32 protein-coding genes, 1 tRNA gene and 2 rRNA genes (1 of these 35 running past the window's edge) are annotated in these 51,765 nt (G+C 34.4%); 19 read left to right on the forward strand and 16 right to left on the reverse strand.

Annotated elements, in window-relative coordinates; translation table 11 throughout:
• The 4 genes from LXH21_RS16240 to LXH21_RS16255 form a co-directional block, all read right to left on the reverse strand.
• A protein-coding gene (locus LXH21_RS16240; protein ID WP_239868346.1) for a SprT-like domain-containing protein crosses the window boundary here: on the reverse strand, window positions 1-52 show its 5' portion. It extends 551 nt beyond the left edge of the window; 52 of the gene's 603 nt are visible here — the first part of the coding sequence; it begins with the start codon at window positions 50-52; the stop codon falls past the left edge of the window.
• Window positions 53-75: 23 nt separating this feature from the next.
• Complete coding sequence (locus LXH21_RS16245; RefSeq protein ID WP_239868349.1) at window positions 76-753, reverse strand: SDR family NAD(P)-dependent oxidoreductase; 678 nt, start codon at window positions 751-753, stop codon at window positions 76-78.
• A gap of 61 nt (window positions 754-814) precedes the next feature.
• Window positions 815-1,471: a hypothetical protein gene (locus LXH21_RS16250; RefSeq protein WP_239868352.1), complete on the reverse strand. Its 657-nt coding sequence runs from the start codon at window positions 1,469-1,471 to the stop codon at window positions 815-817.
• 306 nt (window positions 1,472-1,777) lie between these two features.
• The gene (locus LXH21_RS16255) at window positions 1,778-2,917 is read right to left on the reverse strand and encodes an acyl-CoA dehydrogenase family protein (protein ID WP_239868355.1); all 1,140 of its coding nucleotides are present in this window, start codon (window positions 2,915-2,917) and stop codon (window positions 1,778-1,780) included.
• Between the two features lie 150 nt (window positions 2,918-3,067).
• Between LXH21_RS16255 and LXH21_RS16260 the strand changes: the two genes are divergently transcribed.
• Entirely contained in the window at window positions 3,068-4,138 is a 1,071-nt protein-coding gene (locus LXH21_RS16260; RefSeq protein ID WP_239868358.1) for an anhydro-N-acetylmuramic acid kinase, read from the forward strand.
• A 41-nt stretch (window positions 4,139-4,179) separates the two neighbouring features.
• Here LXH21_RS16260 and LXH21_RS16265 read toward each other — a convergent pair whose 3' ends face one another.
• From LXH21_RS16265 to LXH21_RS16280, 4 genes are all read right to left on the reverse strand, one after another.
• The gene (locus tag LXH21_RS16265; protein WP_239868361.1) at window positions 4,180-6,369 is read right to left on the reverse strand and encodes a TonB-dependent receptor plug domain-containing protein; all 2,190 of its coding nucleotides are present in this window, start codon (window positions 6,367-6,369) and stop codon (window positions 4,180-4,182) included.
• A gap of 35 nt (window positions 6,370-6,404) precedes the next feature.
• Window positions 6,405-6,929 (reverse strand): hypothetical protein, encoded by a 525-nt coding sequence (locus tag LXH21_RS16270; protein ID WP_239868364.1) that lies wholly within the window; start codon window positions 6,927-6,929, stop codon window positions 6,405-6,407.
• A 107-nt stretch (window positions 6,930-7,036) separates the two neighbouring features.
• Window positions 7,037-9,730, reverse strand: a complete 2,694-nt coding sequence (locus LXH21_RS16275) for a T9SS type A sorting domain-containing protein (protein ID WP_239868367.1) — start codon at window positions 9,728-9,730, stop codon at window positions 7,037-7,039.
• 385 nt (window positions 9,731-10,115) lie between these two features.
• Window positions 10,116-11,669, reverse strand: a complete 1,554-nt coding sequence (locus tag LXH21_RS16280) for a helix-turn-helix transcriptional regulator (protein WP_239868372.1) — start codon at window positions 11,667-11,669, stop codon at window positions 10,116-10,118.
• A 377-nt stretch (window positions 11,670-12,046) separates the two neighbouring features.
• On the opposite strand from LXH21_RS16280, the gene LXH21_RS16285 reads away from it, so the two are divergent.
• The 12 genes from LXH21_RS16285 (at window position 12,047) to bglX (ending at window position 30,236) form a co-directional block, all read left to right on the forward strand.
• Entirely contained in the window at window positions 12,047-12,751 is a 705-nt protein-coding gene (locus LXH21_RS16285; RefSeq protein WP_239868375.1) for a MotA/TolQ/ExbB proton channel family protein, read from the forward strand.
• Between the two features lie 2 nt (window positions 12,752-12,753).
• Window positions 12,754-13,146 carry an ExbD/TolR family protein gene (locus tag LXH21_RS16290; protein ID WP_239868378.1) on the forward strand — a complete coding sequence of 131 codons (393 nt, stop codon included), beginning with the start codon at window positions 12,754-12,756 and terminating at the stop codon, window positions 13,144-13,146.
• Between the two features lie 37 nt (window positions 13,147-13,183).
• On the forward strand, window positions 13,184-13,981 hold the full coding sequence (locus tag LXH21_RS16295) for a TonB family protein (protein ID WP_239868381.1): 798 nt from the start codon (window positions 13,184-13,186) through the stop codon (window positions 13,979-13,981).
• Between the two features lie 439 nt (window positions 13,982-14,420).
• Window positions 14,421-15,641, forward strand: coding sequence for a bifunctional folylpolyglutamate synthase/dihydrofolate synthase (locus LXH21_RS16300; RefSeq protein ID WP_239868384.1), 1,221 nt, complete (start codon window positions 14,421-14,423; stop codon window positions 15,639-15,641).
• Window positions 15,642-15,728: 87 nt separating this feature from the next.
• Window positions 15,729-15,803 (forward strand) — tRNA-Val (locus tag LXH21_RS16305).
• Between the two features lie 265 nt (window positions 15,804-16,068).
• Window positions 16,069-18,783 (forward strand): triple tyrosine motif-containing protein, encoded by a 2,715-nt coding sequence (locus tag LXH21_RS16310; RefSeq protein WP_239868387.1) that lies wholly within the window; start codon window positions 16,069-16,071, stop codon window positions 18,781-18,783.
• A gap of 294 nt (window positions 18,784-19,077) precedes the next feature.
• Window positions 19,078-22,125, forward strand: coding sequence for a SusC/RagA family TonB-linked outer membrane protein (locus LXH21_RS16315; protein ID WP_239868390.1), 3,048 nt, complete (start codon window positions 19,078-19,080; stop codon window positions 22,123-22,125).
• 19 nt (window positions 22,126-22,144) lie between these two features.
• Entirely contained in the window at window positions 22,145-23,758 is a 1,614-nt protein-coding gene (locus tag LXH21_RS16320) for a RagB/SusD family nutrient uptake outer membrane protein (RefSeq protein WP_239868394.1), read from the forward strand.
• A 100-nt stretch (window positions 23,759-23,858) separates the two neighbouring features.
• Window positions 23,859-25,457: a family 16 glycosylhydrolase gene (locus tag LXH21_RS16325; RefSeq protein ID WP_239868397.1), complete on the forward strand. Its 1,599-nt coding sequence runs from the start codon at window positions 23,859-23,861 to the stop codon at window positions 25,455-25,457.
• 16 nt (window positions 25,458-25,473) lie between these two features.
• Window positions 25,474-26,310, forward strand: coding sequence for an endonuclease/exonuclease/phosphatase family protein (locus LXH21_RS16330; RefSeq protein WP_239868400.1), 837 nt, complete (start codon window positions 25,474-25,476; stop codon window positions 26,308-26,310).
• A 109-nt stretch (window positions 26,311-26,419) separates the two neighbouring features.
• Window positions 26,420-27,901: a sulfatase family protein gene (locus LXH21_RS16335; RefSeq protein ID WP_239868403.1), complete on the forward strand. Its 1,482-nt coding sequence runs from the start codon at window positions 26,420-26,422 to the stop codon at window positions 27,899-27,901.
• 10 nt (window positions 27,902-27,911) lie between these two features.
• Window positions 27,912-30,236: a beta-glucosidase BglX gene (gene bglX / locus LXH21_RS16340; protein ID WP_239868406.1), complete on the forward strand. Its 2,325-nt coding sequence runs from the start codon at window positions 27,912-27,914 to the stop codon at window positions 30,234-30,236.
• A gap of 133 nt (window positions 30,237-30,369) precedes the next feature.
• On the opposite strand, the gene LXH21_RS16345 is transcribed toward bglX, so the two are convergent.
• Window positions 30,370-31,653, reverse strand: a complete 1,284-nt coding sequence (locus LXH21_RS16345) for a UDP-N-acetylmuramoyl-tripeptide--D-alanyl-D-alanine ligase (protein WP_239868409.1) — start codon at window positions 31,651-31,653, stop codon at window positions 30,370-30,372.
• Window positions 31,654-31,717: 64 nt separating this feature from the next.
• The gene (gldJ, locus tag LXH21_RS16350) at window positions 31,718-33,394 is read right to left on the reverse strand and encodes a gliding motility lipoprotein GldJ (protein ID WP_239868412.1); all 1,677 of its coding nucleotides are present in this window, start codon (window positions 33,392-33,394) and stop codon (window positions 31,718-31,720) included.
• Window positions 33,395-33,602: 208 nt separating this feature from the next.
• On the opposite strand from gldJ, the gene porU reads away from it, so the two are divergent.
• From porU to LXH21_RS16375, 5 genes are all read left to right on the forward strand, one after another.
• On the forward strand, window positions 33,603-37,445 hold the full coding sequence (gene porU / locus LXH21_RS16355) for a type IX secretion system sortase PorU (protein WP_239868415.1): 3,843 nt from the start codon (window positions 33,603-33,605) through the stop codon (window positions 37,443-37,445).
• A 39-nt stretch (window positions 37,446-37,484) separates the two neighbouring features.
• Complete coding sequence (gene porV / locus LXH21_RS16360) at window positions 37,485-38,642, forward strand: type IX secretion system outer membrane channel protein PorV (protein ID WP_239868417.1); 1,158 nt, start codon at window positions 37,485-37,487, stop codon at window positions 38,640-38,642.
• A 70-nt stretch (window positions 38,643-38,712) separates the two neighbouring features.
• Complete coding sequence (cdd, locus tag LXH21_RS16365) at window positions 38,713-39,195, forward strand: cytidine deaminase (protein ID WP_239868420.1); 483 nt, start codon at window positions 38,713-38,715, stop codon at window positions 39,193-39,195.
• 143 nt (window positions 39,196-39,338) lie between these two features.
• The gene (pdhA, locus tag LXH21_RS16370) at window positions 39,339-40,337 is read left to right on the forward strand and encodes a pyruvate dehydrogenase (acetyl-transferring) E1 component subunit alpha (protein WP_239868423.1); all 999 of its coding nucleotides are present in this window, start codon (window positions 39,339-39,341) and stop codon (window positions 40,335-40,337) included.
• A gap of 8 nt (window positions 40,338-40,345) precedes the next feature.
• Complete coding sequence (locus LXH21_RS16375) at window positions 40,346-41,986, forward strand: pyruvate dehydrogenase complex dihydrolipoamide acetyltransferase (RefSeq protein WP_239868426.1); 1,641 nt, start codon at window positions 40,346-40,348, stop codon at window positions 41,984-41,986.
• 848 nt (window positions 41,987-42,834) lie between these two features.
• On the opposite strand, the gene LXH21_RS16380 is transcribed toward LXH21_RS16375, so the two are convergent.
• On the reverse strand, window positions 42,835-44,073 hold the full coding sequence (locus LXH21_RS16380; protein ID WP_239868429.1) for a glycosyltransferase: 1,239 nt from the start codon (window positions 44,071-44,073) through the stop codon (window positions 42,835-42,837).
• A 297-nt stretch (window positions 44,074-44,370) separates the two neighbouring features.
• On the opposite strand from LXH21_RS16380, the gene miaE reads away from it, so the two are divergent.
• Window positions 44,371-44,952 (forward strand): tRNA-(ms[2]io[6]A)-hydroxylase, encoded by a 582-nt coding sequence (gene miaE / locus LXH21_RS16385; RefSeq protein WP_239868431.1) that lies wholly within the window; start codon window positions 44,371-44,373, stop codon window positions 44,950-44,952.
• Between the two features lie 53 nt (window positions 44,953-45,005).
• On the opposite strand, the gene LXH21_RS16390 is transcribed toward miaE, so the two are convergent.
• From LXH21_RS16390 to LXH21_RS16410, 5 genes are all read right to left on the reverse strand, one after another.
• A complete protein-coding gene (locus LXH21_RS16390) occupies window positions 45,006-47,135 on the reverse strand; it encodes an OmpA family protein (RefSeq protein ID WP_239868434.1) in 2,130 nt (709 codons plus the stop codon).
• 10 nt (window positions 47,136-47,145) lie between these two features.
• Window positions 47,146-48,081 carry a PorP/SprF family type IX secretion system membrane protein gene (locus LXH21_RS16395; RefSeq protein ID WP_239868437.1) on the reverse strand — a complete coding sequence of 312 codons (936 nt, stop codon included), beginning with the start codon at window positions 48,079-48,081 and terminating at the stop codon, window positions 47,146-47,148.
• 6 nt (window positions 48,082-48,087) lie between these two features.
• Complete coding sequence (locus tag LXH21_RS16400; protein WP_239868440.1) at window positions 48,088-50,688, reverse strand: gliding motility-associated C-terminal domain-containing protein; 2,601 nt, start codon at window positions 50,686-50,688, stop codon at window positions 48,088-48,090.
• Between the two features lie 709 nt (window positions 50,689-51,397).
• Window positions 51,398-51,507: ribosomal RNA gene (gene rrf, locus LXH21_RS16405) — 5S ribosomal RNA — on the reverse strand.
• Between the two features lie 130 nt (window positions 51,508-51,637).
• A 23S ribosomal RNA gene (locus LXH21_RS16410) occupies window positions 51,638-51,765 on the reverse strand; the annotation flags it as partial.

Here is a 51,765-nt window from a genome sequence, read left to right on the forward strand (position 1 = left end):
AAACTGGCTTGACTGCAAAATCAGGAATGTATTTGGATAACGTTTCTTCCAAAATTTATAATATTAAAAAAAGTGTTAGGGGTTTGACGAAGTAACTTGGATCACTCTTCCGTTAAAGAATTTGTTTCCTGTAAGTGTGAAATCATAAATATAATTAGCAATCTCTTCTGCCGAAACTGGTGCTTGGTAACCTGGAAAGGCTTCTTCTAACATCTCAGTTTGTACTGCTCCTAAAGCCAATACATTAAATGCTATACCGCGATCTTTATACTCTTCTGCTAATAATTCTGAGAGTGTAATTACAGCTCCTTTACTAGAGCTATAAGCTGCTAGTCCTGGGAATTTCAAACTTCCTTGAATTCCACCCATAGAACTTATAGTTACTACATGACTCCCTTTTTGAAGAAAAGGCAACGCTATTCTCGTTAAATTGGCTACAGCAAAAACATTTACTTTATAAACGCTCTCAAAATCATTTTGCGATAATTCAAGAAATGGTTTGTTGATCAAACTACCTGCATTATGAATAATAGCATCAATTTTGTCCCAGCTATTATTAATAAAATTTGTGACTTTACCCAAATCATCCTCCGTCGATAAATCGACAGACAAACAACTTATATTTTTGTGTTCTAATAATATATGCGGCGTTTTTCTAGAAAGGGCTAAAACTTGGTGTCCTGCATTAGCAAATTGCAAGGCCAATTCGTAACCAATCCCCCTACTAGTTCCTGTGATAATTATATTCTTCATCTAACAAAAATACACAAAATGATTTAATCTAAAGTGAATTTATTACCGAGTATCTAAGTCCTTATGACACTTTAGCTTTCTTAAAATAATATTTTGTATATACTTTATAAATTTGAAAAATGGCCATTATTACAAATAGAGCAGGCAAAATTATTGGGATAATATAATCAGTCAAAAAACTAACTTCTTTTGCTATTTTACCCAAAAAGTAAATAACTAGCAACATTCCGCAAAAAACGCCAACCATTGTACCGCCTACATAGTAAAACTTAAGACCATTGTTAACTTCAATATATTTTTTATTGATAAAATAAAGATGAAATACCAGCCAAAACGGAATCTGCAAGAAGTTTAGACTGTTTAAAAAAGCGCCTACCCAAAAAATGGGCCAGCCATGATAGCTTTCTAAATAGCCACCACCGTGAGCAGGATCACCAGTATGATTGTAAAAAATATAAGCAATGATCAAGAAAAAGAAAATTCCAAAAATTTCGATCCATTTCATTAGATTTTTATTCTGCAGCAATTCATTTACAAAAATTAATGTGTAATAACATACTATAGCCTGGACTAGTATTATACCCAGAATAAATAAGCAGGCACCCTTAAGCCCTAGTGCACCGTAAACTTCTATACCAACAACATTAAGAAAACCAAGAGGAAGGGAACCAAGGAAGCTTATTGCGAAGCCTACCATTATATTTTTTAAAATTTGCATAAATTATTTGTTGACTATAGTGGTGCGTGATATAATGCAAAGATATCTCATGCATTGCGACTTTGTTAGTAAGAATTAAAATATATCACAAATCATTATCGTCCTTCTAATTTTCTACAAATGCACTATTTTCTTTACTTGAGTCATATACGCAAAGAAACAACAATTAGATCTCGCTGATTTAAATAGAATTTTCACTCCTATTAATTATATTCGAATTAGAATTTGCATTTACAGCATCTTTTATACCAAAAATCCATCTCTACCGATGTAAAGATGGATTTCTATTAAACCGACTAGTTTGTATTATGAAATAAGTGTTCTTGAAATCACTATTTTTTGAATCTCAGATGTTCCTTCATATATCTGCGTGATTTTTGCATCGCGCATCATGCGTTCTACGTGATATTCTGAGACGTAACCATTACCGCCATGTACTTGAACTGCCTCAATCGTAACATCCATAGCCGTTTGCGAAGCAAATAATTTTGCCATAGCACCTGATTGAGTAATATCTTGACCTGCATCTTTTTCTACCGCTGCTTTGTAACACAACATTTTGGCAGCCATAATTTGAGTCGCCATATCTGTTAATTTGAAAGCAATAGCTTGGTGTTTAAAAATTTCTTTACCAAATGCTTTTCGCTCCTGCGAATATTTTAATGCTAGTTCATAAGCACCAGTCGCAATACCTAACGCTTGAGCAGCAATTCCGATTCTACCACCATTAAGAACTTCCATGGCAAATTGAAATCCAAAACCATCTACTCCTATTCTATTTTCTTTTGGAACTTTTACATCATTAAACATCAATGAATGTGTATCTGAACCTCGAATTCCCATTTTCTTTTCTTTCGGACCAATATCAAAACCAGCCCAACCTTTTTCTACAATAAAGGCATTGATTCCTTTGTGCCCCTTTTCGATATCTGTCTGCGCCATTACCAAGTAGGTCGATGCAGATGATCCGTTTGTAATCCAATTTTTTGTACCATTTAATAAATAATAATCTCCTTTATCTATTGCAGTCGTTTTTTGTGAAGTAGCATCTGAACCAGCTTCTGGCTCTGATAAGCAAAATGCACCTAAAACTTCCCCTTTGGCAAGAGGAACTAAATATTTTTGTTTTTGTTCTTCACTACAATATTTTTCCATCCCAGCACAAACTAGTGAATTGTTGACAGACATTATAACGGCTGCAGAGGCGTCTACCTTTGCCAATTCTACGAGAGCCAACACATATGAAAGATTATCTAAGCCCGCACCTCCATATTCTGGAGCCACAACCATTCCTAAGAATCCGAGTTCGGCTAACTTCTTGACCTGCTCAGTAGGAAATTTAGAAAACTCATCTCTTTCTATAACTCCTGGCAGTAATTCTGTTTGAGCAAAATCGCGAGCCGCTTGTTGAATCATTAACTGTTCTTCTGATAAATTAAAATCCATATATTGATATAATTATTGAATGGTACAATGCTTTATAAATAATTTTCAAAGTTTCTAAAATAGAATCCTTAAATTTACCCTATAGAAAATTACTCTATTTATATGACTTAAACAACTATGCATGCATATAATTTTTAAAACACATTTCATATGACCAAAAAAGATAACTATCATGTATTAGGCGTTATGTCTGGCACCTCGCTTGACGGTGTCGACTTGGCTCAAATACATTTTACGATAATAGATAATCAATGGAGTTTTGATATTATTCAAAGTGAAACCATTGCTTATAATGGCTCTTGGCTATCAATTTTAAAAAATGCAGTCACTTTCTCCCATGGGCAGATACAGGAACTGAATCGAGATTACACGCAGTTACTCTCTTCGATAATTCTCAACTTTGTAAGCAAGCATAAGATTGAGAACTTAGATGCGATATGCTCCCACGGACATACAATTTTACACCAACCTCAAGATGGTTTTACATTGCAGATAGGCAATTTGCCCGAAATCGCAAATCTACTGCAGCAAACTGTCGTATGTGACTTTAGAGTTCAAGATATAAAACTCGGTGGTCAGGGTGCTCCTCTAGTTCCTATTGGTGACCAAATCCTTTTTTCGAGTTATAATTACTGTATGAACTTAGGAGGTTTCTCTAATGTATCATTTGCAGAAAATGGAAAACGTATCGCTTTTGACATTTCTCCCGTAAACACGATTTTAAACTTTTATGCCAATAAATTGAATTTAGAATACGATGATAAAGGAGCCATTGCAAGAACAGGTGAAGTAGATCAATTATTATTAGAGCAGTTAAATGCTTTAGAATTTTATCAAAAAAAACATCCGAAGTCATTAGGATTTGAATTTGTGAAAGAAGTAGTGTTACCTATCATGGAATCATTTGACATTTCGATCAAAAATAAATTAGCGACCTTTATTGAGCATGTTGCTACTCAAACGGCTCATGCCCTACCAAAAAAATCAGGAACACTTTTGGCGACGGGCGGAGGTGCTTATAACGAATATTTAATAGAAAGAATTCAACATCATTTACCAAAATTGCAAATTATCATACCCGAAAATAAAATTTTAGAATACAAGGAGGCAGTGATATTTGCTTTATTAGGAGTATTAAAACTCAGAGATGAAGTAAATGTCTTAAGCAGTGTAACAGGGGCTTCAAGAGATCATAGTTCAGGAATCATTTACCCTATATAATAAAACAGGCTGTCTACAAAGACAGCCTGTTTTTATTTTTATTAAAATTTATAATTCATTCCGAAATAAATATTTCGACCCGAAGCATTTATCCCAGATGAAAAAGTTCTGTATTGTATGTCCATTATATTTTCGATCCCAGCCGACAATTGTAACGATTTTAAGACAGCAAAAGATCCTTTCAAGTTAAAAATTTTCCATCCTGGCATACCTCCTGCAGGAGCATATTTTTCGTTATCCTCTCCATTCAATAGGTACTTATTAATGTTTTTAGATCCATTGTACAAAAGATAAAAATCAACATGAGCAATCTCATTATCATATACAATACCTGCTTTTCCATACACTGGAGGAATGTGATCTAAAGGAGAATTATTACTTTCATTTACGATCTTACCCTCTGTAAAATTAAAGTTAGCATAGATTGACAAGGGTTTTGCAATAGTCACTTTCAAAGATGTATTGAAACCAGTGATATACGCTTTCCCTTGGTTTTGATTGGCCTGTATTACACTAGAGACTCCTTCATAAATAATTGTACTTTGGTTGTTATAGGTAAACGCATCTGTGACAATTACATCATACAGACGCGTATAGTAAAAAGTATTATCGAGTTGGATAAGTTTATTTTTAAACAAACTGATTGTCAGATCTGCTGTTATAGATTTTTCAGGTTTTAAATCTTGATTGGGAACAATTAATGTGCCTGGTACCGATTCAAATAATTTAGCAACATCATCTATATTTGGAACTCTAAAGGCAGAAGCTAGATTAAAAGATACCTTTGAAAAAGAACCTTTACTAATTAAACCCAAAGCACCACTGTATGTTAAATTAGACTGACTTATGGCTGTGAAAGGAAACTGAAAAATAGAATTATCCTTAATTGTACTTTTCAGATTTACAAATCCAGTTCTTGCAGCGATATTATAGGATGTACGTGGCGAAATCGCATTGGTAAATATTGCAAAAATATCTGTACGAACTGTGTTGTTTAGACCATTTGGATATCTCGAATCGGCCGTAACGATTTCCCCTGTTTTTCTATTTTGGGAAGAGCCTATTGATTGTACATTATCATAAAAAAATTCTGCTCCATAAAGCAACTCTCCCAAACCTAAATGACTTTTTAAATCGAAGCTGGCACCAAAAACGTTTACTTTTTCTAACTGTGTTTTGGTATTATCACTATTAAATTTTCTAGTTATTCGGCTTTCTTCAACAGTTTGATAATGAAGCCCAAAATTGAGATCTGTATTCAAAAATAAATCTTTACTATTCATTTTATATGCCGCAAGCAATCTTTTCTGGGGTCCGTAATCCCAACGGGCGCTGTTTAAGCCATTGGTTCCTAGTAGATCTGTCAATCGATCGTATCTCGGAATATCTGAACTTGTTGCGTATTGAAAGTTTAGACCATGTTGCATTTTCTCATTTTGCTGAAAAATGATTTTCTGCATCAAATTGTATTGTTTATATCCGCTATACTTCTGTATTAATTTATTCGAATTTGCTTCTATTCGATCGACATTATTTTCCGTCACCACATAATAAAGACGTTCACCAAAGAAATCATTATTACCATTTTTCTTTGCTCCCATTCTTAAATCTCCAAAATTACTTGTTGACACAGCTGTTAAAAAAGCCCATTTGTTCAGTGCAATATTAAAGTCTACGTAATTTGTTTTCTCATCATTAGTGCTGCTATATCTAGAAAATAAATTCCCAGAGATCTTACGATTTGCTTTATTCAATAACAAAGGGTCTTTTGTCTTTAAATTAATCGCACCCCCCATAGCATCACTACCATAAAACGTCGATGAAGGTCCAAAAAGGACCGCAACTTCTTGCAACATATTTCCATCAATCGTAATTACATTTTGCAAGTGTCCTGCTCGGAAAATTAAATTATTCATCCTGATTCCATCTACGAGTAATAAAATTCTATTAGCTTCTAAACCTCTTATAACAGGACTACCGCCTCCTTGTTGTGATTTCTGAATGGTAACGGTACCAGAATTTGCCAGTAAATCTGCTGTGCTCTGGGTATTTTGAAATGCAATATCTATTTGCGAAAGTGTTGCGATCTTCTGAAAAGTTTTGGTTTCAGAATAACGATCAGTATTAATTTTTATCTCATTTAGAGAAATATTTTTGATGGTATCTTTTGATTTCTGACCAAAGAAAAATTGTGTAGAAAGTAGCCCTACAAGAAGGTAGATGTGTTTCATGAAGTGTTTTATTATTTTACATTAAAAAGAATTGCTCAATAAGTAAAACAAATGGGAGGCTTGTCAATTAGAAAAATGACAGTTCGAATTGTACCTATAGACCTCATCCCAATCACCATAAGTTTAGTAACTTTACTAATGGTTTTTAATTGCAGGCTTTCGACAGCGTGTAGCGTGGCATAAAAGATAATTCCTTTTATTACTTTACTTTGCTTTTTTGATGTGGACCCAGCTTTTAAAAAAAGATTCTGCAAGCCAACTATTATATCACTTTCAAAATCATCTTTCACTACTTTTAAAACAACATAATTACTGACAATAGAGAAGGAATGAATATCAAAATAGTCTTGATTAATTTTAATCTCTTTTTTGTTATTCAATTGCTTCCACTCTGTTAATAATATGGTTTTATGAGTGATGGAATTTATTTTTGAAATTTGATTTTGATGCCGTGCTTGCTGTACACAATCGATAGTACCGCCCGAGAAAGACAAACTGAATTGCACTAAATAAAATAGTGTAGTTAATACGATAGAAGTTTGTTTAATTTTCTGAAGCATCTCTATATAGATTCATGAAACTTCATTTTGAAGTTATCATTGTGTATAATTCCAAAAAAAGAGCTGCATTTCACATACAGCTCTAATTAAGGAATGAGTAATCGGTATTAGTTTTTGATTACAATTTTTTGATTTGAAACTGATGTTCCGTTAATCATTTTAATAAAATAAATGCCTGATGTCAAAGTAGGCACTGCAATTTTAGTATTATTTACATCCAAGACTCCTTTTAACAAAGCAGCACCTTTAAGGTCGTAAATTACATACTCGTAAATTTTACTGTTATCTTGTAATTTTACGTTTACCATTGCATCTGATACTGGATTTGGATAGATAATTGGCGCCTCAGCTGATGTCATTGCAATTTCATTGGTAGAAAGTGTTGCAGAAGTGAAGGTTATGCTAGATTCCCATGAACCTCTACCGTAAGTAGCTGCTCTCAATTTTCCAGTTGTTGAAGTCGAATAATAAATTTCTAAATCTTGAACCGAATTTTTAGGCAAGTCCGCGGAGAAAGAAGTCCAAGTTGTTTGCGCGTTGTCAAATGAATACACTCCTATATCTGCTCCTACATAGATAACATCATTATCACTTCCCTTTACATAAACAATTGTATTTATAGGTAAATTTGGCAAAGCTGTAGAATTGACATCAGTCCAGTGTGCTCCACCATCAATTGTTTTAAATACTTTTGATGCAGCATTGTATCCAGAGAATACAACCCAAACTTTACTAGCATCTGTATTAGATACTGCTAGATTTTTTAATTTTGCGGCTCCTACTGGTAGTGTGCCCGTAATATCCATCCAAGAAACTCCTGCATCAGAAGATTTAGAAATTTTGTCATCTGTGATCGCATATATCACTTGGTTATTACTAGGTGCTATTTCAAAACGCAGTATATTATTACCTGCATGTGGCGTTCCTAAAGCAACCCAGGTAGGTTCTTCATAATCATCATTTGTTAATATGTCTGTACTTTTATATAAGGTTGGTCTCCCTCCTACATATACTAAATTGTCTACAGTCGGATCTTGGTGAATTGGTGTAAACCATTCTGAACCTGTCAATTCCGAGTACTGAGATTTAACTCCATTTTTTGTTCTATAAAATGCTCCATTAACTGTAGATGAAACCAAAATGTTTTCATTAGTACGGTCAACAAAACCGTCTTCTCCATCACCACCACTCAATACAGACCATTGACCAGGACTAGAGGTTATTAATGAGCCTATATCCTGCAATCCTGTAAAATACTTATCCGCATTTGTTGCAGAAAGAGAAATACTTGTTTGCTGCCCTACTGCAATATTATTTGTCAAATCAACCCAAGTCGATTGACCATCATCAATACCTCTAGAGATTCCACCGTCACAAGTGGTATACAGTGTAGTATTTTCATGAGGTGAGTAGGCTATATACTGAATATCTGCATGAATATAAGGCTTGGTTTCCGTTTCTGGGTATGCAGAACCTGGATAATTTTCATCAATACCAGACCAGTGTGTGATTCTTGCCCATGAAACTCCACCATCTGTAGATTGCCATTGATTTATACCTCCCACTGTAATCAAATCTGAATTTAAGGGTGAAACTGCAATTGCTAAATCATGACCTGCTTGCCCACCGTTAATGCCCGATGTAGCTGCAAGAGGATCAGCATCACTATGCAATAAATTTGGGTTTGTATTGCTAGTTTCATAAACTAATGCAAAACTTACTCCACTATTTTCAGATTTATAAACGCCTTTCAAACCGCTCTCTGAATTTCCTGCGATTGCATAAACAATTTCATTGTTATGAGGGGTAACTGCCAATTCTACACGAGCAACATCTGAAGTTGGTAAACCTGTAGACTCTGTCCAGTTATCTCCATTATCGGTAGATACAAAAATCTCATTATAAGTAGAAGCATAGACTACATTACTATCGGGAGCAGAAATGCCTGGCTTAAATTCAATATCATAAAATTCACCATTGTCAAAAGGAGTAGTAATATTTTCACTAGTAGCCCAACCGTCTGTCGTTTTAAAAACACCTTTATTTGTTGCTAACATCATAATTAATGGATTAGTTGGATCCATTACAATTTTTGTAATCTTATAATCATCTGCAGGAGTCGCTGCCCATGTCAAGGCAGTAGTATTCCAGTTCTCACCTCCATCTGTAGACTTTAATACTCCGATACTTTTCCTGTCTGATTCTCTATCACCAGTGGCGAGATACATAATATTTGTTTGAGAAGGATGAATCACCAAACCAGAACAACCAATCACCGTTAGAAAATCTGTATGTGTTGTCCATGAGCTTCCTTCATTAACGGTTTTCCACAGACCTCCATCTGGTGAACCCACGTACATAGTTTGAGATGCTATTGGATCAAAAGTTACAAAGCTCAATCTTCCTGATCCTGAATCATAACCTGCAGGTACTGAATTTCCATTTAAAGAAGTCCAACCTGACAAAGCTGTTTTTAAGCTAATTTTATTTTTTGCAGCAATTTGTTTTGTTCCAACTGTATTTTGCCATTCCATAAAGTTTACATAGTTGGACGACAGTAAACTCATATTACCCGATGGATACACTCTAGGCTCTATCTGATTCTCCCACCTTTTGTATATTTTGTAACCTTGACCTTTTTGGGGCTTTCTCTTAGACCAATATTTATTAAAATCAGTTTGAACCTGTTTGAATGTTACCGATTTGTTTTCTCCCATTTTTGACCATTTAGCAGTACCGGATCCTTGCCCAAATGCTAAAACAGTTAATAAAAGAAACCCTGAAACAATTGTTGTTTTCATAATTTGTAGATTTGTTTAAAACTATTGCGTAATTAATTATTTGTTTTTAGTCCATAAAAAAAATGCCTTATTGCTAGACAATAAAACATCTTAGTGCATTATCAAAAAATGATTTGAATTAAAAAAGAGATTAGTAACGTACTTAGAAAAATAAGTTCATTACACCTAGCTACAACAAAAGAAAAAGTTTGTTCTAGTGGGATTGTAAATTTTCGCAATGAAACAAATGCCGGAGAAGGCATTACAAGAAAGTGTAATTTTTTCTTCATAAATTTTGTAAGATTTAATGTCTTACAAATATCTATAATCTAGAGATAGAACAATTTTTAATCACTACGCGATTACTACGCAAGCCCGAAAATACAGGGATATGGGCTTGAATTTTTTATACCACTTCTTGATGGTTCTTAATAAGACCGTTTAAAAAATCTAATAATGTTATGTTTGGCGGAAGCACCAATTTGTTATTTATTCGATAACGCTTGCTCTCGACAGCACGAACAGTCGAATTGATAAAGACTGCAATCTCTTTATTCTTGAAACCCATAAATACGTAATAACATATAATAATTTCTGAAGCATTTAACTCCGGATATTGTGTCGAAATAGTATTAAAAAATTCAATATTTAATTCACTAATCAATTCTAAATGACTTTCGCTTTTATCTAAAATAGATTTTGAATTGAGGTGAATGTTATTGTACAATTTTTTGATTTCCGTTTTTTGACTCGAGGCATCATAAGTCAATGAAATCGTTTTAACCTCTTTTTTCAAATTCGAGATATAACTTTCAAAGCCTTTAACTTTTACTTTCAACTTCTCATGATTTATCTTTAAGTATTCAAACTCATTTACTTTAATTTTTCTCTTTCGATAAAAATAAACAAAAAAGAATCCGAGTGAAATTATACCTAAAATTAAAAAACCAATCCATACTCCTTTGATATCATTCTTTATTTCGGCATCATTTAGTGAATCTGCCGTTTTAATTAGGGCTTCATCACCGCCAATGCTGGTCTCTAGAATTTTTGCTAATTCTGTTTTTTGTAATCCCCCTAAAGAATCAATAAATGCTTTCTGATTTTTGCTGTCTTCCAAATGAGTATAATAATCAATGTGTAGGCTATAAAAGTCTTTCCGATCATTAGCATTCATATTTACTCGCATATTTTGAGCTTTTTTCAAATATACCCAGCAAGAATCCATTTGCTTATTCAAAAGATGCGTTTTGGCAATGCACAGATTTACAGTTACAATATGCTTATCAAAAAAAGTGGGCGTAATTGTTTCCTCATTTCTTAACCCTTTGAGTAAATTAAAATATTTATGTGTATTCTGTAAATCATTTAAACAAGAATAATTGTTAGATAACATAAACAAGGCATACATATAATAGTAAGCATCATCCTTTATGTTTTTAAAATAATCTAAATCTCTCAAGATTAATTTATTGCTTTTTTTATAATTTTTTTTATCTAGAGCAACATAGGCAAACATTTGTTTTACTTCTGCAAGGCCTTTTTGATTGTCGCTTAGCACATAATATCTTTTAGCATCATCAAGATATTTATAGGCCAAGGAATCTTTACCAACTCGGTAAATATTGAAAAATAATTCTAAGCATGCAGTACCCGCTATATCATATTTCTTTTCGACTTTGGCGTATCGCAAAGTAATATGGAAATCATTAAATAATTTTGCTCGTTCATTTTTCTTCTCGTCAATTAAAGCTCTTAAATGATAATATTCTGCTAACTTTCCTTTTATATTTACTGTGACAGGTTCGGGAATTAAATTTAAAAATTCTTCTGTTTTTAATGGTTGATCATCTATATATGCATCTGCAGAATCCACAAATCGATAAAATCGGTTTTGAGAATTCCCCTTTGCAAAAACTAGAAAAAAAACAAGAAAAATATAGTTAAACCTTAAGAGCATTAGAAGAAAATTGAGATAGCGATGATTTTGTAAAAATAGTAATATCTCATTAATAACCTTCTATTTTATCCAAAATTGCAAAAACAAGGAAAATTTAATTCACTAAATATCATTATCTTAACAACTATTACCTAATAAGGAAAATTACAAAGCTCAGATTCTCCTATGGAATCTTCAACATTTGTTACTTATCGTATTATAACCATTATAAATACCACCTAATCAAAAAATGAGTAAACTAACGCAGTAGCCAAATTCTATCTAAAAACTACATAACTAACAGAAAACTCATAAATTGGATTTACTAACTTAACTTTCTTCAAAAACTTACAATTTTTATAATATCTTAGCGTTTGAATAAATAAAGAAAAATTAATATGAGTTTATTGTTACAAGCAGATACTTTATCTGTTGCAAATGAAAATTTAGCCGAAGCGGTTCCTGTTGAAAAAACCTTGTCTATTATAGAGTTGCTAACTAGCGGAGGTCTTGCTGGTCAAATTATTATGACTGCTCTTTTTCTAATGCTATTTGTTGCGCTATATCTTTATTTTGAAAGATTAATGGCCATTAATGAAGCTTCAAAAATTGATAGCAGTTTTATGGGACAAATAAGAGATAACATCCGTAACGGACGTATCGATAACGCAAAAATGACCTGCGCACATTCAAAATCTCCTGTGGCACGATTAATCGAAAAAGGAATTTCTAGAATAGGAAAACCATTAGACGACATTAACACTGCAATTGAAAATGCTGGGAAATTAGAAATCTACAAACTAGAAAAGAATGTAAGTATGCTCGCTACTATTTCTGGAGCTGGACCAATGACTGGTTTCTTAGGTACTGTTGTAGGTATGATTCAGGCCTTTCATAAAATGGCAACAGCAGGGGGACAAATAGAAGTTGGAGCTCTTTCTGAAGGGATTTACACTGCAATGACCACTACGGTAGTGGGATTAGTAGTTGGACTTATTGCGTACATTGGATACAACCACCTTATCGTAAAAACAGATAAGATTGTACACCAAATGGAAGCAAATGCCGTAGATTTCTTAGACTTATTAAATGACCCTGCATAATTATGAATATTAGAGGAAGAAATAAAGTAAGCGCCGAGTTCAATATGTCATCAATGACCGATATTGTATTCTTATTATTGATATTCTTTATGCTTACATCAACCATGGTAACAACCAATGCACTTGATTTGGTATTGCCTAAAGCAAAAGGAAAGACAGATAGTAATAAAAATATTGCGGTAAGCATTAATAAAAAATTGGAGTTTTTTATTGACAAAGAACCCGTTCAAGAATCCGAATTAGAAGCTCGTTTGTTAGGCCTTTTTACAGCAGATAAAGAAAAAGCCATAATATTAAGAGCCGAAGAAGGTGTGCCAATTGAGAAAGCGGTAAACGTTTTGGACATTGCCAATCGAAATCAAATAAAAGTAGTACTGGCGGTAAGACCAAAATAAACCGACTACTTTTTAAAAAACAAGATTCATTTTACACATGAAATATTTAGAAACAGATGAAGAAAAAAAATCATTTACTATCACCGCAATTATTTTCGGGATACTACTTGTATTGTTCTTCTATTTAGGCCTAACCTCACTTGACCCACCACCAGAAAACGGTATTGCCATCAATTTTGGTACGACCGAATTTGGCAATGGAAAAATACAGCCTACAGAAGCTATTCAGTCGGCACCACAGCCAACTGCCGCTCAGCCAGCAGCATCTAAAGTCGAAGAAGTGCTTTCACAAGATGTTGAAGATGCTCCTATGATGAAAACAGCCAAAAAAACACAACCTACCAAACAAGTAGCTGAAGCCGAAGTAAAACAAAAACCTAAGGAAAGTCCGAAACCTTCTAAAAGCACCACCGATGCATTATCTAGTTTAATAAACGGACCAAAATCGGACGGAAAGTCAAAAGGCGGTGAAGGTAACGATTCACAAGCAGGTGATAAAGGAAGCATTAATGGTGATGCTTACGCGAGCTCCTATTATGGTTCTGGAACAGGATCAGGTAACGGTAGCGGCTGGGGACTTAATGGTAGAAGCATTAGTTCTAGAGGTAAAGAAGTTCAAAAATGCAACGAATCTGGTACTGTAGTGGTTCAAATTACAGTTAACAGAAACGGAAATGTTATAGCTGCCAAATATACCAAAGGAACGACCAACACAAATCCGTGTTTAGTAGAGCCTGCTCTAGCGACGGCCCGCAAATACAAATGGCAACCCGACAGTAATGCTCCCGAAACCCAAGTGGGATTCATCACAGTCAACTTTAAATTAGGAGAATAATTTTTTTAAAATAATTAGGGCGTGCCACCAATACAAAATGCTACTACAGCAATCGCTCAGCATTTTGTATTGCTGTCGAGCTATCCATTACAAGTCCTCAACAAGTTCCGCTATAGCTGCACTTGTCTGCGGGCTTTTCACTTTTATCTCTCACGCAAAACGGCATGAGAAAATAGTAACATATTATTTTGAATTGACCAATTGAGTACTTTTAATTTTCTTATATAATCGACATGCTTAACTGCGTGAAGGATTGCAGTGAAAATCCTCTTTTAGGGCTTTTTCTGCCCCAAAAAAGATTGTAACGGAAAGCCTGACCCGTCCCGAAGTTTCGGGATTACGGAGGGGCACGCCCACAAAAAAAAACACTTTCATATACCGAAATACTATTTGAGCACCACCAAAAGAAGTTGTACTTTTGGATTCAAAATTACAATCGATGAATTACCAAGAAACTACTACATGGATGTTCAACCAGTTGCCCATGTACCAAACGCAAGGCGCAACAGCATATAAGGAAGATTTACAAAACACAATCGAACTTATTGAACATCTCGACAACCCGCATCATCAATTAAAATGCATACATGTAGCAGGAACCAATGGTAAAGGATCTACCTCACACATGCTAGCCTCTATTTTGCAAGAGGCTGGATATAAAGTCGGACTTTATACGTCACCTCATCTCAGAGATTATCGTGAAAGAATCAAAATTAACGGTCAAGAAATCAGCGAAGACTTTATTTGCAAATTTATTGCCAAGAACAAACCGTTTTTTGAGAGTCACGATATTAGTTTTTTTGAAATGAGCGTTGGCCTCGCTTTCGAATATTTCTCCGTGGAGCAGGTCGATTTTGCCATTATAGAAGTAGGAATGGGTGGCCGACTAGACGCTACCAATATTATAACTCCCCTGATCTCGGTAATTACTAATATAGGATTAGACCACACTCAATTCCTAGGCAATACCTTAACATCAGTCGCAACAGAAAAAGCTGGAATAATAAAACCAAACATTCCTGTAGTAATTGGCGAATATACTGCCGAGACAAAACCCGTTTTTATCAGTAAAGCCACCGATTGCAAGTCAAAAATATACTTTGCTTCAGAAAATATAAAAGACACCTACCCTTCTGATTTATTAGGTGATTACCAATTACACAACAAAAAAACAGTATTGCAAACCATTTCTGTTTTAAACGAGATGAATGTACTGAGTACAACGATAGAGAACTGTAAAGTTGGCTTGGCAAATGTAGTTCCCAATACTGGTTTATTAGGGAGATGGCAACAAATTGGTGAGCATCCTAAAACTATTTGCGACACCGCACATAATAAAGAAGGACTGACAATCGTATTTGACCAAATCAAAAAAGAAAATTATAATAATCTTCATATTGTTTTTGGCGTTGTAAATGATAAAAACCTAGACGCAATACTCCCACTGCTACCAAAAAAAGCAAAATATTATTTTGCTAGACCAAATAACCCAAGAGGTCTCGATGTTACAATTCTACATCAAAAAGCAGTAGAAATGGGCCTAAACGGAGACGCATATAGTTCTATCACAGAGGCTTACCAAACAGTACAAATAGCAGCACAAACCAATGATTTTATCTACGTTGGCGGCAGCACATTTGTGGTTGCAGAAATAATTTAATTTTTTTTTCATTTTATAGTTGCACATTCAAAAAAGAGTCTTATATTTGCACTCGCAATCACAAAATGATAGCAACCTAGTAAAATAGGGCGATTAGCTCAGCTGGTTCAGAGCACCTCGTTTACACCGAGGGGGTCGGGGGTTCGAACCCCTCATCGCCCACAGATTTAAAAACTCCAAAGTCATTTGATTTTGGAGTTTTTTTTTGTTTTATCTCCACTAAAGGAAATTCCAGATATCACCAAAATTCCAATAAGATGTCTCTTCATTATAAATTTAATTTATGAGCAACACAATTTCTTTTTTATGCTAATTATTGATTTTGTAGTTTTACGAAACATAATATCACGGTACTCATTATTTTATGAAACTTAAACTCTTCCACATATTACTATATTCCTTTCTATTTTTATTTTTTAATAAAAGTATGATAGGCCAAGAATTACCACCAATTCAGACCTTTACTGCTGTAGATTATAATGGAGAAAATCAAAATTGGATGATTTCTCAATCAAGCGATAAAGTTATTTACGTTGGGAATAATGAAGGCCTTTTAGAGTACAATGGTGCAAAATGGAAACTTTATCCATCGCCAAATAGTACTATAATTAGAGCGGTTAATGCAGTAGGAAAAAAGATTTATACGGGCTGCTACATGGAATTTGGCTTATGGGAGCGAGACGGATTTGGTCTATTAAAATACAAATCGTTAGTTTCCAAATTTAAAGTCCCCATGATTGAAGATGAACATATTTGGAACATTCTTACTTATGACGAATGGATATTGTTTCAATCATTTAATAGAATCTATTTTTATAATTCTACCACCGGCGCTACTAAGATTATTAATTCAAAAAATGGAATTTCGAGAATTTTTAATATTGATAACACAATTTACTACCATGTTGATAAGGAAGGGATTTATAAAATTGAAGCTGGCAAACCAAAATTAGTCGTCAACAATACTTTATTTGAAAATGATAAAGTAGTTAGCATGTTTCATCTATCAAATGGAGTGCTTATCTTAACAAAGAGCCAAGGTTTTTATACATTAATTAATGGAAAAATAACAGCTTGGAATGTATCTTCAAACCAAGCTCTAAAAAAAATGAGCGTATTTAATAGTATTCAGCTTAAAGACAAAAGCTATTTTATTGGTACGATTAAAAACGGAGTCATACACTTAACAAAAGAAGGAGCCATAAAATATGAATTAAATAGAAGCAATGGTCTGAATAACAATACTGCCTTATGCTTGTATGAAGACATAGATAATAATGTATGGGCAGGACTCGACAATGGTATTAACTGTATTAATGTAAAATCGCCCATCAAGGTTTTTAATGATGATGAAGGGAAAATTGGTACAGTGTATGCTTCTGTTTTTTATCATGGAAATCTATACTTAGGGACAAATCAAGGGCTATTTTATAAAAAAGCAAATACACAAGAACCTTTTAAATATATTACAGGGACGGCGGGACAGGTATGGTGTCTGTATTTGTATCAGGACGAATTGTTGTGTGGCCATCATTCTGGAACATTCGTAATCGATAATCAAAAAGCTACCTTGATATCCAACGTACCTGGTACATGGGGGTTTAGAATGATCCCAAATGCAGATAACATTTTAATACAAGGAAATTACAAAGGGCTTAATGTATTGACAAAAGAAAAAGGAAATTGGAAACTTAGAAATAAAATTAACGGATTTGACAATTCCGCACGATATTTTGAAATTACAAATTCTAATGAAATCTGGGTAAGCCATGGATATAAAGGGCTTTTTCGACTTAAAATAAATAAAGATTTTACCCAGGTCACAAATGTTTTTATTGACCCGAATGCTCCAATTGATAAAAATTCGAGTCTTATTAAGTATAAAAATCAAATTTTATATGCCTACAATGGCGGAATTCTTGCCTTTGATAATAAAAAACATGTTTTTGCAAAAGACACCGTTCTAAGTAGACTTATCACTCAATCTGAATATACATCTGGTAAACTGGTTGTCGATGACACCGAAAAGCTTTGGGCATTTTCCAACGATAATATTAGTTATGTTGATGTGAATGATTTGACAAATGATTTAAAAACAAATGATATTGCCATCTCGCATCCATTAAGAAAAGGGCAGGTTGGCTATGAAAATATTTCGCATCTCGCCAACAGCACTTACTTAATCGGTATAACGGACGGGTATCTTACTATTGATATTTCTCAAATAAACAAAAACAATAATTATCAATTAATTCTTAATTCAATTGATGTTAAATCGTTGGAAAGAAATTCTAATGTTGAAGTTCAAAAATTTGGTGAATTTGAATACGAAAATAATTCAGTTACCTTTAACTACAGTGTTCCCGCTTATAATAAATACAAAGAAGTCCAATATCAATATCAATTAAAAGGAAGACAAGACCAGTGGAGTGAATGGAATAGTAAATCTGAACTCACATTTGAAAACTTGCCCTTTGGTTCGTACATCTTATACGTGCGAGCAAAGATTGGCAATAAATTATCGGCCAATACGATTAAGTATCAGTTTAAAATTAATAGGCCTTGGTTTATATCCAATACAGCAATCTTCATTTATTTTTTATTTTTAGTCGGATTTTCATTGATGATGCACAAAATTTATAAAAAACATTATAAAAAGCTACATGCACGCAAACAATTGGAGAATGAGCAATTGATAACGCGCATTAAAAATGAGCAACTAAATCAGGACATAGAAAGTAAAAACAGGGAACTTGCTATATCGACAATGAGCATCATTAAAAAGAATGAAGTTTTAAATAGCATTCAGAAAGAGCTAAAGAAAAGTAAAAACCAAGACAATGATACTACCTTAAAATTAATTGATAACAATTTAAATGACAGTAAGGATTGGTCCTTTTTTGAAAAAGCTTTTAACAATGCAGATAAAGATTTTCTTGACAAAGTAAAACAGTCTCATCCCGATTTATCACCGAATGATTTACGTTTTTGCGCCTACCTTCGTCTTAACTTATCATCAAAAGAGATAGCACCATTATTAAATATTTCGATCAAAAGTGTCGAGACGAAGCGATACAGATTAAGAAAGAAATTGGGATTGGAACATGATAGTAGCCTAGTTAACTATATCTTAAACTTCTAGTAACACTACAAGGCCAAAATTTACCACGACATTACCACGACAGCGGCCCGAAACTCAATGTTCTCGGGCTGTTTCGTTAAAAAAAATTTAAATTCTAAATTTTCAATGACTTTGAGGGCTGCGCCCTGATTATTAAATCGTTTTCCCTTGTAAATATTACGATGTTTGTTTTTTGTCGTGACTGATTTTACGAAATTGTTAATTTTTGGGTCTAAGTTTACATATACTTAATTTTAAAATAAATCATAAAATAAAGTGGAACTATACTTTTGAACCAAACAAAAACAAATACAAATGAAACTAAAACGACATTACCACAAAACTAAAATGCTACTTTCTATTTTGTTAGTATTATTTTCTTTAACAATGCAATCACAGAATCAGAAAACAATATCAGGAACCGTTTTATCATCTTCTGATACCATGCCGCTTCCGGGTGCTTCTGTTTCGGTAAACGGATCATTAAATGGAACCTCAACCGACTTTAATGGAAACTTCTCCATAACGGTTGCTCAAAATGTAAATTCATTAATGGTATCCTATATCGGTTTTAAAACCAAAGAGGTTGCCATAGGAACCAATACTAAATTGACTATTACATTGCTGGAGGATTCAAATTCGCTAGAAGAAGTAATCGTTGTGGGTTACGGAACTCAAAGAAGAAGTGATTTAGTAAATGCAGTAGGCACCGCAGATTTGAGCAAAGCATTATTATCACCTACATCTGACGTGACTGAAATGCTACGTGGACGTATCGCAGGTTTACAAGTTCAAGTAGGTGGAGGATCATTAAGACCAGGAGGAACTTCTGAGGTAATCTTTAGAGGAAATAGTTCTATCGAAGGAAACACAAGTGCTGTTTATGTAGTTGATGGTATCATAAGAGATGGTGGTATTGAGGATATTAATGGAGATGACATTAAGTCAATTGAAGTTTTGAAGGATGCTTCTGCTCAAGCAATTTATGGTTCCAGAGGAGCGAACGGGGTTATTCTCGTTACCACTAAAAGAGGTACCGACGGAAAAGTTACTGTTTCATATCATGGATACACGACTACCAAATCAATCGAACGCAACTTTGATGTGTATTCAGGCCAAGAGTTTGCACAGTTGCGTAGGGAAGCGATTCGATCAAATACTGCAAATGATAGCTATCCGGATGACAATGTAGCTTTTTCTGCTATTGAACTTGACAATATTGCTAATAATAAGTTTGTAGACTGGGAGCAAGAATTGCTTAGAAAAGGATTAATTAACAGCCAGACCGTAACGATAAGTAGTGGTAACGAAATGACAAAAGTATACGGAAGTATCAACTATTTTAAAGAAGACGGAATTATCCCTACCTCTAGTTACAATAGAAAAAATTTGAGATTAAACGTTGATCAAAAAATAAGTAGTAAGTTCTCTGTCAACTTTGACTTAAATTTACTTGATGACGACATTGAAAGAGCAGCCAATATAGACGTGATCACATTTTCTCCATTGGGAAATGCCTATAATGAAGACGGAAGCATTACTCGATATCCAAGTGGTGAAGAGTTAAGCGCTACAAATCCATTGTGGAACTTAAGAGAACAAACTAATGATGAAAAAGGCAATGACTATGTTATTAATGTAACTCCTACATGGCAAATCACAAAGGATTTACAATACCAATTAAAAACGAATCTTACTCGCAAAAATTCTGAACGAGGACAATATCTATCTTCGTTAAGTTCTTCAGGTGCCACGGCTGGAGGTATTGCACGAATTGACAATAAATTGAACGAATCTTATTTAGTCGAAAACATTTTAACCTACGATAAGGTGATAAATGCAGATCATAAATTTGATATCACTGCAGTTCAATCTTCGCAGGAAGATAAATATTCAAGAACTTTTACGCAAGGCACAGGATTCCCAAATGAAAGCCTAGGTTATAACGGAATTACAAATGCCATTGGGAATGTCACCGTATTACGAGAACAAACGACTAAAAAATATGCCTCATTTATGGGAAGGCTTCGCTATACTATGATGGACAAATATTTATTTTCAGCTACTTATCGCGCAGATGGAGCTTCGGTAAATGCAGAAGGAAACAAATGGGCTCAAAATCCTGCAGCTTCCTTTGCATGGAAAATGAATAACGAAAACTTCTTAAAAAACAGTAATGCTGTTGACGAGTTAAAATTAAGAGCCAGTTATGGTGCATTGGTAAACGGAATTAAACAACCTTATACTTCGCTATTTACAGCAGATGGTCAAAATTATATCTTTGATGAGGAAACAGCATCTGGCTACTCCCCTTCTGTGATATTGCCCAATACCAATTTGAAGTTTGAAAAAATTACAACCCTGAACGTAGGAGTTGATTTTTCATTTTTTAAAAGAGTATTAACAGGTACAGTTGAGTATTATGATGCTAGAACTACTAATTTGCTATTAAAAAGAGGAGTGCCGTCAACCACTGGATACACTTATACTTACTTCAATGCTGGTGAACTTCAAAACAAAGGATTTGAAGTAAGTTTAACAGCAAATCTTATCAATACGAAGGACTTTAAGTGGTCTGTCGCTACTAACTGGTCTAATAATCAAAACAAATTACTTAATCTTTACGCTGATGGAGACGGTAATGCTATTACACAAGATGATGCTTATAATTACTATGTAGGACAACCAACAGGAGTTATTAGACAATATCAATTTGACGGTATTTATCAAGTAGGCGATGATTTTGCAAATGCACCACAAGCCAATACTGAATCTACAATTACACAAACCAACTTAAGAGCGGGTGATATTAGAATAAAAGATACCAATGGAGATGGGAAAATCACACAAGATGATAGGGTTTTTACAGATCCTAACCCCGATTGGTATGGTTCTTTGTCTACTAACCTATCGTATAAAGGACTGGATTTATTTGTAGACTTTTATGCGGTAGAAGGAGCAACCAAAGTGAATCCGTTCTTATCTGATTATAATAATGGAGGAACCTTATCGAGTAAACTTAATGGCGTAAAAGTACCTTATTATACACCAGAAAATCCTTCTACGACATTCCCAAGAGCTAGCTATGATTCTACTCCACAATATTTAAACGCATTGGCAGTCAAAGACGCTTCTTATGTAAGATTAAGAACTGTAAGTTTAGGTTATACCTTTCCTGAAGCCATCACAAGTAGATTTAATGTATCACAACTTAGATTTTATGTAACAGCAACTAATTTATTTACCAAAACAGATTATATAGGTTATAGTCCAGAAGTAAACATAAGAGATACCTATTCTAGCGCAGACACTGGATATCCTGACACCCAAAATTTCACATTTGGAGTAAAACTTAGTTTGTAATTTAAAATATAAAGACATCATGAATACAATAAAAAAATATATCAGTAAGGCCGCGAGTGCAGTAGCAATCGTTTCATTATTAGCAACCGTTTCTTGTGAAGACTACCTAGACGAACAACCGAGCACATCTATTGATTCTGGCTATGTGTATACCACCGAAGAGGGTTTAAAATCGGGCGTTGTAAGTTTATATACTTTCAACCGTGACCGTTACGATGATAGCGGTGAAGATTACATGGGCGGCGTGTACATGTCCTCCCGAAGTGATTTGGCGTTTTCAAGAAGTGGTTATACAGGTTTAGTAGGAAGGTATGAAAGAGGAGTCTCTTCGATCGATTTGGGAACGGAGTATGCTTCGCGCTTTTTTTGGAAACCATTTTACAAAATTGCCAACAAAGCAACTGACATTATTAATGCTGCAGAAAAAGTAGAAGGAATTGAAGACAAATCAAGAAATCAAATTATTGCAGAGGCAAAATTTTTTAGAGCCTACTCTTATTTTTACTTGTATAAAATGTACCATAATATCTTTGTGACTACAGAATCTTATACAGTTGAGAATGCTTTTACACTTATCCAAGACAAATCATCTGAGGAGGAAATATTTGCACTACTAAACAGCGACTTACAATTTGCAATTGACAATCTAGAATGGAATGTAACTTTCGGTCGTGTGTCAAAAGGAACTGCAAAGCATGTCAAAGCACAAGTTGCTATGTGGCAGGGCAATTGGGAGGAAGCAAAAACACAAGCTTTGTCTGTGATTGAAGATCCTAGTTCTCCTCATAAATTACTGACATCTACAGCTGATGTTTTTAAAGGTAGCAGAAATCATACAGAACAATTATTTGTAGTACAAGCCCAAGATGATATTTTGGGCGGTGGAGGTACTACCATGATTAATGCCAATTATGTGACGCAGTACTTTCAAATCACCGGAATTGATGCAGACGTTGCTCAAGGTGGAAGAGGTTTCTCTAGAGTATTACCAAATAATTATTTATTGAATCTTCTAGCTCAGGATCCCAACGATACAAGAGATGACAATACCTACTTTCGATTAAAATATTACTACAACACTGGAGCTGATACAGGTAAAGAAATTACAATTTACCAGCCAAAAGCTACACCTACAAGTCCTGATGGAACGTATGCTCTTTATTATCAAAGATTACATCCTTCATGTATAAAATTTACACAAGATGACGATGATGCCACTTCTTATTTGCAGCGTAGCAATATTCTAGTTTTAAGATTAGCAGAGACCTATTTAATTGCTGCCGAGGCAATACTAAGATCTGGCAGTGGCGATCCGTTACCGTACATTAATGCTATTAGAACAAGAGCCAAAGCAGCAGCGCTTACAAGTTTGACATTGCAAGATATTTTAGATGAGAACGCACGAGAATTAGCTTTTGAGGGCGAACGTTGGTTTACATTAAAAAGATTTGGCGCAACTACCCTAAATACTCAGATGAGAAATTATTCGGGAGACGGAGCCTATTTTCCTGCGAATTTTGGCGGAAGCAAAGATCCAAGAATCAACTGGCAGGATTACTATATCAACTTTGCCATTTTTCAAGAAGACTTGAATTTACTAGGACCTAATTACCCTCAAAATACAGGATATTAATCCATAGTTACGATAATATAAAAGCTACGTTACAACACAAGAGTTCTATTTATGACTCTTGTGTTTTGTAGCTTAAATTAATGACTCTAAATTATAATTTATGGCAGTTCTATCGATTAAGAAAAACAATAGGCACCTACTCATTTTCATTGCATTAGGTTTACTCTCTTGTAAAACAGTCTTGCAAAAAAGTGATTTTGCCTTCGCAAAAAATACTATCATTGCCCACAGAGGAGCGTGGAAAGCAAAAGGTGTACCTCAAAACTCCATTGCATCCTTACAAGAAGCCATCAGACTAGGATGTACAGGGTCTGAATTTGATGTACGTATGACTGCAGACAGTGTTCTTGTCATTGCGCATGATGCTACCTATAACAATTTAGAAGTAGAAGAAAATACGTATGCCACTTTAGCAAAACATAAACTTGCTAATGGTGAAGCTTTACCTACGCTAAAACACTATTTACAAGCGGGTAGTACCAACAATAAGCATACAGGATTGGTCTGCGAAATTAAACCTTCAAAAATACCAGGTCGAAATACTTTTATCGCTCAAAAAGTATTAAAAATGGTAAAAGACGAAAAAGTCGAACGGTATATTCTTGCCTACATCAGCTTTAGTTACGAAATTTTAAAAGAACTGAAAGCGTTGGATAAATCGGTTGTAACGCAATATTTGGATGGTTCAAAACCTCCTGCACTATTGAAACAAGACGGCATTTCAGGGTTAGACTATTTGGTTTATAAATTGAAAAAAAGTCCTGAATGGATTAATGATGCTAAAGAACTGGGATTGACTTTAAACGCTTGGGTGGCCAACTCAACAGAAGATATTGACTGGTTACTAGCCAATGATTTTGATTTTATAACAACAGATGAACCCGAACTAGTATTCGAAATACTGAAAAAAAACTCTGACAAACAAGGCTATAAATTAGTATGGAGTGACGAGTTTAATTACAAAGGAAAACCAGATGATACCAAGTGGGGCTACGATTATGGTTTTATAGCGAATGAGGAAAAGCAATATTTCACAGACAGTTTGAAAAATGCTAGAGTAGAAAATGGATACCTTATCATTGAAGCTCACAAAGAAAAGGTAATGAACAAAGATTTTAAAAATCCAGAAATTAAAAGTTGGGCTAAATACAAAACGCAAATTGATTCTGCTAATTATTCTTCAGCTCGAATAAAAACCGAAGGGATTGCCGACTGGAAATACGGGCGAATAGAAGTTAGCGCCAAATTACCAAAGGGTCGCGGTATGTGGCCAGCCATTTGGATGCTAAGTGAAAACCGAAAAACTGTAGGCTGGCCAGAAAGTGGAGAGATAGACATCATGGAGCAAGTGGGTTATGATAATGATTTTATTCACGGCACCATACATAGCAAAGCTTTCAATCATATAAAAGGTACTCAGAAAGGGAAAAAGATTTTCGTTAAGGATCCAAATGATACTTTCCACGTATACGCACTTGAATGGACACCTGAAAAAATTGATTTTATCGTTGACGACGTAGTGTACAACCATATAGTAAATAACCATACAAATACTGACAAATGGCCTTTTGATCAAAAATTTCATTTGATATTAAATGTATCGGTTGGCGGAATGTGGGGCGGACAAAAAGGGATTGATGACAGCATATTTCCTCAGCAAATGGTGGTCGATTATGTTCGAGTTTTTCAAAAAAAATAAATAAACATTTTTAAACATGAAAAAATATATTTTCTTACTAATGGCAATAACAACCTTTACAAATGGGATCAGTCAAAATTACAAAATGATGACGTACAACCTTCGTTTAGATGTAACTTCCGACGGCGAAAATGCATGGAAAAATCGCAAAGATTTTTTAAGCAAACAAGTATTGTTTTTTGCACCAGATATTATGGGTGTTCAAGAAGCAAAACCGAATCAAATGGAAGATTTGAAAAAATCACTTACAAATTATGCTGCTATAGGTTTAGGACGTGATGGCGATCAAAAAGGAGAGCATTCTTCTATATTTTACAATACTAAAAAATTTAAAGTTGAACAAGTAAATACTTTCTGGCTGTCTCCAACACCAGACAAAGTTTCTATGGGTTGGGATGCCGCTTATCCTAGAATTTGTACTTATGCATTGTTTACAGATATTGAAAAACATACCAAAATCTGGTTTTTCAATACGCATTTAGATCATATTGGCCCATTAGCACAATTAAATGGAATGAAACAAATTGAGCAAAAAATAGCAGAGGTAAACACAAAAAAATATCCTGTGATACTTACAGGTGACTTCAACGTTGAGCCAGATAGTGAATTGATCAAAGAATTATCTCAAATCATGGTGAACACACAATCTGCTGCTCAATTGACTTTTGGACCTTCCGGGTCTTTTAATGGTTTCAAATTTAATGAACCTGTGACCCGCAAGATTGATTATATTTTTACTTCAAATTCCAAAAAAATCAAGGTCCACAAATATGCTGTTTTAAGTGAATCGATTGATTTAAAATATCCTTCAGACCATTTTCCTATTTATGTTGATTTGTCCATCGATAAATAACATAGGATGATAATGGTGGATTAAGATTTTTTGATGTTTAAATTAGAAACAATGATGTCTTATGATGCATTTACTTTTAAAATCAGAAAACTTTTAAAGAACCAACACTATGAAAAAACTATTATTTCTTGCCGTATTCTTTGGTTTACTTTCCTGTAAAAACTATGCACAGGCATTTAAAAAAGATTTGGCACCGAATATTCTTTTGATAATCCTAGACGATCAAGGATATGCTGACTTTGCTCCCTTTAAAAACCACGACACCACTGCTGATACCCCAAATATGGCAAAATTAGCAGCAACAGGAACGGTTTATACCGAAGCTTATACAACGGCACCTGTATGTAGCCCATCAAGAGCGGGTATGTTGACGGGGAAAAATCAAATTCGCTGGGATAAAAATGCCAGTTGGGGACCAGGATTACCAAAAAATGTAAAGACGATTCCCGAATACTTGAAACAAGCAGGTTATGCAACGGCAAGAATTGGGAAAAATGATTTAGGAAAAAATTTCCACAAATATAATGTTAGAGAATATCCTACTAAGCATGGTTATGATGAGTTTTTAGGTTTCAGTGCGCATGCACATGATTACTGGTTACTTTCACAAGAAATGAAAGATAAAACTCCAGATCCTAATGGGACTAGTGCTGCATTGGGGCCATTGATGCATAATGACGGCATAAAAAGTTACAGCGACGGATACTTGACGGATATTTTGACAAATGAAGCCGTTGATTACATCCATAAGTCAAAAAACAAACCATTTTATTTGACTTTGGCCTACAATTCTGTACATCATTTAATTCATGAGGTTCCGCAAAAATACTTGGATAAATACAATGTCAAACCAATCCCAAATTACAATCCCGCTGACCAAGAAGGATTTGAAAAATACAAACCAGGAACGTATGGTGCGTATTATGACAAATATTCTCGTCTTGGAGCAATACAAGATGAAGATTTACGTAAATATTATCTAGCAAACATCAACTGTTTGGATGATAACATAGGTAAGGTCTTGGATGCCCTTAAAAAAGAAGGCATTGACAAAAACACCCTAATTATTTTTATATCTGATAATGGTGGAACACCACTTAATGGGGCTAATAACAGTCCGCTTACAGCTGGTAAATACTCTTTGTGGGAAGGCGGAATTCGCGTACCAATGGCGATAAGTTGGCCGGGGAAAATTGAAGCAGGTAAGACTGTAGATGAATATGTGTCGGCAATGGATATTCTGCCAACAATTGTGGGAGCAGCAGGAGTCCCCATCACTGATGCAACCTTAGACGGGATAAGTTTGATGAAACCTCCTGTGAAAGACCGAGTTTTGGTTTGGAAATGGCAAAAAACATGGGCGATCAGAATAGGAGATTGGAAATTAACCAATACGGATGAGGATCACTGGAAAAGCCGCCCCAGTAATTTATACATAGCACCCATCAGAAATGATTTGTCTCTCAAATTATTTGATGTAAAAAATGATCCAGGGGAACGAAAAGATCTGTCCTTAGTGAACATTAAAAAGGTAAAAGAATTAGAGGCAGCATACCAAGACTGGTGCACTGCTAACATAGGAAAATATTAAAATTTATTAGATGACAAAGCAAATTCGATCCATCACAGTTCTAGTATTACTTACTGCTATTTCTTATGGATTTAAAAAACATACGATTGAGAGTACACTTATTGACCCACCAACAAAACAAAACCAGCAAATAGAACGAAAGGTCGATTCCGTCTTAGGATTGATGCGCCTCAATGAGAAAATTGGGCAATTGGTGCAGTATAGTGGTAAGTGGAATGCTACTGGGCCTTCCTCATCAAATGGCGATCAGCATAAATTAGAAAAATTAAAGAACGGCGAAGTGGGCTCGATGTTAAACATTGCTTCTGTTGCGTCTATTAGAGAAACTCAAAAAATTGTAATGGAAAATTCACGCCTGAAAATTCCGTTAATTTTTGGTTATGATGTAATTCATGGCTACAAAACGATCTTTCCTATTCCGCTAGGTGAGAGTGCTAGTTGGGATTTAGAATTAATGAAACTCACCGCATCTGTCGCTGCAAAGGAAACTGCTGCTTCGGGCATACAATGGACTTTTGCACCCATGATTGACGTTTCTCGTGATGCACGTTGGGGACGTATTATGGAAGGCGCAGGTGAGGATACCTATTTAAATTCCGTTATAGGTGTTGCTCGCATCCAAGGATTTCAAGGTGAGGATTTATCATTAAATACAACTATAGCTGCCTGTGCAAAACATTTTGCAGGTTATGGTTTTGCCGAAGCAGGTCGAGATTACAACACTGTTAATATAGGCGATTACGAATTACACAATAGTATTTTGCCTCCTTTTAAAGCAGCTGCAGATGCTGGTGTTGCCACTTTCATGAATTCCTTTAATGAGATAGATGGGATTCCTTCAACAGGAAACAAGATGCTACAGAGAGACATTTTGAAAGGTGATTGGGCCTGGGATGGATTCATGGTTTCAGATTGGGGATCAATTGGCGAAATGATAGCACATGGCTATGCCAAAGACAAAAAACAAGCCGCTCAAATAGCACTTAACGCGGGGAGTGATATGGATATGGAATCCTATGCTTATGAAGCACATCTGGCCAATTTGTTGGGAGAGAATAAAATCAGCATTGCCCATCTTGATGACGCCGTAAAACGTGTTTTAAGAATAAAATTCAGATTAGGACTTTTTGATGATCCCTACAAATACTGTGATGAGAAAAGAGAGAAAACCGAAATTTATACTAAAGAAAATTTAGCGATTGCTCGTGATGCTGCTAAAAAATCAATTGTACTTTTAAAAAATAAAACTAATTTATTACCCTTATCTAAAGAGATTAAAAGCATTGCCGTTATTGGTCCTCTGGCAAATGATAAAGATGCACCACTAGGAAACTGGAGAGGAAAGGGCGAGTATAATTCGGCAGTATCTTTACTTGAAGGAGTAAAGAATGCTGTAGGGAAAAACACTAAAATCTATTACGAAAAAGGAGCGGACTTAACGATCCCTAATTTAAAGCCAGGAGAGAATCAGTTTTTATACCCCTTAAAGTTCAATACCACCGATGTCTCTGGAATACCTGCAGCTGTCGAAGCCGCTAAAAAAGCTGATGTCGTATTGATGGCAATTGGCGAAAGCGCTTTTCAAACAGGTGAAGGAAGAAGCCAGACTAACATTGGTCTCTTGGGGGTGCAAAAACAACTGCTAGAAGCAGTTTATAAAGTGAACAAAAACGTGGTCATTGTTCTAATGAACGGACGACCAATGGATATTTCTTGGGCTGCAGAAAACATTCCAACGATTTTAGAATGTTGGTTTTTAGGTTCAGAATCTGGAAATGCCATTGCAGATGTATTATTTGGAGATTACAATCCTTCTGGTAAATTGCCGGTATCGTTCCCGCGCAATGTGGGACAAGAACCCTTATACTACAATCAAAAAAATACAGGTAGACCAAACAGTCCTGCTCATGTTACCTATTCAGGTTATACAGATGCAGCAAAGACAGCTTTGTATCCGTTTGGTTATGGATTGAGTTACTCTACTTTCGATTATAAAAATTTGAAACTTGATAAAAATGAAATTTCAATAAATGGAGTAATAAAAGCTTCTGTCGAAGTGACTAATGAGGGAACTAGAGACGGAGAAGAAGTTATTCAATTATACATTAGAGATTTAATAGGCAGCATTACTCGCCCCGTAAAAGAGTTAAAAGCTTTCGAAAAGACAATGATTAAAGCCGGACAAACAAAAACAATTCACTTTACCATAGATGCTACAATGCTACAATTTTACACTGTAAATAAAATATGGGAAGTAGAAGCGGGTGATTTTAATGTATGGATTGGCGGAAACTCTAATGCTGCGTTAAAAGCGTCATTTGTAGTCAAAGAATAATACTAAACAGCTTTCTAATCAATAAAAGTTCTCCCCTTGATAATAAAATGAATACCAAATAATTGCTTACTAAATCAAAAAACTCCAGTATTGCTACTGGAGTTTTTTTTATTATTTATCTAGTTTACATCAATTATAAATAATTCAAACTTCTTTCAAGTGCCATTCCTCTAGAACCCTTTATCAAAATCATACTATCAGAAAATAAATTATCTTTCAAGTACTTTTCAAAATCTGCAAAAGTTTTATAGAATTCAAAATTGGATTTAACGATTCTATTTTCATAAAAATTTTCTCCAACAAAAAAGCTTTTTACATCATCTCCAATCACTTCAGATATAATTAACGCTTTGTGTTCTTGCAGACTTTCTTCGCCCAACTCAAACATATCACCTAAAATCATAACCTTATTTAAATCTTGAAGCTGCACAAAATTTTGAATAGCAACGGCCATACTGCTAGGATTTGCATTGTAAGCATCCATAATAATTTTATTCGTACCCTTGCTCATCAACTGCGACCTATTATTCTCTGGTACATAACCCTCCAAAGCTGTTTTTATAGCCAATTCATCCACTTCAAGATATTTTCCAATGGTAATCGCAGCATTGACATTATTAGCATTGTATAAGCCTATCATTTGCGATTTAATGATAACATCATTAAAACTAATCGCTACAAAAGGATCTGCTTTTACAGCAGCTATGTTAACATCGGCATGACTTTTATGAATACCAAATGAAAAGCTTCTTATACCCAAACTTTTCTCTAGCTGGATAGCATCTTCAAGATTCACAAACGCGAGACCATCAGAAGCGCGAAGATAATGATACATTTCACTCTTCCCCTTTATAACACCTTCTACTCCACCAAAACCTTCCAAATGAGCTTTGCCAAAATTAGTTATGTAACCATAATTAGGGGTCGCTAATTCACAAAGAAATTCAATTTCCTTTTGATGATTCGCCCCCATTTCTACGATCCCGATTTCAGTATCTTTAGTAAAAGACAACAAAGTTAATGGAACACCAATATGATTATTTAAATTACCTACAGTTGCTTTAGTATTGAATTTTTCAGCCAGAACAACTTGTATCAATTCTTTTGTAGTTGTTTTACCATTACTTCCCGTAAGCGCAACAATGGGTAGCTTTAAATAATTTCTATGAAATTGTGCTAATTTTTGTAAAGTTTCCAAACTATCTTCTACCAGTATAGTTTGATCATTTATATAGAAATCTTCATTATCAATGATCACATATGAAGCACCTTTATCAATAGCTTCTTTGGCAAAAGTATTTGCATCAAAACGATCTCCCTTTATAGCAACAAACATTGAGTTCGCCTCAATTTTACGAGTATCAATCGAAACTGAACTACAGCTTAAAAACAGCTTGTGAATAGCACTAATATCCATTTGAAAGAGTGTTAAAAAGTAAAAGCCCTAATCAAAGGGCTTTTACTGTATATTATGTTTTATTTTAATTTCTTGCTGACTTCTTTTTGTCTGATTTTGGACCTACTCTAGACATTGCACATCTAAATCCGATAAAATCTGTTGCCATATCTTGCGGGAAGTATCTTCTTTGTGCAGGATCCAACCAGTAAGCTCTATCTCTCCAAGAACCACCCTTGTAAACTCTTACTTCATCATTTACCAAAGTTGTTCTTTTACTTGACTTATCGAACCTTCTTTGCATTTGTCCTAAACTATCTGTAGTTACATTATGTCTAGGTGAATTGTACATCGCTTTACCATCTCTATCATCATTAGATTCTGAAGCTCCAAAGTTGTAATAAATAGAAGATTGTTTATCACCATCTCTATAATTAACGTTGTTACTCTTATCAAAATTTTGTCTCAAATAAGTTTCTTGTTCATCAACAGGAACTTGTGCTATTTGACCAGGGAAATTTCTAGAAATAATTTTACCATTACTTAGCGTGTCATATTTAATTGTTTCCTTAGTAACAATTGAAATCTTACCATCTTCTCCAATTTTGTTTTTAGTATACATATTACCTCTATAGTAGTTGAAGTCATTTGCTTCATTATCTATAATAGGTCTGTAAACATCGGCAACCCATTCTGCAACGTTACCAGCCATATCATACAATCCAAAATCATTTGCTGGATATTGTTTAACAGCATTAGTAATATCTGCACCATCATCAGACCAACCTGCAATTCCACCGTAATCACCGTTACCTTGTTTAAAGTTGGCTAACTGATCTCCTTTAGTTTGTCTTTTTCCTGAACGAGTATAACTTCCAGACCAAGGATATTTCTTTTGACCCTTATAGATGTTATATTCTCTTTGACCTACGTCTGCAGCTGCAGCATATTCCCATTCAGCCTCTGTTGGCAAACGATATTCTGGCAATATGATACCAGAACTACGTTGAGCGTACACATTTGTAGGTGCTTCTCCATTTTTTGATTTAGAAGAAACTTGTCTACCTTTTGTTCTTTGTAAAGCAATACCTTCGTTCTTACTTCCGTATGTTGAAGTTGGTGAATTTATGTATGTTTCAGTGCTAAATAAACTTTCTCCGTCAACTTCATCCGTTTTAGCATTCTTCTTCAAATAACCATTTTTTTCTAAGATAGCCTCGTTTACACGATCGGTTCTCCACTTACTAAATTCAACAGCTTGAATCCAATTTACCCCTACTACAGGATAATTTGCATACGCAGGATGTCTTAAATAGTTATTAGTCATCGTTTCATTATACCCTAATCTATTTCTCCACACCAATGTATCTGGTGAAACTCCTGTATATATATGTTTGTAATTTTCATCAGATGGAGGAAAAACCATTTTTACCCAGTCTAAATATTCTAAGTACATAAAATTGGTAACTTCCGTTTCATCCATGTAGAAAGATTGCACATGTTGTTGTGTTGGTGTATTGTTCCAGTCATGCATAATGTCATCTTGAACTTTACCCATTGTAAATGTTCCACCTTCTACAAAAACCAATCCAGGACCAGCAGTTTGAGTTTTGTTACTTCCAGCCTTTTTCCCGCTAACATTCCATCCCGTAGCGCGTGAAGAGCTGCTAGAACTTGATTTTTTACTACAACTAGAAAAACCTATCAAAACTAGTGATAGGGATAAAACCAAATGTAACATGTTATTTTTAACTACTTTCATATTCTTTTATAAGGTAATAATTTAAAGTGCTGCAATATAATAATTAACCATTAACCTACAACACCATTGAAAAAAAATTTTACAAATCAAAATTAAAATATATTCTACAAATCAAACGCAAAAATATACTATTTATTATTTATTTTCATATTAATTGATTTATTTTTACCCACAATAATCACTAAAATCAATCTCAATTTAGTACAAAATGAAAAAATTACTTTTTTTATTTATTCTTTCTACTACTATATTCTCATTTTCACAGACTAGCGGTTCTATTTCGCTCGTTTGGAATGATAAAACAGAGATGAATTTTGGAGATACAAAATTAAAAATCCCTCAATTTTCAGGCGATAGTTTCACATACAATACCATTGACAAATCTATCCATTACATGCTTAAATTACCTGACAATTTGAGGTATAATGAATCGACTGTTCAAATTACAAATATCACCTACGAATCTATATCATCTTCACAATTAGGTGATCTCTCTCACGTCAACATTCCCACTCAAATAATACAAGGTTTAAGTACAAATACATCCAGAGACATTATTCAGTCTTTCTTATCCATTGCGCCTATTATTAAGGATGGACTTGGATTTAAAAAAGTCATCTCCTTTAATTACAATGCACCAAACCAACCAAACACGATAACTTCAAACACGATAGCAAATAAAAGTAATGCAACTGCCCAAATAACAAACTCAGTACTTGCATCTGGAGAATGGTTTCAATTTTATATTGAAAAATCTGGCGTTTATAAACTCGACAAAAATTTCATACAGCAGTTGGGACTGAACTTAAGTAATGTTGATCCGAAAAGAATAAAAATATATGGTAATGGTGGAAGAATGCTTTCTTTATCAAATCTAACCTCCTACCCTAATGATCTAATAGAAAATGCTATTCAATTAACTGGAGAAGATGATGGTAAATTTGACAATAACGATTATATTTTGTTTTATGGAGAAGGTACAGATACATGGAATGATGAAAGCCAGACTTCGATCAATCTTTTTGAAAATAAATCCTATTACTATATAACTGTACAAGGAGACAATGGAAAAAGAATTGCAGAAAGAACACAACCTTCAGGTAACACAACATTAAACATAACAACTTTTGACGACACGCAATACCATGAAGTAGACCTTTACAATATTGCAAATGTAGGCCGCCAATGGTTTGGAGAATCATTTGATATTAACAATATTCAAGAATTCTCTTTTGAATTTCCAAATTTAGTTACAACGACACCGATATCAATAAAGATAGCCGCCGGCGCTGCAGCTTTTACAACTACAACCTTCAATGTCCAAGCAAATGAAACAAATGTAGGAAGTTTTAATCTATCACAGTTAACACCTTCAAACACAGAAATAAAATACAGCTACAATAGTTATAACGGTACTTTCACCGGAAGTGATAATGTAAAAATAAAACTTACTTACAATAATAATAGTGTAGCAGGATCAAAAGGTTACCTAGATTACATCCAACTTACAGCAAAGAGAAATTTAAAAAGTACGGGCAAGCAGTTCAAATTTCAATATAATGCTGCAGCTTCCAATTTCGGAATCGGCCAGTATGCAATTTCGAACTCGAAGAGCATTTCTCAAGTTTGGGACATTACAGATATTTACAATGCTACCAAATATTCTAACTCAGATCTAGATTTATTTACCTTTAAAGCTAACCTTGGTGAGATAAGAAAATATATAACTATTGAAGCAAATGATTATTTAACACCTTCAAAAGATAATAACACCAAAATTGCTAATCAAAACATTAAAGGAACCGTTTTCAATGACAGCAAAGGACAGTTTCAAGATATAGATTATGTTATCATCACCCCTGCTTTCTTGGCTAATCAAGCTGAAAAATTAGCTGCATTCCATAGATCGTATTCAAAACTAAACACGAAGGTACTAACGTTAGAAACTATCTATCACGAATTCTCATCTGGGAAACAAGATATAGCGGCTATTCGAAACTGCATAAGATACATTTATCAAAATAGCTCAAATTCTGAGACAAGATTAAAATATGTAAACTTGTTTGGTGATGCATCATATGACTATAAAAGCAAAACATCTGCAAATACCAACATTGTACCTATATACCATGCACTGAGAGGTAATACCGTTGGAGAATCATCATTTGCTTCCGATGATTTTTATGGCTTGATGGACATTGGTGAAGGTAATATCACAAATAATTTTGGAGGTATCGATATTACACTAGGACGAATGCTCGTCGCTGACACCAAACAAGCAGAAGAGATGGTCAATAAAGTAATCGAATACCATGATGCAAAATCATATGGTAGTTGGAGAAACAACTTTATGATGATTGCTGATGACTCAGACAAGGCTTCTGATTTATCACTACAATTTAGACAGAACCAGTTATCTGATATTATTAGCTCAAAAAAACCATTTCTTAATCCCGAAAAAATACTTCTCGATTCATATGTACAGCAGACTTCTGCAGGTGGGAATAGGTACCCACTAGCTCGAACTGATATATTTAATGCCTTTGAAAAAGGAGCTCTTATAGTAAATTATTTAGGTCATGGAGGTGAAGATGGTTTGTCTGCAGAACGAATTTGGGAAAAATCCGATGGTGAGAATTTGAACAACCAATACAAATACCCTCTCTTTGTAACCATTACTTGTGATTTTTCACGTTTTGACAATCCTTCTAAACAAACTGCTGGTGAATTTGTTTATTGGAATCCAACTGGTGGAGCAATAGGAATGATTACAACTATTCGCTCCATCGCACAAACGACAGCAGAAAACTTCAATGATAATCTTTTTAAATACCTTTTATCATATGAATCAAACGAATATACATCTATAGCAGAATCATTGCGTCTAGCAAAAAACAATACACCTAGTTCTTCCTCCAATGTTATTTTTTATATTGGAGACCCAGCACTTATGTTAGCCATACCAAAACCGACAATCCGACTTACAAAAGTTAATGATATACCTATCTCACAGTCAATTGCAGACTTTAAATCTTTAGCAAAAATAAAAATAGCAGGAGAGATTACTGATGGCAATAATAACATTTTAGCCAATTATAATGGTGAAGTAGCAACCCGCATATTCGATAAAACAACTTCTAGAAAAACACTTAATAATGATGGATATAGTCCGTCAATAAACTTTAATGTATTAGGAGAGTCAATTTTTAGAGGGAATGCAACTATCACCAGTGGTCAATTTGAATTTAGTTTTATTGTACCCAGAGATATTAGAATACCATTAGACAATGGTAAAATAAGTTTCTATGCAACTCAAAATCAAACACTCGAAGACAAAGCGGGACAGGATACATCTATAAAAATTGGTGGCGTTAACGAAAATGCACCTGAAGACAATATAAATCCAATTGTACAGTTATATATGAACGACGAAACGTTTGTTTCTGGAGGCATTACTAATTCATCTCCATTCCTCATTGCATTGCTTGAAGATGAAAGCGGAATTAATACTGCCAGCGGAATCGGACATGACATCACAGCTGTATTAGATGGCGACGAAAGCAATCCTTACATATTAAATGATTATTACCAAACCAATTTAGATGATTACACCAAAGGAACAGTTCGATTTCCTCTCCGTGATATTACTGCAGGTTTACATACATTAACATTTAAAGCGTGGGATGTTTATAATAATCCAACAACAACCGAAATTCAGTTTCTAGTAGTTGGTGACGAAACCATTACATTAACCAACGTTCTTAATTACCCTAACCCTTTTGTAAATTACACAGAATTCTGGTTTACACACAACCGTCCTTTCGAGCCTCTAGAAGTACAAGTTCAAGTATATACAGTTACAGGAAAGGTAGTTTGGACAAAAAACCAGCTAATAAATACAGACGGTTTTTTATCGAAAGAGATAACATGGGACGGTAGAGATGATTTTGGAAATAAAATCGGAAAAGGAGTTTATGTTTATAAGCTGACAGTCAAATCTAGCTTAACAAATAAAAAGGCTGAAAAATTTGAAAAACTTGTGATACTTTAATAAAATACTATATTTGTCAAATAAATTTTTACATCAAAAATGAAAAAAATAATACTTTTTACTAGCTGTATACTAGCTTTTTGGAACGGAAATGCACAAGAAAACAGGGTGATAACAACCGGGGTTCCTTTTTTACTAGTTTCAGCTGATGCAAGAGCAGCAGGAATGGCAGATATTGGGGTAGCTACATCGGCAGATGCGTTTTCTCAACAATGGAATCCAGCGAAATATGCCTTTGCCACAGAGCAACAAGGAGTATCCATAAGTTACACGCCATATCTTACAGATTTAGCAAACGATATTGCATTAGGTCAATTAACATACTACAATAGAATTAATGAACGTTCTGCTTTTGCAACGAGTCTTCGTTATTTTAGTTTTGGAGAAATTGAATTACGCCAAACGGGAGAAGCCAATGAAATAACTAGAAAAGTATCTCCTAGCGAATTAGCTATTGACGGATCCTACTCTCTTAAATTGAGCGAAAGATTCTCTATGGCTGTTGCCGGACGTTACATTCGTTCTGCACTAAAGGTAGCAGATGCCAACAATGATGCTTCGGCAGCTAATACATTTGCAATTGATATCGCTGGATTTTATCAATCTGAAGAATTAGCATACAATGACTTCAACGGTAGATGGAGAGGTGGATTCAATATTCAGAATTTAGGGCCAAAAATCAGTTACGATAATGATAACATTAGCACTAATTTTATTCCAGCAAATTTAAAGATAGGTGGAGGTTTTGATTTCATTTTTGATGATTACAACAAAGTATCTCTTAATTTAGAATTCAACAAACTACTTGTACCGACCCCTCAATACGAAAGCACAGACACAGCAGAACAAACACAGCAAAAAACAGAAGATTACAATTCTATAGGTTGGACATCTGGAATTTTTAAATCATTTGGAGATGCACCAGGTGGACTAAGTGAAGAGCTAAAAGAAGTTACTTACGCTGCTGGAGCGGAATATACTTATCAAGATTCATTTGCAATGCGTTTGGGATATTTTAACGAAAATGAATTAAAAGGAGCTAGAAAATACTTCTCTCTAGGTGCCGGATTTAAATACACAACAGTAAAAATTGACGTATCTTATTTATTTTCTGCTTCGAAAGTAAAAAACCCACTTGAAAACACTTTGCGATTTTCATTGACACTTAATTTTGGTGACCAATACGATGAATATTAGCATATAAAATATATCAAATTTTAAATCCAAATTTCATCAAATGAAATTTGGATTTTTTTATATTTATAAAATGAAAAAAATCAGCATTAATACAGAATTTAGTGTTTTTGAAAATGCGCAAGAAACACCGCAAGAAATTCAAACATTGTTAAAAGAAGCAATAGCTATTCGAAACAAAGCCTATGCCCCTTATTCAAAATTTAAAGTAGGTGCAGCTATATTACTAGATAACGGAAAGGTAGTTTTAGGATCCAATCAAGAGAATGCAGCATACCCATCAGGTCTTTGCGCCGAAAGAGTAGCTATATTTCAAGCTGGGTCATTATATCCTGACGCAAAAATAAAAACCATTGTGGTTACAGCGGCAGCAGAGCTTAATACAACTACAAATCCCATTCCACCTTGCGGAGCATGCAGACAATCAATTGCCGAATATGAGATACGACAAGATGCTCCAATCGAAATTTATTTTACAGGCGAAATAGGTGATATTTACAAGTCAGACTCACTAAAAAACTTGCTCCCGTTATTATTTAACAAAAACATGTTGTAATAATACTAAAAATCAGCATTAAAATTTTAGTTCTTAATTGTAATGTTCTATTTTTGCAATTCGCAATTCTGTACCATTACACTATTTTGCGACAAGATCACAGTTGACATTACAATAAAAACTTTAGCAAAAGAATAATCTAGATGAAAGAAGTTACAAAAGAGGTTTATTTGAAGTGGTACGAAGACATGCTACTTTGGAGAAAGTTTGAGGACAAACTTGCAGCATTATACATTCAACAAAAAGTTAGAGGTTTTCTACACTTGTATAATGGTCAAGAAGCAGTATTAGCGGGTGCATTACATGCTATGGATTTGACTAAAGACAAAATGATTACTGCTTACAGAAATCACGTTCAGCCAATCGGAATGGGCGTTGACCCAAGGAGAGTAATGGCAGAGCTTATGGGAAAAGTAACTGGTACTTCTAAAGGTATGGGAGGATCAATGCACATTTTTTCTAAAGAACACCGTTTTTATGGTGGACATGGAATTGTTGGAGGACAAATTCCTGTAGGAGCTGGATTAGCTTTTGGAGACAAATACAACAATACTGGAGGAGTAACCATGACCTATTTTGGAGATGGAGCTGCTCGTCAAGGTTCTCTTCATGAATCTTTTAACATGGCTATGCTATGGAAATTACCTGTAGTTTTTATCGTTGAAAATAACGGTTATGCTATGGGAACTTCAGTTGAAAGATCTGCAAACCATACAGATATCTGGAAATTAGGTTTAGGATACGAAATGCCTTGTGGACCTGTTGATGGAATGAATCCTGTAAAAGTTGCTGAAGCAATGACTGAAGCTATTGAAAGAGCTCGTCGTGGTGATGGACCAACATTTTTAGAAATGAAAACGTACCGTTATAGAGGTCACTCTATGTCTGATGCGCAACTATATCGTTCTAAAGAAGAAGTTGAAGAATACAAAAAAATCGATCCAATTACACAAATTTTAGACGTAATCAAGGATAAAAAATACGCTACACCAGAAGACATCGCAGCAATTGAACAAAGAGTAAAAGACAAGGTTCAAGAATGTGTTGACTTTGCAGAGAACTCTCCATACCCAGAAGTTCAACAATTGTATGATGTTGTGTACGCACAAGAAGATTATCCATTTTTACCTCATAAACTATAAAATCAATTATGGCAACAATTATAACAATGCCTCGTTTGAGCGATACTATGACGGAAGGAACGGTAGCGACTTGGCTTAAAAAAGTAGGTGACAAAATAAGTGAAGGTGATATCCTTGCTGAAATTGAAACTGACAAAGCAACAATGGAATTTGAGTCTTTCAACGAAGGAACTCTTTTATATATTGGTATTCCCGAAGGAGAAACTGCTCCTATCGATTCTTTACTTGCAATCATTGGTGAAGAAGGTGAAGATGTTACTGCACTTATTGCTGGTGACGCTGCTCCTGCAACTGAGGAAGCTGCAAAAAAAGAATCAAAAGAAGAATCAAAAGAAGAAAAACCAGCTGAAACTAAAGATGCTGCTCCTGCAGAATTACCAGAAGGAGTAATCGTAGTAACAATGCCTCGTTTGAGTGATACTATGACAGAAGGTACTGTAGCAACTTGGTTGAAAAAAGTAGGTGAAGCTGTTGCTGAAGGTGACATACTTGCTGAAATAGAAACTGATAAAGCGACTATGGAGTTTGAGTCTTTCAACGAAGGAACTCTTTTATATATCGGAATCGAAGAAGGTGGATCTGCTCCTATCGATAGCTTACTTGCTATCATAGGGCCTGCTGGAACTGATGTTTCAGGAATAGCTAAAAGTTTCACTGCTGGAGGATCTACTCCTGCTGCAACTGCAACTGAAGAAGAAAAACCTGCTGCAACTGCTGAAAAAGCACAAGAAGCAACTCCTGCAGCTACAAACGATGGTGGAAGAATTTTTGCATCTCCTCTTGCTAAAAAAATTGCAAGTGATAAAGGTGTAAATCTTTCACAAGTTAAAGGATCTGGAGAAAATGGACGTATCGTAAAAAGCGATATCGAAAATTTCACTCCTGCTGCTGCTGCACCATCTGCTGCACCTGCGAAAGCGGATGCACCTGCTGCCGCTGCGCCAAAATTATTCGTACCTGCTGGAGAAGTAGTTACTGAAGAAATCAAAAACTCGCAAATGCGTAAAATCATTGCGAAACGTTTGGCTGAATCATTATTCACAGCACCTCATTACAACTTAGTAATTGAAGTAACTATGGATGACGCAATGAGCTCAAGAGTTACTATCAATAGTTTGCCTGATACAAAAGTATCATTCAACGATATGGTAATCAAAGCTTGTGCATTAGCATTGAAAAAACATCCTAAAATCAACTCGCAATGGTCTGCTGATGTAATCACTATCAATCACCATGTAAATATTGGTGTTGCTGTAGCGGTTGAAGACGGATTGGTTGTTCCAGTATTGAAATTTACTGACGCTATGAGCCTATCTCAAATTGGTGCTAGTGTAAGAGATCTTGCTGGAAGAGCTAAAAACAAAAAACTAGGACCTGCTGAGATGGAAGGAAGCACTTTTACTGTTTCTAACTTAGGTATGTTTGGTATCACTGAATTTAATTCAATTATCAACCAACCTAACTCTGCAATCCTATCTGTTGGAGCAATTGTTGAAAAACCAATTGTAAAAAATGGACAAATTGTAGTAGGAAACACTATGATGCTTTCTTTAGCTTGCGACCACCGTACAATCGATGGAGCAACTGGAGCACAGTTCTTACAAACATTAAAACAATACATTGAAAACCCAGTTACTATGCTTGCATAACACTGAGTCACCATAATAAACAAACCCCGTTAAGTTCAGGCTTAACGGGGTTTCGTGTTTTATATCATTATTAATATTAGGAGCAGAAGATTGGTTTTCAGCAGGAAATTGGGTTCCCGCTTTCCGCTATATCTTGTGGGGCCAAAATCCAAGCCCCCACAAGGATGCCGCTTCAATCGAGGCTAAATAGTAAGATATCATATTCAAGACCAGAATACCGTCAAGAAGTATATCCAATTTTAGCTTGAAGATCATATGAATTATATAAATGATCACAATTACAACTGTTATTATTATTGAAAATATTATAACTTAAGCCAAAACCAGTTGAAAATTCATAATTAAAGTTCTTAGCAAAACTACGTCTTATCCCAAAACTTGGCAGTATTAAAAACGCATTTACTATTCGGATTACGTCGTCAATTTTATAAATCGAATTACGATAGGCAGCAAAAGCTGTTTTTATAGAAAAATAATTGGAGCTATCGTGGCTGATATTTCTGCCCAACCGATTTCTTCTATCAATACCATAATAAAAACGAGGCTCCACAACCAAGCTTAATGGCATTATAGTCCTGATATTGACTCATTCTGTATATTATCGTATGAATAGGTATTTGAATCAATTGCTAATTCAGTACGTAAAGCTAACTTTCTATCTAATTTGAATTCATAAAAGACATCTGCTTTTATATGTCCTAGTTCAGTTCCAAAGATTTTTTTTCAACACTTATATCTTGTGCATTCATACTAAGTCCGCAAAGAACCATTGAAAGCGCAGTAATTAATTTCTTCATTTTACGTTCTATTATTCAAATGTAAAAATAGAATTAACTTGCAATTATACGTTATGTTTTATTTTTTTCTTCGATCCATCTTGACATGTATTTCGTACTAGCCAAACTATGATGCTGCAAAAGATTTCCGTAAAAGTTTGCTTTACGATGTTGCAGTAAATTGGCTAACAAATAGGTAATTTTTCTTTTAAATTTGCCTTCAAAAAGACTTTTATCAAAACACTTTTCTATAATTTTAATTCCTTGCTGTTGCGATTTTAGCCAAAGCTTTTCGTTGCTATACAATTCAACAGCTTTGTTAGCAAATGAAATTTCATCATCTTCTATAAAGCCATTCCATGGTAAACCTTTATGCATAGCCTCAGCTCCTATTTGAGTAGTAATAGTAGGGGTACCATATTGCATAGCCTCCACTAATTTACCTTTTAATCCTGCACCAAAACGTAAAGGAGCCAACAGCACGAGAGCTTCTGAAATTACTTTTTGAGCATTAGCAGCTCGCCCTTGAATATAAAATCCTTGTTTGGCATTATGTAACTGTTGTACTTTTTGAGAAGGATATGCGCCGTAAATATGTAATGCAGCATCAGGTTGCTGCTGTTTTATGAGTGGCCAGATTGTTTCTTTGAGATATTGTACTGCATTCCAATTGGGTTCATGCAAAAAATTACCAATGAAGACGTAATTTGTTCTTTCTTTGAAAGGAACAAAATCAGAAATAGCTTCAGCATCTAATAAAAACGGAAGGTAAAACAGCAAGTTGATATCGACTTTGAAAACGGATTGTAAAATATCAATTTCAAATTTAGAAATCATCAATGATAAATCACACCTTAAAATACTAGCAATTTCACGTTTAGCAACTTCTTCGACTAATAAATCATCTATTTCAAAAACGCTTCTTTCTTTAAAAGATTTTTGTCTAGCAAGTCGCAAACAATGTAAATCTTCGGTGTCAAGCATACGTAATGCCTGCGGACAACTTTCGGTTACGCGCCAACCAAATTGCTCTTCCATCATGAATCGATCAAATAGCACGATAACTGGTTGCAGATCTTTTATATAGCTATCAAAACTCGAACAGTTTAGCTTAATACTTTTTTTCTCAATATTGTGTTCTTCTAAATCGACCATAAAATCGCTATCCATGGCTGGACTTGAAAAAACGATATGATAGCCCTCCTCTTGAAAACACGAAATGAGTTGTAACATTCTGTATCCTGCTGCAGATGAATTGGGCTCTGGCCAAACCGAACCTATAATTAAAACTGTTTGAATTACTTTTTCCATTACTGCAAAATAAGTGTATTTTGATGAAATAGGATTAAGATCATCTACATATTAATTTGCAAAATAGAATTTTAAATTTATTAGAAAACGATATTGATTATACCTTTTTGCGCGAGGGATTGAGGCGGTATCCTTTTTTAGCTGGTTTTTTTTCACAGCTAAAAAAGATATAGCCGAAAGCCCGACCCGTAGTTTTTACGGAGGGGCGCGCCCATGACATACAAACTGAGATTGAAGTTCTAATCTCAATTATTAAGAAAGAAAACACTAATTTTGTAGGACTAAAAAAGATAGGTGATGTTAGGACTAAAATTGGTTACTGACCCGAGATGGGTAAATATAGTAGAATCGAATATAGAAGAAATCTTGACTGACCATGCATGGTGCGAGCAAAAAGCAGCTTCAAATGCAATAAGTCTCATCACTCAGAATTCTGAAAAAGAAGAATTGGTTACAGAATTGATGATTATTGCACGGGAAGAATTGGAACATTTGCAAATGGTTCACAATCTAATTAAAAGCAAAGGTCTTGTTTTGGGAAGAGAACGAAAAGATCATTACGTAAATGAACTTTTTAAATTCATGAAAAAAGACGGTAGTCGTAATGACGCACTGTGCGAACGTCTGCTTTTCTCTGCTATGATTGAAGCAAGAAGTTGCGAGCGTTTCAAGGTCTTATCTGAAAATATTGCAGATCCAGAATTGGCAAAATTCTATAAGGATTTAATGATTAGTGAAGCAGGACATTACACTACTTTTCTAGGTTTTGCTCGAAAATATGCCGATAATGTAGATGTAGATAGGCGGTGGAAAGAATGGATCGAATTTGAGACTTCCATCATTGTCAATTATGGCAAGAATGAGACGATACACGGATAAAAAAAGAGGTAAATTTCAAATTGAAATTTACCTCTTTTTCTTTTTAATTCAGGTTATAGATCCTTAATCACAAATTCACTTCTTCTGTTTAATTCATGTTGCTCTTCAGAGCAAGAATCACTCGGAATGCATTTTACAATTTGAATACTTTCTCCGTACCCTTTAGCAAATATTCTTTTGGAGTCTATACCTTGACTCACAATATATTCCCTTGTCGATTCTGCACGATTTGATGACAACTTTAAATTGTATTTACCATCTCCACGATTATCTGTATGTGAGCCAACTTCAATAACCATTTCTGGATATTTATTTAGTAATACAACAACTCGATTTAATATTATTTTTGCTTCTTTACGAATATACCACAGATTATAATCAAAATAGATAGGATCTGTTTTTATTATAAGGCGGTCTTTTTCTTTTACAACGTCCTTTTCAGTTGTCACAATTTGGTCTAACTTGGCCCTTTTCTTGATTTCTTTTTCTTTAACTAATTCCTCTTTAGCAACTTTCTCTTCTTGCGCCTTTCTTTCTTTAAGTGCAATTTCTTCTCTTTTCTTTCTTTGTGACACTAATAATTCTCTTTTTTCTTTCTCCTTCACAGCGAGTTGCTCTTCTTTAAAGATAGCATCTTTCGATCTTAAAGATAAAGAGGTAATATTGTCCTTTTTTCTATCTTGATAGAGTTGAAATGATTTTGAATCATTAGTGTAGTTTTCTTTTGCTCCCAGTACAGTATAACTACTATCGCAGTCCACAGTAAAGCGAAATGCACCATCACCAAGTGTGTTAAATTGCTTAATTTCGACTTTATCTTTATTCTGTAAACTTATTATTGCATTAGTTAACGGAAGCTTCGTATCTACATCTATAGCAATACCTGAAATATATTGTATACAATCTTCAACTACCAGTGGCATTGTTTCTTTCAGCTGATAAATATCATCACTACCTTTCCCTCCTCCTCTGTTGGATGAAAAGAAACCTTCTTTAGTATCCGAATCGATAATGAATGCAAAATCATCAAAACCAGAGTTAACGGGTAAACCTACATTGACGGCTTCTAAAGAATTAACAGTTTTAATATCTGCAACAAACACATCAAGCGAGCCGTAACCTCCACGTCCATTTGATGAAAAATACAATTTGTCATCTTTTGCAACATACGGAAATTGTTCTTTTCTAACTGTATTTATGTTTGGTCCTAAATTCACAGGATCACCAAATCCTGATTCCATTATTTCGACCTTAAAGATATCTAATGAACCGAGAGTTCCAGGCATATCTGATGCAAAATACAACGTCCTCTCATCATTACTTAAAGCAGGATGCTCCACAGAATAATTATCACTATTAAATGACAAAGACGTAATGTTTGACCACTGATCATTAATAAACTCTGCTTTAAATATTTGAAGATTTGAAACTCTGTCTTTATTCTTAGCACGTCTGCCTTTTTTGTAATTATTCCTAGTAAAATACATAGTTTTCCCATCCTTTGTAAAAACGGCATTGGATTCGTGCATGGAAGTTTTTATCTCATTTGAAAACAAATTAACTACTGCATCAGCACTATTAATTTTATCAAAGGGTACAGCAACTAGATCGAGATACTTTTCATTGTTCCATTTGAATTTCTTGTCAAACAATCCATTATTATCCATAACTCCAGAAAAAACTAAATTCTTCTTTAACAGGAATCCACCAAATTCAGAATTAGGGGTATTAATTGCCAAATTTTTGATTTCAAATCTTTTTCCTAAAGCGGTTATATTGGCTAAAATTTTAATGTTTTTACCAAAAATGCTTTTTTCAAATTCGTTATTTGTATTCGTAAGATAATCTAAATATATTTTATTGGCTTCTGAATAATTTCCAGACGCTTTCAAACTTTCCGAATATCGAAAGTAATCATCTTGACCAAGTACGTTTTTAAATTTAGAAAACAGTTTTCCGTAGCACTTTTGCGCATTAACATAATCACCAACGTAATAATAACTGTCTGCCAAATTTTTAATGACATCAAAAGTTGGATTGTCATCTACTACTTTTTCATAAAGTGGAATAGCTGTACTATAATATGTCTTTTCAAAGAAACAATTTGCTCTTTGAATATCTTGTACTTGAGCATTTAAGAATTGTATTGAAAACACAATAACGACTAGAAATATCCTTTTCATATCTTAATTTTTAAAAGAACCTTGGTGATTTATCAAAACCTTTACGTAATAAATCTAGATTGAACAATATAAATAGTTCGTGTGTTCCTGAATTAAATTGGCCGAGATTTGAGATTGTATAATCGTAAGCATATCCAACTCTAACACTTGGTGTAGCTTTAATATTCATCAATGCACTAATCGCGTCACCAACTCGATAAGATGCTCCCAACTCAAACTTATCATTGTAGAGTACATTAGCTGAAACATCGACAGTAACTGGAGAACCAGGGATAAATTTGCTCATAAATGAAGGCTTTAATTTCAACATATCGGACATCCTAAAAACATACCCACCAGTAAGATAAGTGTGAATTTGCTCAGAACCAAAAGCATTTATTCCTGAACGTTCTTCGATATGCTTTGAATTTAGAAGATTAGGACTAGAAACACCTACGTAATAATTGTCTGTATAATAGAAAGCTCCAATACCTATATTTGGAAAAATAGTATTTATATTTTCCGAAAAGGCAAAATCAGTACTGGCATTACCACTTTCAAACATAAAGCCATTAAAATTGGTTTTAAAAGAGGTGAAACCAGCTTTCATTCCGAGAGAAAGTTTATGGGTGTTATTAAATTTTAATACATAAGCAAAATCAGCATAGAAATTATCTTCTTTTTTAGCACCATCACCAATGTCATCGGAAACAAGCGATACACCAACTTCGATTTTATCATTAATAGGCATGTGACCAAAAGCAGTCATTGTTTTAGGCGCACCTTCGATTCCTACCCATTGCGTTCTATATAGCAATCCAAGATCCAGCATAGATTCATTACCTGTTGCATAAGCTGGATTTATAACATTCATATTGTACATATACTGCGTAAACTGAGCATCTTGTTGCGCTGAAGCACCAGTGTAGAGAAACACAAGACTTACAATTAGTATTATCTTTTTCATCTTAAATTATCTGTTTAAATACAATTGTCCTTGCTTAGGTGTCTTATTGTTCTTGTTATAATTAATGATATAAAAATAAACGCCGTTAGGAGCAAAACCGTCAATACCAGCTTTATAATTCGAGTTGCTACCCGTCCATTCTAATTTATTTTTATCACCACTAAACAATTTGTTACCAAATCTATTATAGATTTCTAAGGTGAAATTGGGATAAATAAATTCAATATCTTTTATTCTGAACGTATCATTAACTCCATCATTATTAGGGGAAAAGCCATCTGGAATTAAAAAACCATCAGTAACTTCGCAATTAACTAAAGAGGGAGTTACTATTAAAACATCTGAGAAGCAGCCTGTCATATTTGAGTAGGCATAACCATAATAACTACTACCATTTTTAAGTGTAGAAGCGTCATTCAACCTATTTCCAGAGACTGCAGCATCAAACCAAATTAATTCGTCAGTATGATTTACATTATTTGACAAATCATTTACTGTAGGATTATCTAAACCGCAAAAATTTTCACCGTTAGCATTTAAGGTCGGTGTCGAAATATCATTTAAAATAACATCAAGAGATACTCGAGAAGATTCACATCCTGTAACGGTATTAACTTCTTTGACGTAGTATTTCTTAGATTCCAACAAAGAAGTAGCACTTAATACAACTGTACTACTTGCTGAATCAAACCATTGAAATTGACTTCCATTAGGTAGTAAATTATTAATTGTAGGTTTATTTACTTTGCAAAATGATTGATCTTGAACAATTGGATTACTAGGGTTTTTACTGATCGTAAAGGTTTTTGAACTAGAAGAAACTACTGCTTTACAGCCAGTATTATTATCTGTTATATAGGTTAAATTAAATATCGTAGTACCCAAATTCATCAAGGCTGAAGCCGGAATAATAAATGAGGCCTTTCCGGAGTTAACAACAAGAGTAATTGAACCTTCAGATATAGTATCAGAATTATTTATACGGTATCCGACTTCGATTGTAGTGAGTGTTCCTAACCCAGAAATCGAAACAGTGACAGGTTGAATTTGGCAAACATTTGGAATATCTATTACTAAGCTAGAAAAAGAGGGTAGCGGCTTTACAGTAAAAGACTTACTTACATTTGCATTATTAGTACAGCCACTAGCTAGATTTGTGATTGAAGTTATATTAATTGTGCAATCACCACTATTAGGAAGCGATAAAGATGGAATAATTAAGGTCCCAATATTATTATCAAATACCAGGACACCACTCTGATTAACTAACGTATTACTTCCAGATAACGTGTAAGCAATAGAATAATTTCCCTTAACTAAATTAGTATCTCCAGATAGTTGTAAAATTACGTCGTTTCCTTTACAAACGGGGGTAATAACAATTGTTGCATTATTAATGACTGGTAAAGCATTTACAGCTAAAACATCAGAAATTGAGCTTACAACATTTTTACACCCTCTTCTACTGTTCACATCGGAAATCTCTAAAATAGAAACCGTATAATTACCTACTTTCGAAAAATAAGAACCATCAATATCGAAACTTAGAAGACCATTTGTAAAATCAGAAGTAATAGAAATTATATCAGATGATGATACTGAAGAGATAGAATAATCCACTTGGAAAGTACCATTTGGTATAATACCCAGACCTGCATTAATCACGGCTTTATAATTTGCAGTAGTAATTTCACTTTCACAAATATCAGTATTAACATCCAAGGTAGTTTTAGAAAAATCTAATTGATCTTCAATGACTATGTTAACAACTGAAGTCCTTGCATCACATATTGGGTTTGAAGCTAAAACGGTATAGCTAAAAGTATAAGTTCCTTTACCATAAAGTTTATAAATATTTTCAATATCTATAAAAGAATCAGCTGGTCCTGCAAGTTCAGAAGTCGTTGATTCAGTCCACACACCATTTATATCTTCTCCTTCTAATCTAGAATTAAGATCTAAATTTTTATATATCGAAAAGTCGTCAGAATTACATACCAGTAGATCAGTACCTCTACCTGCATTAGGACTTGGAAAAATAGTAACGGATACCTTCGATGATTGAGCAGGACAAGTCCCTACAGCACGTACAGTATAAGTGAAATTATAAGTACCAATATTTGGAGAAGATGCGTTCAACATACTTCCTGTCAATGCTCCAGTTTTATCATCATCACTCCATACACCATTTGATTGGGGTCGGAGAGAACTACCGCTAAAACCCTGAAATAAATTAAATGAAGTATTGTCACTACACACAGATAAAAAGGGACTTGAAACACCTGCATATCCTCCTACCGTAACAGTAATTACAGCGGAATCCTTGCATCCTGCACCATTATCAACTGTATAAGTGTAACGATAAACATTACTATTTGATATTGATTGTACATTTAATATTCCAGTAGTAGTATTGAGACCACCAGATTTCAGGTTATCAACCCATGTACCTCCTGTTATAGCACTACTTCCAAGAAGTCCAAACAAATCTATTGCTTTGCTATTGGGATCAGCTATGTCACAAATAGTAATATTATTATCAGAACCTGCACATTGACTGTAAGAGAAATTTAGATAGAATAAAAACAAGATACAAGAAAATAACATCTGGTATCTTAATTGGGGCTTGAAAATCATATTGTATTCTTAGGTATCGCCAAAAATAGTAAAATATTTAGATTATGTTAACATATATCATAAAATTATCTAAAAATAGCATTAATAAAAATTAGATGTAAAGAATTACAACTATGAATTCACAAATTACGGTATCAGCAATAAAGCAGGAAAAACTAAGATTTAGAAGATTATAAGTTCTCTTAAATAATCATTGAATGATATTAGTAATAATATCAACAATACATATTAGATACATACATTTAGAACCTTATAAAGCAGCGAAATTAATATAATTAAATCGAACTGAAGATTACGATAAAATCGCATTCGAAAGTCAATATTTTAATTTGAACTATCAAAAAGTTGAAATTACAATTGTAGAAGACAATCAATACATCTAGAAATAGAAAATAAAAGTTTCCAGAAGTTAGTTCAAATGAGCACGAACGACTACTCCAATTTTGTCTCTCCACAGGTATTATGATTGATTCGGTTTTAGGATTGATCCCATGTTTTTCCATTAGGATACTTTTTGTGTATCGCTATTTCAGAACGGGACAAATAAACAAAAAAAAATCCTCATCAAATAAATGATGAGGATTTTAAAGAAAGGCGACGAACCGACCCGCGGTGGCGGGAACACGGCATTTCTGTAAAACAAAAAACCCTTATCCGATTAGGATAAGGGTTTTTAAAAAAAAGGCGACGACATACTCTCCCACATAACTGCAGTACCATCTGCGCAGGCGGGCTTAACTACTCTGTTCGGGATGGGAAGAGGTGAGCCCCGCCGCAATAACCACCTTAAGGTCGTTTTGCAATGGGTAAATTAGCTAAAGCTAATCAACATTACATAATATCTTAACATACTGAGATAAAGAAAAAAGTATTCATTAGAAAGTTTCTTCCCGTCCGCCGAGGCGCACGGGAAAAGGGTTTACATAAGCTTACGGATTATTAGTACTACTCGACTATGACATTACTGCCTTTACATCTATAGCCTATCAACGTGGTCATCTCCCACGATCCTTAAAAGAAATCTCATCTTATGGTGGGTTTCGCGCT

Source organism: Flavobacterium algicola, from assembly GCF_022399565.1.
Classification (GTDB): Bacteria; Bacteroidota; Bacteroidia; order Flavobacteriales; family Flavobacteriaceae; genus Flavobacterium; species Flavobacterium algicola.

Bases quoted from the DNA above. Each gene is read 5' to 3' on its own strand.
- LXH21_RS16245 (WP_239868349.1), bottom strand. From the start codon at position 753: ATGAAGAATATAATTATCACAGGAACTAGTAGGGGGATTGGTTACGAA.
- LXH21_RS16250 (WP_239868352.1), bottom strand. From the start codon at position 1,471: ATGCAAATTTTAAAAAATATAATGGTAGGCTTCGCAATAAGCTTCCTT.
- LXH21_RS16255 (WP_239868355.1), bottom strand. From the start codon at position 2,917: ATGGATTTTAATTTATCAGAAGAACAGTTAATGATTCAACAAGCGGCT.
- LXH21_RS16260 (WP_239868358.1), top strand. From the start codon at position 3,068: ATGACCAAAAAAGATAACTATCATGTATTAGGCGTTATGTCTGGCACC.
- LXH21_RS16265 (WP_239868361.1), bottom strand. From the start codon at position 6,369: ATGAAACACATCTACCTTCTTGTAGGGCTACTTTCTACACAATTTTTC.
- LXH21_RS16270 (WP_239868364.1), bottom strand. From the start codon at position 6,929: ATGCTTCAGAAAATTAAACAAACTTCTATCGTATTAACTACACTATTT.
- LXH21_RS16275 (WP_239868367.1), bottom strand. From the start codon at position 9,730: ATGAAAACAACAATTGTTTCAGGGTTTCTTTTATTAACTGTTTTAGCA.
- LXH21_RS16280 (WP_239868372.1), bottom strand. From the start codon at position 11,669: ATGCTCTTAAGGTTTAACTATATTTTTCTTGTTTTTTTTCTAGTTTTT.
- LXH21_RS16285 (WP_239868375.1), top strand. From the start codon at position 12,047: ATGAGTTTATTGTTACAAGCAGATACTTTATCTGTTGCAAATGAAAAT.
- LXH21_RS16290 (WP_239868378.1), top strand. From the start codon at position 12,754: ATGAATATTAGAGGAAGAAATAAAGTAAGCGCCGAGTTCAATATGTCA.
- LXH21_RS16295 (WP_239868381.1), top strand. From the start codon at position 13,184: ATGAAATATTTAGAAACAGATGAAGAAAAAAAATCATTTACTATCACC.
- LXH21_RS16300 (WP_239868384.1), top strand. From the start codon at position 14,421: ATGAATTACCAAGAAACTACTACATGGATGTTCAACCAGTTGCCCATG.
- LXH21_RS16310 (WP_239868387.1), top strand. From the start codon at position 16,069: ATGATAGGCCAAGAATTACCACCAATTCAGACCTTTACTGCTGTAGAT.
- LXH21_RS16315 (WP_239868390.1), top strand. From the start codon at position 19,078: ATGAAACTAAAACGACATTACCACAAAACTAAAATGCTACTTTCTATT.
- LXH21_RS16320 (WP_239868394.1), top strand. From the start codon at position 22,145: ATGAATACAATAAAAAAATATATCAGTAAGGCCGCGAGTGCAGTAGCA.
- LXH21_RS16325 (WP_239868397.1), top strand. From the start codon at position 23,859: ATGGCAGTTCTATCGATTAAGAAAAACAATAGGCACCTACTCATTTTC.
- LXH21_RS16330 (WP_239868400.1), top strand. From the start codon at position 25,474: ATGAAAAAATATATTTTCTTACTAATGGCAATAACAACCTTTACAAAT.
- LXH21_RS16335 (WP_239868403.1), top strand. From the start codon at position 26,420: ATGAAAAAACTATTATTTCTTGCCGTATTCTTTGGTTTACTTTCCTGT.
- bglX (WP_239868406.1), top strand. From the start codon at position 27,912: ATGACAAAGCAAATTCGATCCATCACAGTTCTAGTATTACTTACTGCT.
- LXH21_RS16345 (WP_239868409.1), bottom strand. From the start codon at position 31,653: ATGGATATTAGTGCTATTCACAAGCTGTTTTTAAGCTGTAGTTCAGTT.
- gldJ (WP_239868412.1), bottom strand. From the start codon at position 33,394: ATGAAAGTAGTTAAAAATAACATGTTACATTTGGTTTTATCCCTATCA.
- porU (WP_239868415.1), top strand. From the start codon at position 33,603: ATGAAAAAATTACTTTTTTTATTTATTCTTTCTACTACTATATTCTCA.
- porV (WP_239868417.1), top strand. From the start codon at position 37,485: ATGAAAAAAATAATACTTTTTACTAGCTGTATACTAGCTTTTTGGAAC.
- cdd (WP_239868420.1), top strand. From the start codon at position 38,713: ATGAAAAAAATCAGCATTAATACAGAATTTAGTGTTTTTGAAAATGCG.
- pdhA (WP_239868423.1), top strand. From the start codon at position 39,339: ATGAAAGAAGTTACAAAAGAGGTTTATTTGAAGTGGTACGAAGACATG.
- LXH21_RS16375 (WP_239868426.1), top strand. From the start codon at position 40,346: ATGGCAACAATTATAACAATGCCTCGTTTGAGCGATACTATGACGGAA.
- LXH21_RS16380 (WP_239868429.1), bottom strand. From the start codon at position 44,073: ATGGAAAAAGTAATTCAAACAGTTTTAATTATAGGTTCGGTTTGGCCA.
- miaE (WP_239868431.1), top strand. From the start codon at position 44,371: ATGTTAGGACTAAAATTGGTTACTGACCCGAGATGGGTAAATATAGTA.
- LXH21_RS16390 (WP_239868434.1), bottom strand. From the start codon at position 47,135: ATGAAAAGGATATTTCTAGTCGTTATTGTGTTTTCAATACAATTCTTA.
- LXH21_RS16395 (WP_239868437.1), bottom strand. From the start codon at position 48,081: ATGAAAAAGATAATACTAATTGTAAGTCTTGTGTTTCTCTACACTGGT.
- LXH21_RS16400 (WP_239868440.1), bottom strand. From the start codon at position 50,688: ATGTTATTTTCTTGTATCTTGTTTTTATTCTATCTAAATTTCTCTTAC.